Here is a 57,671-nt window from a genome sequence, read left to right on the forward strand (position 1 = left end):
AGAGGGCTTCCACATTGTGGATATAACAGTCCATGCCTGTCCAGAACCACTGCTCGGGTATGCTTTCTTTTACACCATTCAGAAGATCAGGATCCAGAACCACCTGATCATAGACGGTGTGGTCGGAATTGAGTCCCAGTTTGCGTACAGGCCCTGTGAGAACAGCCGTGCGGGAAACTTCTGCTCCCGTACCCGCAAGGGTGGGAATGCCCACATGATAAACACCTGGATATTTTATGAGATCCCATCCCTGATACTCATGGGAGGCACCGGGGTTGGTGAGCATCAGGGAAACAGCCTTGGCCGTATCGAGAATGGAGCCGCCGCCAATTCCTATCACGCCGTCGGGCATCACATCCTTGCCGCAGAAGTTTTTTACCTGTTCGGTCAGGGCGTCAATGCCCGTGGTTTTGGGTTCCTTGTCCACATTGACCCTAAGGAGAAGATCTCCCTTGCGTAAAGGTATTCGTTTTTCAAGGGCTTTTCCTTCAAAAAAATCGTCCAGAACAAAAACCATGATGCCGGAGCCCTTTCTCTGCGGCTCAAGTACGGCGTCCAGCTGATCAAAACAGCCGCGGCCAAAAACCACCCGGGGAACGACTTTGAGATTGCGGTACATAGGGTTTCCTTTCATAGATCAGATCAGGGCAAAGGCTTTTTCGATGCCCTGTATGCGGGTTTCAAGATCTTTTTGTGTCCATCCCAGACGGATCTGCATGGATAGTGTTCGGGACATGATGGCATCGGATACGGGATGGGAAAGTCCTGTATAATCGGGTGTATCATGGCGCAGCTCCAGGGGCAGGGGAGCAAGGCTTTCCATCTTTCTGATATGTTCCCATTTTTTTATATAGTGCCAGTTGTTGTCATACCAGTAGAAAACGCCATCCACACCATGGGCTGGCAGGGCTTTGGCAAGGGCCCGTGCTTTATCTTCCGTTTCCATGAAAAAACTTAAATGGGTGGCAGAATCTCCGGAAGGATCAGGGATTTCCCGAAAACGTACACCTTTGTGTGCTGCAAGGGCTTCTTTAAGTATGCCCTTATTTTTGCGCTGGGTGGCAAGAATGGTGTCCAGCTTTCTTAACTGGGCAAGTCCTACGGCGGCATTCATCTCATTGGTACGGAAATTGAGACCGATGAAGGGATGGCCTTCGGCACCCCTGTCCTGCCCCACATGGTCATGGCCGTGGTCGGAGAAGGCCTGGGCCTTAAAATAGAGATCCGCATCATCGGTGATCAGCCCGCCACCCTCGCCGCAGGTGATGGTTTTGACATAGTCAAAGGAAAAACAGCCCATACGGCCAAAACGGCCCAGTGCTTTACCCTTAAAAGTGGCTCCCACGGCCTGGCAGGCATCTTCCAGAAGCAGCAGTCCTTTTTCTCTGCAAAGGGTTTCCAGAGAATCAATGCGGGCCATGGAACCGCACATGTGTACGGGCATGATGGCTTTGGTTCTTTTGGTGATGGCTTTTTCCGCGGCCTTCGGGCAGAGGCAGAGGGTTTCATCAATATCTGCAAATACAGGTGCAGCACCTGCAGCAAGAACGGCTTCCACCGTTGCCACAAAGGTGAAGGTGGGTACAATTACCTCATCCCCTGCACCCACGCCGCAGCTGGCCAGCATGACCTGAAGTGCGGCCGTCCCGCTGGAAACCAGATGCGCATGGCCGGCACCAAGACGTTTTGCAAGTTCTGCTTCAAAATCCCTTGCCTTGAAAATTCCTCTGCGGGGCCCGTCAAAATTGTAACGCATAAGAACACCGGTATCGAGGACTTCCTGTACTTCCCTGCGTTCTTCTTCTCCGAAAATTTCAAAACCCGGCATACTTTATCTCCTCAGGAAAATTTATATTTTAGCAAAGTCGGTCGGTATCACGAACAAAAGGTCTTTATATTTATGATTCTTCAGTTTTGGCTGGAAGACGCCTTGGATCAAACCAGAAGGAAAGGATGTCCTTTGTATACTCTCCTGCCCGCCTGCCTATATAGGCACCATGGCCTACCATGACGGAAACAGCGATGCTCCGTCCGTCGGGATGTATTCCGTATCCCACAAACCAGTCATAGCGGATATCCCTGCTGCGGTTGGATATGGAGCCGGTTTTACCGCCTATGCGCAAAGGACCAAGAATACGGTCCCTTTGATGGCCCCGGAAAATACGGCTGGAGGTACCCGATGTGACGGTTCGTTCCATGAGCACCTGCATGGCTTCGGCAGTCTCTTTTCTGATTGCCTGTCGTCCAGGATCTTTTGATCCCTGATACCTGATACTCTGATCTGAGTCCATGATTTTTTCTACAATATGGGGAGAGGGAAGGATACCGTCTGCTATAATGGCAGAGGCTATGGAAGCTCCGTGTATGGGAGAAATGAGGGTTCTTCTGTTGAACCCGGAGGCAATTTCAGCCCAGCTGTAGGGGGTGTCACTGAAGACAATTTCACTGGCAGGGGCAGGCAAGGTACCTTCCGGAGGCCGTCCGTCAAAGCCGAAACGTTCGGCATAAAGGGAAAGGCCCGGTTTCTGGAGATCATGGTAGCCAAGTTTTCCGAAAACAGGATTGATGCTTCTTGCAAAGGCATCCTTCAGGGATATCTGATTGGTATAACGATGCCTTTGCTGGCTCATCTGTTTTTTGTATAGGGTATACATTTCTCCGTTGAAAAAAAGGGGACTGTCCGGTTTCAGGCCATGCTTTTCCATGGCTGCGGCTGCGGCAACAATTTTAAATATGCTGGCTGCTGGATGGACCGTAAAGGCCACACTTGGGTCTCCACCCTGCACATGGGCCTTTGTTCCTGCAAGTCCTTTGATTTTTCCAGTGTACGGTTCCATGACTACAATGGAAAGGAGTTCCGGCATACCCCGTCCGGCAATCTCAGCCCGTAACACGTAGCTCAGCAGTCTGCTTTGCAGCTCATCATCCAGGGTGCTTATGGCAGTAAAGGGTTGCCCATGGATATGAAAGGGTATGGTATCTTTTACCAGAGATTCCGGTGGTACTTCCTTTAAGGCCAGGTGAATAAGCCTGTCAGTCAGAACATCCGGTGTCCTGGGTTTTTCCATGGCGGTTTCTGCTTTTTCCTCCTGCTGTTCTTCCTTCTTGGATGAAAAAGGGAAAAAAAAGAAGAGGCAACCAGCCAGAAGAAACAGTACAAAATAAGGTAGCAGGCGACTCCGGAATCTCGCAGGTTTTTTGAATTTTCCTGTCCGGGGTTTTTCTGTCCGGGATTTTCCGGTTTTGCGCTGGATGCGTTCCGCCTGCCCTTTGCGCCATGAGGGTTCCGGTCTATAAACATGCATAGGTATGACAATCCACTTACTTTACGATACTTCCAGCCTGTACAGGCCTGTCAAAGCTTGCCAGACAGAGACCGTTCTCTCCGTTGGCTGCGATAATCATCCCTTCGGATCTTACCCCCATGAGCTTGGCGGGTTTGAGGTTGGCAACAAGGGTGACCTGAAGACCGATGAGAGATTCGGGACTGTAGTCCTGGGCAATACCGGCAACGACCTGACGTACTTCCTCGCCAAGGCTGACCTGAAGTTTAAGCAGCTTATCGGATTTTTTAATGGTTTCAGCACTGACAATATGTCCTACACGGAGATCCAGGCGTGCCACATCCTCTATGCTGATGGCGGGCTTGGCATCCTTGAGGCCCTTGGGTGCGGGAGGGGGGGCAGCAGCCGTATCTGTTTCAGTTTTTGTTTCAATGCGGGGGAAAAGACGTATGGCCTTGGGTAGCGTATGCCCCGATGGCAGACTGCCCCATTTTTTAAGGCTTTCCAGACTTACTGCCTGGCAGTCTTCAAGCCCCGGATCAAGTCCCAGATGCTGCTGCATTTTTACTGCTGTTTCAGGCATGACTGGTGATATGAGGCCGGTAACTATGCGCAGGCCTTCCAGCATATTGTATATGACCGTATCCAGCTCTGGCTGCTGTCCGTTTTTATGAAGTTCCCAGGGTGCCGTGGTATCAATATATTTGTTGAGTTGGCCGATGAAGGCCCACACGGCCATTAGTGCCTTGTGGAAGGCCATTAAAGGCATCTGTTCTTCAAAAATCTCTGTAGCCTGCACTGCCCCTGCATGCAGTCCGAAATCCATGGATGAGGTTTTTGACCCATGGGGAGAAGGAACTTTTCCGCCATAGTATTTATGGGTCATGGCAATGACACGGCTGAAGAGATTACCGATGTCATTGGCAAGGTCCGCATTGATCCTTGTGACAAGGGCTTCCTCGGAAAAAGAGGCGTCCAGCCCGAAGACCATTTCCCGCATTAGAAAATATCTGAAGGCGTCGGAACCGTAAGTGTTCTTCATGGCGAGGGGGTCCACCACATTGCCAAGGCTTTTGGACATTTTGGTTTCTGAGATATTCCAGTATCCGTGTACATTGAGATGGGTGTAGACGGCAATTCCCGCAGCTTTCAGCATGGTGGGCCAGTAGATGCCGTGGGGTTTGATGATGTCCTTTGCTACAATATGCTGGGCTGCTGGCCAGAAGGTACTGAATTTTTCACCATCAGGGTACCCCAGTGCAGACACATAGTTAGTAAGGGCATCAAACCATACATAGGTGACAAAACGATTATCAAAGGGCAGGGGAATTCCCCACTGCAGGCGGGAAACTGGCCTTGAAATGCAGAGATCTTCGAGGGGCTCCCGCAGAAAGGCCAGAATTTCATTCCTGTAACGTTCAGGACGGATGAAGTCATGGTTTTTCTGAATGTACTCAACCAGCCATTCCTGATAACGTCCCATGCGGAAAAAATAGTTGGCTTCCTGAATTTTTTCAGGCTCCGTAAGGTGGTCCGGGCATTTGCCGTCCACCAGCTCTTTTTCCGTATAGAAACGCTCACATCCATAGCAGTAAAGTCCTTCATACTCACTGAAATAAATGTCTCCGGCATCATAAATTTTCTGCAGAAGATACTGTACTACCTTTATGTGTTCAGGATCCGTGGTGCGGATGAACTGGTCATGGGTGATGGAAAGTTCAGGCCAGAGATTTCTGAATTCAGCACTTATGGCATCAACATAGGTGCGGGGACTTTTGTCTTCTTTGGCAGCAGCCTTTACGATTTTGTCTCCGTGTTCGTCCGTACCCGTAAGAAAATAAGTGTTTTTTCCCTGCATACGTGCAAAGCGGGCAGCCACGTCAGCAGCAATGGTGGTATAGGCATGACCCAGATGGGGTCTGGCATTTACGTAATAAATGGGGGTGGTGATGTAAAAAACCTCAGACATGATATCTGTTCCCTGAAAGTTGCAATCCATACCGCCTGATCAAAGCAGGGTATGGCCTTTTGGTTTATATTCAGTTGTCTCCATCGGCCGGTAGTGCGCTATGGAGGGATATTTCCTCTGCGCTGAACTCAAGTTCAAGACCATCTTCCATACGTACTGAGATGCGGTTGGCTATGACATTTTGCCGGGTTATGCGCCCCTTTCCCTTAGGCGTACTGACCAGCTTGCCGATTTTGGGAATACCGCTTTTCAAATCCCTGTAAGTACTGTTTTCATAGGTCAGGCAGCACATGAGACGGCCGCAGAGTCCGGATATTTTGGTAGGGTTCAGGGACAGTCCCTGTTCCTTTGCCATGCGTATGGAAACTGGCTCAAATTTTTCTATAAAGGCACTGCAGCAGGTCTGGCGACCACAGCGGCCAACTCCGCCACACATTTTTGCCTGATGCCTGATTCCCACCTGGCGCATTTCAATGCGTACCCGGAATTCCTTTACCAGATTTTTAACCAGCTGCCGGAAATCCACCCTTCCTTCGGATGTAAAGAAAAAAGTAAGCTTGGATGCGTCAAAGGTACTTTCCACGGAAAAAAGATTCATGGAAAGATTCAGGGTTTCCACTTCCTGTTTGCAGAACTGGTGGGCAGCCTCTTCAACTTTCTGGTTTTCTTCCACACGGAGAAAATCGCTGGCATCCGCAAGGCGGAGGACGTTTTTCAGAGTCTGACCCGTATGGGGTTTTTCCTGCTGGCGAATGGGGGTGGTCAGGGTGGCAAAGCCAAGGCCCTGTTCCGTCTCCACGATCACTGCATCGCCAAGGGAAATATCCAGATCACCTGCATTGAAATCATAGATTTTGCCTGCGGATTTAAATCGTACACCTGCAATTCGGATCATAATACTCCCAAAAAAACGGACCGCCGATTCCAGGACTCCTGATACCGGCGGTCGGCCTTGTTTCAGATCGATAAGGATCAGGCCCTATGCAGCAGGGCAGCGTCAGGCAGCATTGTCCGGATTCATAAGCATCGCATCCATTGCCAGCCTGGGCAGAATGTTCTGATCCATACGATGCCTGATGTCACGGATGTGCTGAATCATATTCATGGCCTGTTCCGGAAGAATTTTTTCCCCGGCTTCGGTAATTTCCTGTCTGCAGTCATCAAAAAACCCATGAATGCATAACACATCGGGATTCGTTGCTGCAAGGCAGATATCTCTGAAAAGACCTTCCATAATGATCAGGCTGATTTCTGCACTGGGCTTGTCCGGTGTCAGCCATTCGGAAAGGGCAAGGGCCTTTGAAGGTTCCAGGTAAATTCCACGGGAAAATGTACGGGCAATAATTTTTCTTTTATGGTTTTCTCTGATAAGGGCCTGGCCAAGTAAAAAATTGCCGCAGGCCAGTTTTGCCGCCGACAGAGCGGCAGCATCATCGGGAGCCATGGGGCGGAGTTTTTCAGCCAGTATTTCGACCGGCATGGGAAGAAAGCGAATTTCCTGACAGCGGGACCGGATGGTTTCAAGCAGTCTCTGGGGATCCGAAGTCATCAGGATAAAGTAGGTGGCATCGGGCGGTTCTTCCAGTGCTTTGAGCAGGGCATTGGCTGCTTCCCTGTTCATGGCCTGGGCATCTGTCAGCAGAACAAAGCGTTTTCTGGCTTCGTGGGGTTTTCGGATCAGCTGTTCTATGAGTTTTCGGATCAGCTCAATACGGATGATCCCATTGACCGGCTGAATACCTATGAAGTCCGGGTGCTGATCCATAATAATTTTTCTGCAGGACCGGCACTGGCCGCAGGGGGCTTCGGAGTCCGTACAGTTCTCCACCATCATCAGGGTGCGGGCAGCAAGGGATTTTCCTGTTCCCGGCAGACCGGAAAAAAGAAGACCCTGGGGCAGTCGCCCTGATATGAGCATGCCTTCCAGAGACCGGACTGCAGGGGCCTGTCCTTCAAGATGATGAAAACCATATGCTGTCTGTGGGTCGGAATCCAAGGTTCCCATCCTTCCATGGGCAAAAAAAGTCACCGCAACGCAGGCCCTGTATTGTTTTTCTAGAACTTGCTTCGGATACCTGCGCGCGGTTCAGATTGTAAAAACCGAAAGCGGCTTATGCCGGATCGGTTTTTTCTCTGTAATCGACCCGTTCTTTAAGCTCTTTGCCACATTTGAAAAAAGGAAGTTTTTTGGGTTGTATCAATACCTTTTCCCCGGTTTTGGGGTTGCGGCCCGTATAACTTTTGTATTCTTTGATAAAGAAACTGCAAAGACCCCGGATTTCAACCCGCTCACCTTTGGCCAGAGCTTCTGTCATGGAATCAAAGAAAATCTGTACAACTTCCGCAGCCTCTGCCTTGGAAATATCCGCTTCGTTTTTAAGTGTTGCAATCAGTTCCAGCTTGTTCATTTACTTGCCTCCTCCGGCGATAAGAATTCAAGCGAAGTACATAGAAGGAAGAGTACCGGAAGTCAAGGGTTTATGGTGAAAATTCTGTTTTCCGGCCGGAAGAATTCCTTCATTGTAAGTTCTGGGGATTATATTAGTAACTCTTTTTATATCAGGTGATTGTGTTTATAAAGACTTTTAATGGAAAAAGCCGGATGGCCTGCTGTCAGCATCCTGAAGGCTTCAGTCCGAGGCTTTTGCGTAAAGACAGCATAAGTATGCGTAACAACAAAGCTCAGATGCAGGTGAGTCTCTGCCATAATCATGGCAGTCTTTCTTTGCCAAGGCTGTGTTCAAAGTTGCCAAGGCCCTTAAGTGTCCAGTAGAAACCGATTTTCTTATCATCCTTGTCATCGGAATAAATCATATCCAGCTGCCAGCAGCCAGCGTTGTAGCGCAGGCCATAGTCCTGTTTGTTGTTGGTTTTTTCTTTAAGATTACGCTCATGTTCCCACATGAAACCAAGGGTGTCCGTCAGGCCCAGGTAGCCACGGAGATGAAGGGATGCGGAGAGATCCTTTGCATAGCGATGCTCTGCATAGAAATGGTTAATGCCTCTTTTCAGATCCAGGCCTGCGCTGTAGGCTCCCCAGTTCGAATTTTCCACAGACCAGGTGAGATCACTGAAGAGGCGGATATTATCCGATGGAAAAAGGGAGAATTCCCCTCTGGCATCGGAAAAGGCTTTTTCCCCATTTTCTTCTGCTTTGTCCATATCATAGCTCTGGGAGATTTTCAGGCGGAGAAATTCCCTGTACCCATGCAAACTATCTTTCTTGTCTTCCTTGTCAGGAAAGCGTGCGGTCAGGCTTTGGGTGAGGCTGTAGGTGATAAGGCGTTTTTTTTCTATTCTGTCCAGATCGTCAAAATAGGGGAGATCATTCTGGTCCTCATCCGGAATAAACTCAAAGGTGATTTTGGGCTGAAGGCTGTGGCGGATTTTATCTGCGGATGTTCTTTCCACATCAAATACCCTGTAAATCTCCGTAAAAAGATCAAGGCGGGCATCGAACAGTGTACGGTTATAATTTTTATGGCCTTCATTTTCCTTATCCATAGGATTTTCCGTATACCAGAAGGTCTGACGCAGACCAGTCGAAGGTTCTGCAGACACAGTCCCCATGCGGAAAGGGGCGTAGAGGCGGGGGGCGAGGTCAATCCGGCTCCCCTTTTCTCCGTCAATCCGGTAAAAATAGCCTCCTTCCGATTCAAAGGCATGGTAGAGAAATGTGTTTGAAAGGACCTGTCTCCGGGTGGAAAGGCGGATACGGGGAAGGCGCTGCACCGTGGAGTCCTGCAGGTTTTCTTTTCTTTTGCGGATATCATCTTCCCAGATGAACTCACCCTCTACCCTTACAATCTCAGTGTTTGTGGTTAAAAGCAGGCGGTTGGTCCGGGTTTTCTCCTTTTCCGGGTTAATCCCCCTGCCGAATTCGTTTTGAAAGAGACTGTCGGTTTTTGCAAAGCTTAAAGATCCGCCCTTAAAATCATCAAAATAGGCGGTATCACTGAGCAGATCCAGATCCAGAAATGCCCTTGCATTTCCTGCAGGGGAAAAATTCTGTTTCATCCGGAACCAGTAGCGGTCACTGCTGATGCCGGGATTGTTTTTTTCTTCCTGATTTAGTTTCTGGCTGAGACCATCCAGTCTCAGTGTCATGCGGTCTTCTGCATTCCACATTTTTCTGTATTCCAGGCCTGTCCTGTCCCTTCCTTTCTCCATGAAGTGGTAGTAGAGGGTGGCATCGGAACTGTCGCTGATGGCAAGGTAAAGGGGTTGCAGGTGTTCATAACCGTAACGGTCTGACAGATGAATTTCAGGCATGAGCAGGCCGCTCTGTCTCTGGGTCTTGGCGGGGAAAAAAAGCCAGGGGGCATAGAGAACTGGGATGCCTCTCACGCGGAAGGCTCCATGATTCAGGGTTCCGTAACCTTCAAGGGTGACTTTGATATGGGAGGCAGTTACTTCCCAGTCAGGGACATCCCCCTCGCAGGTGGTAATGCCTGCACCATCAATCATATATGTGTGTTCTCCGATCCTTTCAATCTTTCTGCCCCTCAGGCGGAATTGTGACTTTGAAATAAAGAGAACGCCCTTTTCCATGGTGCCTGTACCTTTTTCCATATTATAATGGATACGTTCGCCTTCCATACGGTCATTGCCGGTCTGAAGCAGTATGTTGCCTTCTCCGGATATGATTTTTTCTTCTGGTATATAAAAAATACGGTCTGCGTGGAGTATCATATCCCCACCAGTAATCCTAACATTCCCAGTGGCTGTGTATTGTCCGTCTGCAGGATTATAGCCCATGTGGTCTGCTTCAATGGTATAGGGAGCAGAAGCTTCAGTCACTGTAGCATCATATGTCAGGCCGATGAAGGATAAAGCCAGCAAAGTCAGCAGGCATGGGTAAAACCGCATAAACAGTCATCCTGTGTTTTCCGGGAAAAAGAATACGGGGGCTTTTCCTTGAACCTCCGAAGGTTATGGACTATACATGCACTTTAAGGCCCGGACAAGGGCGTTGGATGGACAATATTGTCCAAAAACACAAGGGAAGCCCCGAAGGAAATCATTCTTATGCTTATCACCCTCTGCGGCGGTGAAGGTGCTGGAAAAAGTACCCAGGTACTGCGCCTTGCCCAAAGGCTTGAAAAAAAAGGATACGGGGTGGTCTCTACCCGTGAACCCGGTGGGACAGCCATTGGTCGTAAAATCCGGGCTCTGCTTCTGGACCCTGCCAACGGAGCCATAGTGGCGGATACAGAGCTTTTTCTTTATGCTGCAGACCGGGCTCAGCATCTGGCAGAGGTGGTCAGGCCTGCCCTTGCCGCAGGAAAGATAGTCATCAGTGATCGTTTTGCAGACAGTACCACGGTGTATCAGGGGGTTGCCCGGGGTCTGGCTCCTGAGCGTATTCAGCAGGTCCATGATCTGGTGCTTCAGGGACTTTGTCCGGATATCACCTTTCTTCTGGATTTACCACCGGAAGAAGGTCTGGCAAGGGCCTTATCCCAGGCGGCCCTTGGTGCAAGAAAAGCAGAAGAGATGCGCTTTGAACAGGAAACTCTTGTTTTTCACCGGAATATCCGGCAGGGATTTTTGGATCTGGCGGAAAAAGAAAAGTATCGTTTTTTTATTGTGGATGCCATGCAGCATCCGGATCTGCTGACGGAGCAGATGATTACCATTGTGGAAGAAAAACTCTTGGAGATTCAGACCCGATAAGGAGATTGCCATGGCAGACAGCCTGAATGAAACGGAAAAGTGGGGGGAAAGTCTTTTTGATGATACCTATGACCGTACTTTTTTTGAACTGATGCGGAATAAGGAAACCAATCCCAACATTTCCATCATTGAGATTGAGGCAAGACTTAATGACAGGTACCTGAGTTTCGGCCATGGCTGGGATGGAGGAAGCCCTGTGCAGGAAGTGATGCTTTCTGCTGAAATTGCGGCACTGGAAGCTTTTCTGGCAGAGTGGCGGGGTCAGCTTTCTCCTTTGAAACGGATATAGTCATGGAGGAAGTCCTGTATGCCTTTTCCCGTGTGGGGGAAAAAAGAATACAGCGTAAAAATGACAGGGGCTTTTGCAGAGATGCGGGCTATGTGCTCTACTGGATGCAGCAGTCCCAGCGGGTGGAGGACAATCCTGCCTTAGCCTTTGCCCTGGAAACTGCGGCTTTTTTGAAAAAACCTCTGGTGGTGGCTTTTTCCCTCTGGGGATATTATCCGGAAGCCAGGTGGCCCCATTTTGTTTTTATGCTGGAGGGCCTTCAGGAAATTGCAGCTAAGTTGCAGTCCATGGGTATTGCCTTTGTACTTCGCATTGGGGAGCCTGAAGATACCATATATCAGCTGGCAGGGGATGCTGCTGCCCTGATCTGTGACGTGGGGTATCTTCGCCATCAGAAAATTTGGCGGGAAAATCTTGCGAAACGGCTTTCATGTGCCGTCTTTGCCGTGGAAGCCAGTGTGGTGGTGCCAGTGGCCGAAGCTTTTCACCGCAGAGCCTATGCAGCTTATGTTCTCCGTCCTAAAATCATGGGGAAAATGGCGGATTTTCTGGAGCCTGTGTCCATGCTTCCGGCACATCCTTTCAAGGGTAATCCGCCCGCAGGGGAAAATCCCGAAGAAGGGGAGGCTCTCCTGCACAGGGCCGGGGTTCCATGGTCCTCCATGCCAGAGGCCTGGTTTTTTAAGGGTGGAGAAAAGGCCGCCCTTAACTGTCTGGATAATTTCCTTGAACAGAGGGCAAAAAACTATGTGAAGGACAGAAGCTTGCCCCATAGATATGCGGTATCTTTTCTTTCTCCTTTTCTGCACTTTGGCATGATCAGTCCGGGGCTTGTGGTGCGCAGGGTGCAGGCCGGTGGGCTGGAACCGGAAGTCAGGGAAGCTTTTCTGGAGCAGTTTGTGGTAAGACGGGAGCTGGCCGTGAATTTTGTGAATTATACGCCGGATTATGACAATTATAACTGCCTTCCGCCATGGGCAAGGGAAACCCTGGAGCTGCACAGGGGGGATGAAAGGCCTTATCTTTATACTTTAAAAGAGCTGGAGGATGCCTCTACCCATGATCCTTACTGGAATGCAGCCATGGAGGAAATGCGTCTGACCGGATATATGCACAATGTGATGCGCATGTACTGGGGGAAAAAAATTCTGGAGTGGTCGCCCTCTCCGGAAGAGGCCTTTGAACGTATTCTCTATCTGAACAACTGTTTATTTCTCGATGGCAGAGATCCCTGTTCCTATGCAGGGTGTGGATGGATTTTTGGTCTGCATGACAGGCCCTGGCCTTCAAGGCCGATTTTTGGCAGTGTCCGTTTCATGGCTGCTTCGGGCCTTGAGCGCAAAAGCCGTATTGCCGAATATGTCCGCCATGTGAACGGCTTGCCCGGTATCTTGAATAAAACTTCCGCTCCGTAAAAAATCTAAAAACGATTGCAGGCTCACTTGCAAACATCTTGGGTGCCTTATGCCCAGAACCCAATATTTCAGGATATTATATGTCAAATTCCCTTCTGGATCTCATAGGTAATACCCCTCTGGTGGAAATCCGTCGCATGAATCCCAATCCTTTGGTGCGGATTTTTGCCAAACTGGAATATATGAATCCCGGTGGCTCGGTAAAGGATCGTGCAGCCCTTTACATGATACGCATGGCCGAGGAGGCGGGTATTCTCACCAAAGACAAGGTGGTGATTGAGGCCACCAGCGGCAATACGGGCATAGGCCTTGCCATGGTCTGTGCCATAAAGGGCTACCGCTTAATGCTGGCCATGAGTGAATCCGTAAGTCTGGAAAGACGGCGTATTTTAAAGGCAAGGGGGGCTGAAATTCTCCTGACGCCGGGGCATCTGGGTACAGATGGCGCCATTGAGGCCGTCTATCGGCTGGTACGGGAACATCCTGACCGATACTTTATGACAGACCAGTACAATACCGAAGCCAACTGGCGGGCCCATGCCGAAGGCACTTCAAGGGAAATCTGGGATCAGACCGGAGGAAAGGTGGATGCCGTTGTGGCCACCATGGGCACCACGGGGACGCTCATGGGCCTTTCAAGGGGCTTGAAGGCTTTGAATTCTGCAGTCCGTATCATTGGTGTGGAACCCTATCTCGGTCACAAGATTCAGGGCCTTAAAAACATGAAGGAAGCCTACCAGCCGGAACTCTATGAAAAAAACAGGCTGGATCAGAAGGTGAATATCGAGGATGGCAGGGCCTTTGAAACGGCCCGCAAACTTGCCCTGGAAGAGGGTCTTCTTGTGGGTATGAGCAGCGGAGCTGCCATGGCTGTAGCCCAGGATGTGGCCGCATCCATGGAAAAGGGGATTGTGGTGGTGATGCTGCCGGACAGTGGGGAGCGTTATCTGTCCACCGAACTTTTTGCCAGCAAGACACCTGAGACTCTGAAATTTTACAATACCCTCAGTCGCACCAGAGAGGCCTTTAAGCCCCTGCATGAGGGAAAGGCTTCCGTTTACTCATGTGGCCCCACCGTCCATGACCGCATGCATCTTGGAGGATGCCGCAGGGCTGTTTTCAGTGATCTGCTCAGCCGTTATTTGAAATACCGGGGACTGGATGTAACCCATGTCATGAATATTACAGACATGGATGATAAGACCATCGCAGGTTCCGAGGCCGCAGGTCTTCCCTTAAAGGATTTTACCGAAAAGTGGATAAACATTTTCCATGCAGATCTTGCAAGGCTTAAGGTGGAGCCTGCCAAGCACTATCCTTTGGTAAGTGAGCATCTGGATGATATGGTATCCCTCACAAGAAAACTGGTCAGCTCCGGTGTGGCCTATGAAAAACATCATTCCATCTATTTTAATATTTCCGCATTTCCCGAATACGGTTCCCTGTCCGGAGTGGATCTGGACAAGATCCGTCTGGGAGCAACAGTTGATCTTGAGGAATATGAAAAGGATAACCCCAGGGATTTTACCCTGCTCAAGCGTATCCGGCTTTCCGAGCTGAAACGGGGAATTTATGCTTCTACGGAATGGGGCAATGTAAGGCCTTCTTTGCATCTTCAGTGTGCAGCCATGTCCATGAAATATCTGGGACAGACCTTTGACATACATACCAGCTCCAGGGATCTTCTTTTTCCCCACCATGAAAACGAGATTGCCATCGCCACCGCAGCCACAGGTGCCCCCATGGCCCGCTGCTGGATGCATTGTGACCGGGTTTTTGTGGATGGTCAGGCCGTGGGACAGGAATGCCGGATAACTCTGGAAGATCTAGAGAAACGGGGGATGACGGACAGGGAAATCCGTTTCTGGCTTCTTTCGGCCCACTACCGTAAGCCTGCCCTGCTCACCGAAGATATTCAGCTGGCCGTGCGCCGTTCCCTTTCCCGCATAGACAGCTGTATCCACAGGCTTGCCTGTCTGACCATGGGTGAGGAGAACCCTGAGATGGAAAGGCTGACTTTGGAACTCAAGGAGAATTTTATCCGGGATATGGATGATGACCTTAATATCTCGGCAGCCATGGGCGGGATATTCAATCAGATCCGGAGCATCAACCGCCTTCTTGCCGAAGGCAGGGTAGGGTCGCTGGGTGCATCGGCAATCCTTCAGGTTTTCAGGGAGCTGGACAGCGTGCTTCAGGTCTTTGATTTTGTGGATACATCCGGAAATCCTGAGATCGGACTGAAGCTTGCCGAAAGGGAGGCCGCCCGCAGCCGGGGTGACTGGGAAGCTGCGGATTATCTGAGGGAAGAACTGCTGCGCATGGGAGTCATGCTGCAGGATGGAAAAAAGATTTAATAATCAAGGAGCTGTGTCTTATGGAAGTTCTATATTTTCCTTTTTTGAATGTGAACGCCCTTTCCATAGGCTGTATCCGTTCCTTTGCTCCCAGAGTCCACATCCTTAAAGGCCTGGAGTCTGCCCTTTTTCCGCCCACCCTTGAAGCCATGCAGGAAGGCTGGCTGATTCCCATAAAACCTAAAGGGCTGGATTTTGATCTTTTGTCAGCCATGGCTGCAAGTCTGGAGGAGAGGGCTGGGTTTCTCGGTAAAGAGGGCTTGGGACATTTTTTTTCAAAAAAAGAAGAGTCCGTGCCTGACCCCCATATTCTGGCCAGACAGATACGTGGCGAAGTGTCTGTTGGTACTGTTGTGGAAAAAAAAGATGAATCCCTTGCCATGGCTGCTTTTTTTTTAATGAAGGCCGAAGCCTTTGACAGGGAGAATCAGGAGCTGGAAGAAGATTTTCGGAAGGTTGCATCCGCAGGCAGGAATATGCTGGCGGGTCTTATGGGGGAAAGCACCGGTGAAAATATAGTCAGGGATGGGGAGAAGCCGGTTCTCTGTCGGATGGAAGAACGGATACGTTTCTGGCTGCGCCTCTTCCTTGCCTGTGAAAAGGCTCCTTTTTTCTGGGTGACGGATCTGCCAGGAGCAGAAGAAATTCTGGAAGGTATTTTTTCTGGCAAAATCCATAGAATGGACAGGCCACCTGAAGATGGTCCGCTTATTTCTGCCAGGGTGAATGGAACCCTGCTTCGGGTTTCTGTACAGGAGGCTTTTCCCGGTGAAAAAAAGGCCTTGCATTTTCCTGAGTTTTTATGGATTTTTTGTCTGGATATTCCTGCAATGATGGGGTAAGGAAAAGCTTCTTTTTGCTGATTTGAAGGTCATCGGGAACAGGTCTTTTTAATAGCGGACTGAAGGTATATTCCAGCTTGACAAAGCTTTAAAAAAGCAGTTCTAATTACGGGCATGTTGTTTTAAGGCAAAGTGTCCCTCTGTTTGACAGGTGGTGTCTTTTCCGGCAGGGAAACCCACCATCCCCATAAAGATGCAAGGGCATCCTTAATTTTTATTTTATTATTTTATAAGGAGTACGGAAGATGAGTACCTATACCCCCATCGTTGATGAAGATAAGTGTGTTGGATGTGAAGAATGTGTGGATGTATGTCCTACGGATGTATTTGAAATGCAGGATGGTAAATCCGTTCCCGTAAATGCTGATGAGTGCCTGGGCTGCGAAAGCTGCCTTGAGGTTTGTGAGCCGGCAGCCATTGTTATTGAAGGACTTTAACAGCTAAAAATTTCAGCAGGGTGTGTTGTACTCATTCCCATGCAACTTGTTTAAAACTAAAAACCCGGAAAGGGCCTGTGGCTCTGCCGGGTTTTTGTTATTTTTATGGATTCAAAAAAAGACCGTTTTCATAAATCCGGATACGTTCTCCTGAGTGCAGTACAGCATCCACGCATTTGGGCCGGGTATTGACAAGATCCCAGTGCAGGGCGGAATCATTGAAACCCAGAGCCTTTTTTTGATCAGATCCAAAGGATGTAAGATCGCCTGTGAAGCTGTCCGCATAGGCAGACCCGATGGCAATGTGGCTGTTGCCCCACTCGCCGCCGTAGTTTTCGTCAAAAAGGGTGTTGGCCATAAAACGATTGATCCGCGAGAACCTTCTGTCTGTCAGGGAAAACTCACCGACCCTGCGGGCACCGGCATCGGTTTCAAGCTGTTTGAGAAGAAAGTTCTCTCCTTCTTCGGCTGTGGCCTTTACCACTTCTCCACCGGAAAATTCCAGACGAACCCCCCGAACCCTGTGACCGCTGCGGAATGAAACCTGATCCGCATAAAAGACACCCTCTGTTCCCCGCCAGTCCGGAGATATGAAAAGCTCAAAGCTTGGGATATTATGCCCCGAAAGCCCAAGCCATTTTCTTTGTTCTCCTGCACGGATTTTCAGATCGCAGGTGTCGGACTGAATGTGGAAAAAGTCCGTATTCAGGCTGTTCAGCCATTTTTTGATGGCTTTTGCCCTTTCAAGGATGCTTTCCCACCGGGCTACGGGGTTTGCCATATCCAGGAAGCAGGCCTGCAGAATCTGCTGGGTATATTCATCAAAGCCCATATCCGCCTGATGGGCCAGCTCTTTGGTGGGATAGATGCACAGGGTCCATCCGAACAGTCTTCTGGCGTCCCTTTCATCCAGAATCTCCTTGAATACTTTACGACTGCGGGCAAAAAAAGCCATACGGGAAGGATCTGTATCCGCAAGGTGGGTGAGGGATTCCGGCGCATGGAGAACGATATTTCCGTTAAGACTGGACAAAAGCTCTTTTTCTCCGGGGGCATGGAAGCCCAGCTGGGCATCGGAACTTTTTTTATAAAAGTCTTTTTCCATTCTGGGTGAAAGGGCTGTGCGCATAATGGGATGGGCGCCCTTTTCCAGTATTTTTTCAAAGAGTACTTCCGCCAGGGGAAGGGCCGCTGCATGGTAGCGGAGCATAATGATATCATCTTTGGCCATGGGTTGTGTCCGGGCTGTATCCAGTGCCCAGAGGAGAACTTCCGCATAGCGTTCCAGAAAGTCTGGCTGCATGAAACACCTTCCTTTGTTCAGGTTTAAAACAGGTTTGAATCAGTGATGATGGTTGTCTTTGAGAAAGAGATTGTGGTATTCGTCCTCGGAAAAATGTTTTTTCAGTATGGTGTAAATGGTGTCATGCAGGGTTTCAAGGTCGCGATCCTCAAGGCGGGGCAGAAGGGATGCAAGGCAGGTGTCATCGGAAAATTTCTGCAAAAGCCAGGCAATGGTCTCTTCATCGGATCTGCGGTCCAGACCAAAGGCACCAAAGCCTTCATAGTTTTCTACAAAGGTGTGGGAATGATTTTTCATGGGGGTCTCCGGATTTTTTACAATGTTAATTACAGCCCTCAAGCTCCATAAGTTTTTTTGTTTCCACAGAGGGCTTGATATTTAACTTGATGTCGAATGCACAGATATCTTTTGTGCCTTATCTCAACAGAAGCTACAATGCTTTTTACCCTAAGGCAGAAAAAAGTATGAAGAAAGATCCGATTCAATTTTTAAAGGATACTTTTTTTCTTAAAGCCGATGACGGACTTCTGCTGCGTTGCCACAGGGCCGTTCCCCCCGGATGGGAGGCGGGTGGTCCTGTGCTTCTTATTCTGACGGGAAGGGCGGAATGTCTGGACAAGTACGACAGACTCACTGCCATGTTTCAGAAAAAGGGTGTTGCCGTGGTACGGAAGGACTGGCGGGGGCAGGGTGGTTCCGGCCGCATGCTGAAAGATGGCCAGAAAGGTCATGTGACAGATTTTCAGCTTTATCTGCAGGATCTCAAAATTGTACTCGCCTCCCTTGTCTATCCCATGAAACCCGGCAAGCTTGTCCTACTTGGCCACTCCATGGGATCTCACCTGATACTGCGTCATCTTCTGGAGCAGCCTGACGGTATTCATGCAGCCATACTGGAATCTCCCATGTTTTCCATCAGCACCTTTCCGCTTCCCTATGCTGCCGCCAGATATATTTTCAGACTTGCAGGACAAAGAAGCCTTGCAGAGGCCTATATACCGGGAGGCGGTCCCTTCAGGCCCAGTGCTCCTTTTGCGGGAAACAGGCTGACCGGGGATTCAGAGCATTTTTTCAGGTTTCAGGATTTTCTCCGTCAGCACAGACAGATGCAGATGGGGGCACCCACACTGGGATGGATGGATGCTGCGGATAGTTCCATGGAAAGAATGTGGAAAGATCTGGAATCGGCAGATCTGCAAACTCCTCTGCTGATTCTTTCCGGTTTGGAAGACAGGGTGGTACATCCCCATGACCATGAAAAGGCCACTTCTTACCTGCCCTATGCCCAACTTGCATCTTTTAAGGGTGCACGCCATGAGCTTTATATGGAAAGGCAGGAAATCAGGATAAAAGTCTGGAAGAGAATAGAAAACTTTTTAAATAAAACAAATTTTTTTACTGCATTCTGACTACACGGAAACCGATGTAACTGCGTTTGACATCGGGGTGAAAGGCCATACGGTTGGCACTTCGGCTGTGTTCAGGACTTTGGAAAAAGGCCCCGCCCCGGACGACCCTGTGGCTGCCCCGTCTTGAAAGGGGATCTTTAATGTCATTCTCATAGGTGTCCGTAAAGACTCCGGCCCTGCGACTGAAACTTGAGCGGTTGTTGCAGGCATCAAGGCACCATTCCATGACATTGCCATGGACATCATAGAGACCAAAGGCATTGGGTTTTTTAAGGGCTACGGGCTTGATGCTGAAACCATGGGCAGGGTAGGACTGTCCGGAGTTTCCGCAATACCAGCCAGATTCATTTAATACGGGATCCAGAGGAATACAGGTGGTTTCGTGGATAGGTCCATTGAAAAAAGCTGTCTGGGTTCCGGCTCTGGCCGCATATTCCCATTCCGCTTCCGTTGGCAGGCGGTAGCTGCGGCTGCCTTCCATGGCATTGAGCTGCTGGAGGAACTGAAGGGCATCATTCCAGGATACGTTTTCCACAGGACAGTCCCCGCCGCAGGACTGAGCGGAAGAAGGGGTTGTTCTCATCACATCAAACCACTGTTTCTGGGTGACCACAGTGGTGGAAATATAAAAGGCACGGGTAATGTGGACCGTGTGGAGGGCTTCATCCCAGTTTCTGCCCTTTTCCGTGGCAGGGCTTCCCATGGAAAAAGAGCCCGGCGGAATAAGAACAAATTCCATTTCCACGCTGTTGATGAAAGTTCCAGAACCATGGGCCTTGAGACATAAAAGGGACAGGAGAAACAGGCTCTGCAGGATTTTTTTGTGGTAAGAAAGGGGCATATCCTGTCTCCTTTGATTTTAGTCACTGTTCAGCATATTTTGTCTATGCTAACCTTAATGGTGACAATATGCCTGAAGAAACCTGACGGGTAAAGGTCTGAGTATGCAAGAGGGCAGAATGCTATTCCTGTCTTGTATTATTCTTGGTGCTGGAAATTACATCTGGTTTTAGCTTTAAAAAAACGGTATCTTCCAGCATATTATGATTTTTTATGGAGAGTTATTCTAAAAAACGACCAAGGTAAACTGCTATGCGCCTTCCTTTTATAAAAATGCATGTCTGCGGCAATAACTTTATTTTTGTGGATGAGCTGGGACGCGATCCCATGCCCGATGCCCTTGTATCGGATCTGGCAAAAAAACTGACGGATCCTTACACTGGAGTGGGGGCAGACGGCCTGATCCGGCTGGGCGGAGTGAATCCATCTGATTCTTCCGGCATTTCCTTCCGGCTTCTGAAACCGGACGGTTCCGAATCCTTAAGCTGTGGCAATGGCCTTCTGTGTGCTGGCCGTTACCTTGCGGACCGCTATGGGGTGAAACAGACGGTTTTTCAGACCCAGATTCCCACTGGAAGGCCCGTTGCCGTGGTATCCGGAGAAACCGGTGGTAAACGCTGGATCCGTGTACCAGCACCTGGTTCCATACCGGATTTTCTTTTTCGTCTGGAACGCCATGAAGATATTGTTACTCCTGAAGGACGTCTTGTATTTAATTTGCAGTCCCGGAGAAAAGCCCCCTTGTTTATGGAGAACAGCGAAGATGAGCTTTCCTTTGTTGCAAGCCCTGTTTTTGCAGGAGAACCTCACCTTGTGGTAAGGGATTCTGGTATTGTTCCCAAAGAGAGGGCAGGCTGTCTTTTTCCTGAAATGGATGGTGCTGTGGAACTGCGCAGGGACTGGGGAAATCTTCTGCTCTGTCGTATGGGAGGACAGATTTCAGCCCAGTATCCGGGGTTGTTTCCTAAGGGGATCAATCTCATGGTGGCAAGATCATCCGGCGGTGGAGAAATAATCTTTTTCCGATCATTTAAAAGTGGAAATCTCAGGGAAACCATGGCCTGCGGAACTGGGGCTCTGGCATGTGCAGCCGTATTGGGAAAGGGTGATGCCATCCGCGTTGTACCTGAAATGGCCAGAAGGCATATGGGAGCTTTAGGATATACGATTATTCCCGGAAAAAATGAATGGTATATCTACGGTGATCCGGAACTGATCTGGGAGGGCATTTGGACTGGCTGTTCACCCTTCCCGGGTGAAGTATGACAAATGGCAGGTATGCAGTAGTTATTCAGGGATTTTTTGTTTGTCCATCAATAAAATGTATCTAACCTTTATTGAGGTGGTTATGCACTTTATCAAGTCAACGATTCTGATTCTTGTAATGCTTGTGTTTTTTATCCCTGAATCATGGGCCGGGAAGTATCCCCTAACTCCTGTGACAAAAAACGGTGAAAAATGGCGTGTAGGTTATTTGGAAGGCGGTATGTTTCCAGATTATCAGATTATTTTTTTCAGGACCGTGCAGGGACTGATGGAGCTGGGCTGGATTAAACCCATGGACCTGCCGGAAACATACAATCCGGATCACAGAGAGGCCTGGCAGTGGCTGGCTGAAAATGCCCGGTCAGATTATATGGAATTTGTCAGGGATGCATTTTATACATCGGAATTTAAGGCTGATCAGCGTGTCCGGACAAAACAGGAGCTGCTTGACCGGCTTAATAAAAAGAAGGATCTGGATCTGATTCTGGCCATGGGAACCTGGGCGGGGCAGGATCTGGCCAATGATGAGCATTCTATTCCCACTGTGGTGGCTTCCACCAGTGATCCTCTGGGTTCTGGAATTATTAAAAGCGCTGATGACTCCGGATTCAAACACCTGCACGCAAAGATTGAACCTGACAGATATGTACGTCAGTTACGTCTCTTCCATGATATTACCCGTTTCAGGACCATGGGTATAGTTTTTGAGAACAGTCTTGAAGGCCGGACCTTTGCTGCTGTGGCTGATGCCGAACAAGTGGCAAGGGAGCGAGGATTTGAATTGAAAATCTGCCATGCCCGAAACAGTGACATTAGTCTGGAGCAGGCCAATCGGGAGGCCCTTGCATGTTATACAGAGCTGGCACCTCAGGTGGAGGCCATGTATATCACTGTCCATCGGGGGGAAAATCTGGGTAATCTGTCTAACCTTTTAAATCCATTATTTAAAAATGAAGTAGCTACCTTTGCCATGCCGGGATCTGAGTTTGTAAAACATGGTGCCCTTCTAAGTATCGCCCATGCCGGTTTTGCCTATGTAGGCAGGTTTCATGCCGAGACCATTGCGAAAATATTCAATGGAGCTAAACCTGGAAGCCTTGAGCAGAGGTGGGCGGCGCCATCAAAAATTGCCATCAATTTGAAAACCGCTGAAACAATAGGATTCGACCCGCCCTTTGATGTTCTGGTTGCAGCTGATGAAATCTATGATCATAAAGCTGAGGCAGGTAAGCAGTGATGTTTGTATTTTCTGAGTAATTACAAGTTGCTCTGTGTACCTTGTTTTGCCATGGAATATGGTTTTTGTGTAATTGTTAAGTACATTTTATTTAGAAATTCCAACATTGTAATTTCAACAGCTTCGTACCGTGCAAGGCACCCTGGCTGTTTGTAAGTGACGTTGCAATCGTTTCGGATAGAGCTTCGTCCGGCACTCAAGCTATAAACCTAAAGCTTACTATGAAAACAATCAGATTTTTCAAGCTTGAGTGCCGGAGTGCTAATAAAATCGGCAACTGTCTGAAGTCGGCACCAAGGCAGCAAACTTAAGCTGCCATGGTAATACATAAATTTATCCTGCCTGTGCCGACAAGTTTTGCCGATTCAGCACAAGACAAGAAGATCCCGAATAAGATTGCGTCACGGGCAAATAGCTTGGGTGCCTGTGCATTTGCTTGACGGTTATGGTCTTTAGAAAATGTTCTGAACAGCAGCTCACGCCCTGTTAGGGCGTCTTGTCATAGAGTAGCTTGTTGCCAGATTCAGAATCATTCTGAGCACAGACAGACAATGGTCAAATTTTTAAATATTTGAATTTAAAGAACTAAATTTAAGCTGCTCAGAAGTTAGGTTTTTGTTTGGCAAGGGTTCAGATCGGGACAGCTCTTCTTTCAAGTATCAGTTTCCCTATTCTATCCCTTAGAGATCCGTTCATACGGCTCAGGCGATCCAGGGCACGGTCTGCGCCGGTTTTTCCGGTTTGCAATACCCAAAGGGGATAATCCAGCATCCATTGATGCTCAAGTTCAAGCCCCTGTGCAGCTGTTTCCACAACATCCATGCAAAGATCTTTGACTTTTATTCCATTATATTCGCCGTCCAGTGCGTTTTTCACAGCCTCATTCCGTAAACCCAGAAGATCCGTCCAGCGGTATTTTTCCATGAGCATGGAAGTCTGCTTAAGATTTCTCAGGAGTCCGTACTGCATTGCACTTGGTGAGATGACAAGGGAGCTTGAAATATTGGATTTATCCAGTTTTGTCAGATCTCTGTCCGGATAATTGGCACCGGCAGCCCTGCCTTCAAGGTAGCAGAAGCTGATGAAAGGAGCTAAAAATTCTTCAAGCTTATCAGGATGATTATCCATGACATCCATGAATTCACTGAGCTCAGGGCCATTGTCCTTAAGGCCGTAGCGTATCCTGCAGTCTGTGTATTGGGTGAACTGATGATCAACCAGATGCCGGATATCCGGACTGATTATTTTTTTGTCCTTGTGGAAAAAAGATTTTCCCTGACATGGTCCGGACTTTAGAAAATCAAGCAGTGGTGGATCAGAGGGGATCAGATACATGTCCGCAGGGTTTTTGAGGCTGTCGGTTTCTGAGACAAACCACATGCTGGTTCCGGGGCCGAACATCCATTTCAGGTAGTCGGCCAGATTGTTAAAGGGTTTGGCAGGAGTCTGGTGCAGTTTTTTGTCACCTGCCATTTTTGAACAATCCATTTGCTTTGGCCAGATGGTGAGTCTGTTTTCCTTGAAGCCTGCAATTTTGCCTGCCTCAAAGGGACTGTTGGCATAGAGGGCTACAAAGGCTGGCGCAAGACCCAGAAGACAATTGAGTCCTGTTACGGCATTCCCGAGCTCTGTTTCAGTGCTTGGGCTGTTTTGCGCTTTGGCATCAAATCCGGCCATGTGGTTCCATCCGCGGTAACCCGTCTGGTATTCATAAATGGAACGTGGTGCCCGCACAGAGCTGTAAAATGTCTGGTTTATTTTGACATCAGGATGCTCGCTGAAGTTTATCACCATGGCTTTTTCCCGCTCCAGGGCTGCGAAAATATCCTTAAGCTCCAGATTGATCAGGCTGTGAAGCTGATTTAAACAGTCTTTTTCCTGCCTGACAGGTCCAAGGGAACTCTCAAGGTTGTTGAAACCATTGTCAATGGAGTGCAGGCCCTGCTCAAATTTCAGTCCATAGTCCCTGCCATGATATGCAAGCAGTTCTCCCTTTTGCCCCCTTAATTCTCTGATCTGCTGAAGATTGCGGAAAAACGTACCCACAGGATGGGTCTCAGTCGTCCGGATATGGGCTGTGGGCATCTCAAGCTCCACACCAATGCAGGGAAAAACAGTGGATTCATCCATGGTCATTTTTTTGCCTGTATGCCTTCATTTGCCATAAAAAAGAAAAGAATGGAAAGGAGCATATAGCCAAGTCCAAGAACTACCAGTCCCTGGGAAATGGATATTCCGGACATGAGTGCGCCCAGTGCCAGGGGACCAAGCATTTGTCCCAGTTTGTCTGCTGCCCGCTGAATGGCCATGGCTTTACCCATTCCGAACTCTTCGGTTGATTTGAGTTTTAAGGCAAAGGCTGTCTGGGCAGAACTGCCGATGCTGCTGGCCAGACCAAGAAGAAAGATGGCTATTACGATCACCAGAAAACCCTGATGAATATAGAGCAGGCTGAGCCCTAATCCTCCAAGGAGTCCTCCGGCAACAATGAAAGGTTTTTTGTTTTCTCTGCTGTCCACGATTTTACTTATTTGTGGGGCCAGATAAACAACTGAGAGACCATAGATCATAAGAACCCTGCCTATATCAGACTGACTCATGCCCAGCCCGTTCAGGTAAAGCGGTGTGGCAAAAAACAGAAGGCCCACCTGACAGATGGAAAAGGGGATAATGCAGAAAAAAATCAGGGCAAATACATTCCGGTCGGATATAAAACTAAGCAGGGAAGTGCCATTCACTGCAACTTCTTCCGAAGGAAGCGGAGTTGTCTGTCCTTTAAAGTTACGCATGAAAACCAGGAAGAATACGAGGGATGCCAGAGCAACGAGCATTCCCACCAGAAAGACCGGAGGATAGCCCGTTCGTTCAGCCAGTATGGCACCCAGAGCAGTGCCGCAGATATGTCCGGAAAAAATTCCTGCTACAAAATGGGAGCTGCCTCTGGCCCTTGTGGTGGGGCTGCAATTGGTAAAGAGAAAACTCTGCAGAGCCATCCAGGAAAGCCCGTAACCCAGTCCGCATACACCCCTTGCCAGTATAAAAGTAAGGCCATTGTCGGCCATGGCACTGAAAAACAATCCAGTGGATGTCATCAGTATTCCGCAGACAAAAGGCGTACGCCAGTCCCGTCTGTCCGCCATGGCTCCCGCAAGAAGTGATGCCCCCAAAGCGCAGAGCATTTCAAGGGAAATGGGCAGGCCAAGGATTATATTTTTTGGTAATCCCGGAATTGGTGTGTACAGTTCAAGCATCTGCAAAGGCACGAAGGACACGGGCATGGCAAATGCCAGTAAAAAAAGAAAAGCAGCGAATCTTGCCAGCATCAGATTATCCAATATATCCTGGTCTGTATGGGGTTTGATGGGATTCCTTTTTTTTCTGCGGATGTGGGAGATCATAAAGTATATTTGTTCTACGATGAGCAGGGATGCAATAAGGGCGATGGTCAGGGAATCCAGAAGCAGTTTTCTGATAAGTTTTCCCATGGAAGATTTGTCCAGAACCGCCCGGATTTCTCCCAGAACCGAGTTGTCGCTGGTTCTTATAAGGGGTACTGTAACCCACAGATCCTCCTGCAATTTGCCGTCCTTTTGTGGGGAAATATCCTGCAGGACATGTTTTGAAGCATAGGCCTGAATATTTCCGGCTTTGTCCAGAATTTTGAGGGAGTCAATTTCAGGGTTGGTTTCAATCACTTCCATGAGGTAGGCATCCATGCGACTGATCCGGTCCAGAGAAATCCCGGATGCAAGGATACGCTCCATGGTAGATTTGAGGAGGTGGAGCTGGGCCTGAATCTTTTCTTTATTCAACTGAACGTGGTCTCTGTGGAATTGATATACGCTTATGCCTGCGAAAACAGCCTGGGTGAGAACAATCACTGTCAGGACTCTGAAAAATATGATTTTGTGCAGGTCCTTGCCGTTAAGTTCAGGAATCCTTGAAAGCAGGATGAAAAGAATGCCCCCTGCCAGAATAGCAATTATTGCGCCCAGTATCAGCCTTTTTCCCCAGAAATTTCGGACTTCAGCTTTTATCTCATGCTTGTGGAATGAAAATACCAGACTGCCAGCCATGGAACCGGTAGTTGCTGCTGTTCCCGTCCATGTTTCTGCAGGTCCGTTGAGGGGTAAAATTATCAGATAAGCATCGCTGGTTTCCAGGATTTGCATGGATGGATCAGGGGAATCAATTCTTTTACCCTGTATTTTTGTTGAGGCAGGGTGGCTTTCGGGCAGGGGACTGATGCTGTAGATCTGATTATGGTGTACATCATAGATTTCTATGTTGGATAAGGTATGGTACATGGCCGCATAGTCAGCCATTTCCTTTTCAATCCCGATAAGGTTGTCTAAAGATTTTCCAAAACGCAGGGCGGCTTCAATTTTTCTCTTAAAATCCTTTTGTGGCACTGCGTATCCGGCAAGTTCCGAGGAAACAAAGATCTTTTCAAAGGAGTTGGAGACCAAAACTACCATGAAAGACAGGGAGAAAAAAAGAATAATTATGGAAAGGATGATGATACTCAGATTTTTTCTCACAGGGCCGTTCCGTTATGATATGTTTTTTCAGCATTCTTAAGAAGTGGTAAAAGCACCTCCCAGATTCCTTTGTCCGCACTCCGGGCTGCCTGAAACAAATTGATGTCAGGACCTGCCAGGATGACTTCGCTGCCTGACACTGCTTCAGATACATCGCTGACATCCAGCATGCTTTGGGCCAGAGCAGGCCTGCCAATGAGGGGGCACTTTCTTCCATGTACCGCAGGGAGCAGTTTTCCGGGCAGCAGGCTGTGAAGACCCTGATCAAAACCGCAGTGAATGACTGCTATCCGTCCGTCATTTTGCATCTGATGGGAGGCGTGGTAGCCGATGCAGGCGTGTTGAGGCACATCCCTGATCTGAATTATTCTGCTTGATATACGGGCTATGGGAGTCGGCTCTATTTCCCATTGGTGCATTCTTTCGGCATATCCGTAAAAGAGGGTGCCTATGCGAAGTGCATTCAGCCTGCCGCTTGAGACCCTGTCAGGAAAACCAAGCAGTCCTGTGGAGCTGCCCAGATGAACCATGTCCGGCATCAGGTTTGATTCTTCCAGCCTGTCAAGCAGGTCGTCAAAAATCCGGAACTGTTTTTCTGTAAATGCTTTGCTTCTGGCATCGTCTTGAAAGGAGCAGGCCAGATGGCTGTAGATGCCGTCCACTTTGATATGGGGAAGACGGTTTAGTATGGCCATGACCTCCTCAACCTTATCAGGGTTAAGGCCAAATCGTCCAAGGCCGGTATCAACCTTGATGTGGACCCGAAATTTCTGGGCAGTGTCTGGTTTATATGATGCAAGTTTCAGGGCAAAATCAGAGTCCGCCACCGTGAGGCTGAGATCGTATTCAAGGGCGTGGCTGAGGTTCGGGTAAAGGGGATCGTTCAGTGCCAGTACCGGGCAGTTTATGCCGGATTTTCTGAGGCTTATTCCCTCATCCAGTCCTGAAACAACCAGATAGTCAAGGCCTGCTTCGGCCATGGTTCCGGATATCTGAGACAGACCATGACCATAGGCGTTGCATTTGACAACACCCATTATTTTGATGTTATCGGGCACATGGCTTCGCACCAGAGTGATGTTTTTTTTTAAAGTTTCCAGATTTATCAGGGCAGCCAAAGGTGTCATAAATTTTCAGCCTCAGAGTACAGAAGGGGGGAAACTGAAGTGTCTGCTGAACAACTACCCAAAAAACTAAATAATATTTTAAAACCGAGACAGGCAATGAACTTTGAAATCTCTATCAGCTTTAAAAGGGTTCATACAAGAAATAAATTTAAGATCAAATGCCATCATCCATAGACCATAAAAAATGTCAGGTTTCCTTGATGTATGTTAAGGTGTGATATTGGTAAGCGTTCAGCACATTTTATTATGTAATTCAGGCATTGTAATTTCAGTAGTTTCGTACCATTGCAAGGCACCGTGGCTATTTGTAAGTGACCTTGCAATTGTTTCGGATAGAGCTTCGTCCTGTACTCAAGATCCATTTACTCAGATTGATCCAGTTTGGACAGCCTGCGGCATGGTCTGGGCTTTTTTGCAGATGAAATGTACTGATTCCAAATGTATATATTGCTGATGGAGGACAGGTGAATGAAACGGGTAATCAGGAATACTTTAATTGTTACGGCATCCTGCATCGTTTTGTGGTTTCCGGCGGTTTTTTTTGGGCTTTCCATGGCACTGACCCACATGGTGCCGGACCGGTTATCCCAGCTTCTGGGCCGGACCGTGAGCATTGAGCAGATCCGTGTGAATCCTTTTACCCTTTCTGTAACGGTGCGGGAATTTGAGATAAGGGAAAAAGACGGGAAAGATTCCTTTGTTTCCTTTGAACGTTTTTATGTCAATGCGGAAATCCTTTCTTTGATTCAACGGAGCCTGATTTTAAAGGCTGTGGAACTGGAAAAACCGGAAATTCATCTGGCTCGTTTTTCGGATATGACATTTAATTTCTCAGATATTATTGAGGGCATTCAAAGTGCTTCCCCTGCAGATGCAGAAGCTGAAAAAACAGATTCTGAAGAACCATTCAGCCCCTTTAACTTTACCGTGCAGGATATTCGGATTGTGGATGGAAGTATTGAATACAGAGATCTTCCTGCTGACAAAACGCATCGCCTTGATCCCATCAACTGGCATCTGCCCCTGATTTCCAATACAGAGCACCACAGGGACAGTTTTTCAGAGCCTGCCCTAAGCTTTGCTCTGGATGGGGCCCAGATCTCCGTTAATGTGTGGACAAAGCCCTTTAAAGACACCATGGAAACCCTTGTGGAACTTGGAGTGTCCGGTCTGTCCCTTCCCATGTATGCGTCATATCTTCCAGAGGATCAGGTGAGATTTATGCTTGAAAAAGGCACTCTGGATCTTACGGGTCAAGTGTCCTTTCGTATGGAGGAAAACCCGGTAGTGGAGGTGCAGGGGGATCTGATTCTTTCGGATATACATGTTATGGATAAGGCAGGTGAAGATATTTTTATGCTGCCCCGGCTGGAGTTGAGTCTTAACCCATCTCCAGTTCTCGAAAACCGTCTGCACATTGATACGCTTTTGATTCAGTCCCCCGGTCTTTTTGTTCAGCGCAGAGAAGATGGCAGCATCAGCCTGAATGATCTGATACCGGCTCCGGTTGATGCAGCTGATACATCCATTCCGGAAAAGATGGTTGCAGAAGATGAAAAAAATAAGGAAATCAGTGATGAAAGTGGCTTTTGGGTGGAGGTGGACACTTTTATTCTGGATGATGGCAGGCTGCAATTCAGGGATTTTTCAGTGCAGGCCGGAGGCAGAAAGCCCACCCAGTCTTCTGTGCTAACGGATATTTATCCCCTGCGCCTTACGGTATCTCCTTTTACCACGGTTCCTGATCATGCTTCTGTTTTTGATTTCAGTGCAGGTCTGAATGGGTCGGCCCAGCTTGTCATAAAAGGAGAGGTGCAGCTGACTCCCCTTTCCCTTACAAGCGATCTTGTTCTGTCGGACTTTGCCCTTATATGGCTGCAGCCTTATCTGCCTGAGAATATCCAGCTGGTGATCCGTGAGGGTCTGGCTTCTGCCGGAGCCCGTATTGCCTTTGCCTTGGAGGAAAACAGTGATTTTTCCCTTTCCCTTGAGTCTGATACGGCAATACTTGCCTTTAGCTCTGAGGATGCTCTGGAAGGTAATTCTTTTCTGGGCTGGGATGCTTTCACTGTTAAAGGTATACGGGTGGATATGCATCCATTGCGTGTGGATGTGGATGAAATTGCCTTCAAAGGTATGTATGCCAGTCTTGCAGTGCTGGAAGACGGTGGCATGAATCTTGATAATATTTTCATCAGGGAGGAACAGGATCATGAGGAAGAAGCTGCCGTAAAAAAAGAAAATTCCGATGAATCAGGCGATCCTGTTTTTATCCGCATCGGTGCTTTTGTAATGGATGATTCAGATTTCCGCTTTACAGACCGCAGTGTACTGCCCCATTACGATACCCGTCTGAACCTTGGGAATCTCCGCATTACGGGCTTGACCTCCGAGGATTTCAGGGCTGCGGATGTTCATGCGAAGGGGGTGATTGACGGGTATGCTCCTTTAAAAATTACCGGCTCCATGAATCCTTTGAGTGAAAATCTTTTTGTGAATCTGGATTTCAGTCTTGGCAATCTGGAGATGGTGCCCTTTTCTCCGTACACGGGAAAATTTATAGGAAGGGCCATTGAAAAGGGTAAGTTAAATCTTGATGTAAAATATCATATAGAAAATCAAAATATTACAGCAGATAATCATCTCCTTTTAGATCAGTTTACCCTTGGCAGAAGGGTGCCAGGTCCCGATGCCATGAACCTGCCTGTGGGACTTGCCATCTCCCTTCTCAAGGACAGGCATGGCAAAATAGAAATTGACCTGCCCGTCTCAGGAAGAACAGATGATCCGGAATTTGCCTGGGGAAAGCTTGTACTGAGAACCCTTCAGAATCTCATTGTGCGGGCGGCAGCTTCACCGTTTTCTCTGGTGGCATCTCTGGTGGGCGGTGGCGAGGAAATGCAGTTCATTGAATTTGAACCCGGAACTGCGGATCTGGATGAGACAGCCCATGGCAAACTTCTGTCCATCCGGACTCTTCTTTATGAAAGACCGGGCCTGAGGATGGAGATTTTAGGATACGCAGATGAAAAAAATGATACCCGTGCCCTGGCGAAACAGAATCTGGAGAGAAGAATCCGGATGCGTGCATCCGCAGATGGTGTGATTTCTGATGAAGGTGATATGAATGCTGAAACAAGACATGATTATCTGAAGATACTTTATCAGGATGCCATGGCTGTCCGTTCGCAGGAAAGTACCTCATCCGGTGAAGAAGCTGGTATTGAGCTGTCCCTTGAAGAAATGGAAGAGGAACTCATGAAAGATGTGAATATCCGGAACGCTGACCTTTACAGCCTCGCCATGGAAAGGGCTGCAGCCGTCAGGGCCTATGTACTTAAGGATGAAAAAATTGAAGCGCAGCGTGTATTTTTCAGGGAAGCTTCCCGTCCCCTGAAAACAGGCGATGATGCCGCAAGGGCCGGTCGGGTGGAGCTGGGGCTTCAATAGGGCTTAACAGAATCGTCATGCAGGTTTTCACTGGGTCTGACGTGTCAGCCCATCAATTATCATACGATGCACATGAAAGGCTGTCTGCGGATTACTGGATTTCATTGATGAAGACAGATCTCTTAGCAGTTCCTGAAAAAGAGAGGGGGGCGGAGAAGTCGGCATGATTTTATTCCAGTTTTGATTATTGAAAGCATAAAGAAAAAGTACATTCAAATCCTGAACCGTGTTAATTGCATGTTTTTAAGGCATATGAATGAAAGGAGAATCAATAATATGATTCAATCATTTGAGGCGAAAAGTATTGGAAAAAGACCTGAACAGCAGGATAGCACGGGCAGTCTGGAACTGGGCAACGGTTTTTATCTTTATGTGCTGGCCGATGGTATGGGTGGAGAAAGGGGAGGGCTTATTGCCAGTCGCACGGTTTGTAAGGAGTTTATGGCGTTTTTTGAAAACAATCCGGATATGGATGACCCTGCAAAGCTTCTGGAACAGGCTATGGTTGCAGCAAATGCGGCACTGCGTGAAAAGAGGGAGCAAGACTATGATCTCATGGGGATGGGAACGACCCTTATTGGTGTTTTAATGAATGGGCTGAGCCGGGTTTTTCATTTTGTCAGTGTGGGTGACAGTCCTTTATACCAGCTTTCTTCAGGTGGTCTTAAAAGGATCAATGCCAACCATGCCTATATTGAAGAACTGAAAAAAATGGTTGCGGATGGGCGCATGCATCCGGAAGAGCTTAAAACCGATCCGGCACGCAATGACATCACCAGCGCCCTGATGGGGGGCAATATCGAAGAGGTGGATTTCGGCACTGGCATACTTGAGTCCGGGGACCGGCTGCTGCTGGCCAGTGATGGCATACAGACCTTAAGTGACGGGCCTCATGGAGAGATCGCAGCAATCTTAAAGGAGGAAGGAAGCGATTTTGAATCTGCCGTGCTTGCTCTGTTGGATGCAGTGGCGGATAAGGAAGAACCTTATCAGGATAATACTGCGTTGATTTTCGTTGGATATGGGAATGAATAGTCTTTCTACATTCTTTTTGAGGGTTGAAAAAAACGATATGCCGCTACGTAGAACCCATAGTACTGCATCTATAAATTTCCGACAGGTTTCTTTTTTTTCTATGTAGATTGTTTTTTTATTTTTAATAAAAGACAAAATGTTATGCCAATTTTCATTTGTTATACTTTCAAAGCTTACAAATGAAAATAATTAATCAAGCATTATTTGATCTTTTTTGAACGTTTGAAATTTCAAATTAAGTAAAGTATCCAATTCTTTTTTATGTTTGCTATTGGTCTTTGAAATGCATGTCGAAATTGCGTTTTTAAAGTCATCAAAGTTTTCATAGTACCTTGAATAAAGACACGTTTTCTTTACGAACTTCCATAATCTTTCAATAATATTCAGATTTGGAGAATATGACGGAAGATAAAGCAATTCGATATCGAGCTTGGCTGCAAGTTCTTTGACAATAAGGCATTTTTGATACGGTGCATTATCCAATACAATAGTAATTGGTGTTTTCAATTTTTTTTGTGAAATTTTCAGTAAAAGATCACAAACACTATTAGCATTGATGTAAGTATCATTCGTGATTGTAATTACTTCATGACTGATCGCATCCAACGCTCCCAACACATTGTAACGTTTTCTTCCGGCAGGAGCTCTGATGAATTGTCTTACGAAGCACCAAATATATCCTAAGTATGGACTCAGGATGAAATGGGCTGCATCCATGAAATATAGCGTGCGATTTCCTGCTTTTGCTTCTTCTATTAGAGGATGTAATTTTTTTTTAGGAATACGCCTTGAACCTCTGGATCAGCTTTAGCAGGTATCATTCCGGTTTTTAGTCTTTTCATTCCAAGTTTCTTTAGAAATAGTCTTACCTGGGTCGGGCTCCTTCTAATACCGGTAATATCTTCTATGACCTTTATTGCCTCAGGAATACTTCTTGGTGGATTGCTTTTAAAATGGTCCTCAATTGTGACTTTGTGCGCCATTAAGTCGCTTTCCGGTTGATAGAAATTGATTTCTTTCAACTTTTCTATGCCGTCTTCTTTGTAATCATTTAAATATCTCCAAAGAGTCGTTGAGGATATTCCGATGACTTTAGCAATCACATTGTGCGGTAAATTTTGACTTTTCAGTAATAAGGCTTCCATCTTCATTTGCACTCTGGGGTGTGGATGATTAAACCTCTCGTACTGAAGTTGTTTTATTTCTTCGTTTGTGAATTCAATATGGATCATAATGCCTCCAAGTTTCGAAGTAAAATGATCTTTTTTATATACACCTGATTTTACTATGAATATAGTCGTTTTTTAAAATATTGAAATTAAAACATATTCTTTCCATCTGTGGCCGTTGACAGTATAAATTTGCATTTCCCAACACCATCCTCCTGGTTATCAATAAATAGTGCCTGAACGAAAATAGCATTTGCACTGTTAAATCAAAAGCTTGTATCGCTTTTTTAAAATGAAGTTTTTTATAAATCAGCCTTTTTTGTGGTAATATTTTTAAAGCTATTGATTTTATTGGTATAAAATTTTCAAGCTCAACAAATCTTCGCTGATTGAAATAAGGCTTTTTTTATTTCGTTTCAAGCTCATCTTATACATTTCCGTTCAGGCACTAAATATAAAGGATGGACAAATTACAGGGAGCTGGTCAAATGTCAACAGAGCCTAAGGTTTTAAAAATGTTCTTATTTTAAAGATACTATAAAACAGCTTGCGCAGGCATTCTGTGCATTGGAGGAGCTTATCATGTCCGATTATCTTAGTTTTGTTGTTAATTGGTTTAAAAATCATGGTAAAGACGCAAAAAAAGAAAAAGATTGGGAAGAAATCAGTATATGGCGGCAAAAATTTTATCTGGTGGAACGGATTCAGGAAGAGATTAGCAAGAAAAGTGAGAATGAAGGTCAAGTCGCATATCGGATAATATATGGTTATCATCTTAACTCAGGAAAACTGCAGTGCCGGATCTGGTATTATTCTGGCAGTGAGGCCAACTGGCGGGCTTCTACAGGATTCAGAAAAGATGGATCATGGGCAAAAGGAGCTGAAAGAATTGGAGATGATAAAGAAAGAAAATATACTCAAATAGGATATGTCAATGAATGCTTTGTCACCGCAGAAATGCATGACTTGCTGGAAAATTTTTGGGAAAAAGCTCCTTGCAGCAGGATTTATCGCGGTATTTGTCCATGGGGACAAAAGAATGGAAGATTGATAGAGCCGAAAAATAATGCCGAGGATTATTCAGTTTTTAAGTATATGGCAGAGACAGATTCAACTATTTCGAAAATCAAAATAAAATATAATGAAGAAAGGAAATTTAAACTCGCTAATTTCCCGGAAAATGTAGATAAAGATTCCATAAAAAGAAGTAAAGAAATTGGTTCTGTTCTGATTCAGAAAGTGTATGGAAAACAGGGTGCTAAAAATGCTGGGGGTATAACCAGGGTAGGAAGAGTGGAGGTGATAGGGGCTATCTCAAAACATGGGCAGATTTTTAAACATGACACTATCTTAAACGAGTGGATAGTATCCAGTCTAGCTAGCAAGCCGAACGAAAAAATGAAATACCATCCTGTGCTTAAAATGGATTACAGTATCAAATCCTATTTGTTGATAGGTAATACGGGCCCAAAAAATTCATCTGTTTTGGTTGTGGAAATAGCTTCTACCCTTAATCCCAGAGAACATACATATAAAGATTTTACAGGCACAATGAGGAAGGTGAATACGCCGGTATGCTGGGTCCGGGATGTCTATTATTTCTCAAGTGTGGTGACTTCTTTTGGAACGAGAAAAGAGATCCCTGTCAATCTCTCTTTTTTAGTTCAGAAACCCTGTGATTATCCCTCACAGGCAAGTAAAGATTATAATGAAATGATAGGAGTTAAGGCTGCAATTAATGATAAAGGGCAAAAAGAATTTCAAGGAGACCTTGGTGGAGGGAAATATGTTATTTTATCCCTGCTCAATGAGGCAACTTCATCTCTTATTAAGGCATTTAAGGATAAGGCAGCTTATCCCCGGTTTAGGGAAAAATACCATAGGTTAATAACCGAAATCAAACACATTGTGGCTTTAAAATTGCCTTTACTTGCAGATGGTAATTATCCATATGAATACTATTTGAGGGAACTTATCCTTTATGGTATCAAGGAATATCTGGCCATTCAAATGAAGGAGGGTGAAAATGTATATGACGATAAAGGCTTTCATGGTGCTGACGGAATAAAACGGGCAAATGCCTTGTATGCCTCTATTGAGCAAGCGGAGTCAGAAACGCAAATAAATCAAATCATGTACAAATGCTTCAAGGAAAACAAGGTCGGAGATTTTTCCGGTGGATGGTTCAGTGGAATCAACACCCACCCGACCTCTCTTTTTACCTGTGTATGCAGGTCTCTTTTGGCTATAGCAGAATCACCGGTCGGCCAGGTAAAAAACGAGATGAAGTGGAGTGAAAAAAGTGCGGAAAAATGCATTAACCGTATGATTGAGTTTATGTATGCAAGGGGGCCAGATTCTGACCATGTGGCTAAAAGTCAGCACATTACAAAGGAGTCTGAAAATCTTCTAAAGGCCCTGAAGGGTGAAAAGATTAAAGCCTGACCTGTTTTCCACCTGAATCCGTATTAAGGAGATTTAATTATGAAACAGTTTGAAAATGAAGCAGCTTTATATATCTGGCCTTATAAAGGCATTAATCATCCCGGACATGCTGCCATCGCCATCAGGGCTTTGGATAAAAATGATATTAAAGAGCCTCTGATAAGTGCTTATATAAGCTGGTGGCCAGAAGGCGGAGATGATGACAAAGTTGGTTTGTTTAATATCAGGCCTGCTAAGCCACACTCTGATTATTTTTCAGATAAATATGCAGAAATGGGTCCAGATACCAGTGAAGCATTGAGGGCAGGAACTAAGCAAATTGATCCAAAGCGGTTTCAAAAAAAATCCGAGAACAAACACGGGATCCCTTATTTTGTAGTTACAGCAAATAAAAAATATAATTTACCTGGTTTCGGTACTAAGCGAATAAGTTCTCAGAAGTCTGATGAAGTAGAGGATAAGTTTGATAATATTGCTTTCAGGCCTAAGCTTGCTATTGGCGAGTACAGCCTTTGGGGTCTTGCCCTTAATAAGATGGCGTTCTGGTGGTATAAATTCTGTACAGAAGAAAAGCATGGTTATCGTTTTGTCAGTACAAAGCTGAATTGTTCAGGGGTTGTCATGCAATGTCTGCTTGAAGGCTGTGCTGATGCTTATATAGATATTAAATCACCTAAAATGTATATCACACCCAATGATGTAGATAAAGCCTGTATGGAATTGGTTAAAAAGATAGATTGTCTGAATATTGAGAGCTACAGGTTTATAGTCAATTTAAGGAAAGAAGCAGCAGTTAAACAGACGGATCTTTATACTTATGATCAGTTTTATAAGGCAAGCAATGCAGGAAAATGGGCAAGAAGAAGGGAGCAGGTTGCAAAGATAGATGAGTACCTTACAGAATATCATCTTAAGGGAGCATGGTCTAAGGATAATTTTAAAGATAAATTCAAGTGTATGGCTAGAATGATGGATAATGTTATAAGTCACAGATCGAAGAAACCCAAAAGCGTTAATGGCCTTGCAGTTGAATCTTTGGGGGCACAGATACTCTCAGTTCTTTCATCTAAAACCTTTCATGATACCCTTGGTGCTCTTTCCGAAGAAATTAGCCCAGATCTTGTGAAACTGTTGAGGAAAATACTTGTTGCTCATGAACCTCTTAATGGTTTTTTCAAAAAAGAAAAGAAGATTTAAAGATGATTGGGTTTGCACGAAGTCAAAATCCTGGAGCCTATACCGCTATTCTGGTCTGCTAATTACATTTTTTGCGGCAGACTGGGGGCGGGCTGGACAAAGACTTCGTTTCCGGCCTCTCCCTGCCCTGGTGGATCGCCGGGACAACCATGTATAATGCCGGACGGCAATCCAAACCTCATCAACACACAGCTGCGGCTGGCCTTCAACATATTGCACCGCTTCGCCCTGGACCAGGCCTGGTCAGCCGTGGTCGGGGTTGTTCTCCCCTATCTTCAGTGACGGCATCAATTGGCTTTGGGTTTTGTCTATGATCTTGAATTTATTGATAAAAATCAGGAGAATAGCTCATGAAAGACACCTCGTGCTTCATCACATCGCCCGTCCTCCGCAGAATGGCCGTTGTTCTTGCATTCTTGCTCTTTTCAGCGTACCCGGCCTGGGCTCGCCCCTTAGTTAATTCTGACATCTTCGTGCAGGTTCTTCAGGAAGCCCACGCCCTGTTTGCGGAAGATACCGAGGGGGTCAATGCCGACTATATCCCCGAGCTTGCCAAGATACCTTCAGAGCTGTTCGGTCTGGCTTTGGTCACGGTGGACGGCCGGGTTTTCGTGGCCGGGGATGCGGACTATGTATTTTCCATCCAGTCCGTTTCCAAGCCTTTTACTGCGGCATTGGTTCTTCAGGAATACGATGCCCCGGAAATCCTCGTGGAAAGGATCGGGGTCGAGCCGACTGGCCTGCCCTTCAACTCCGTCCTGGCCGTAGAGCTGCACGCCTCCCGTTCCGTGAACCCCCTTGTCAATGCCGGAGCCATGGCAGCGGTCAGCCTCGTGCCTGCCGAAGACAAGACGGAGCGTTTTTTGAAAATCAAGCAATTCTATGAGGCCATGGCTGGCCAGAAACTGAAAGTGATCAAGGAGGTCTACCGTTCCGAAGCTGCCACGAACCAGAGCAACCGGGCCATTGCCAATCTCCTGAAAAAATACGGCCGGATTTACGCCGATCCGGAAGAGGCCCTGGATGTCTACACCCGGCAATGCGCCATAGGGGTTTCGGCACGCGTCCTGGCTATGATGGGCGCGACCCTGGCCAATGGCGGGGTCAACCCCATCAGCAAGAAGCAGGTCCTGGAAGCACGGTATGTTCCCAAGGTTCTGGCCCTCATGCTGACCGCCGGATTCTATGATGAATCCGGGCGATGGGCCTATGAAGTGGGCCTGCCGGCCAAGACCGGGGTCGGCGGCGGGATCGTGGCCGTGGTTCCAGGTGAAATGGCCGTGGCCGCATTTTCACCCCGCCTGAACCAGGCTGGCAACAGTGTCCGGGCCATGCGGGCCATCGAGTATGTCAGCCAGCGCCTGGGGCTGGGCTTATTTCAGTGAGTGCAATAATGAAGGAGGAAGGTATGGGCCGCAGAACATTTTTGAAGTTCGCCGCAGTCGGGGCGCTGGCCGGAAGTATTCAGGTCATTCCGGGGTACTTATGAGTCCCGGCCGGATCTGGTTCAGGTTCGGACTAGGCCGCCAGTTACATGGTGGCGGACAGCCATTTTAACTATCTGGACTTTTTGCCGTTTTCTTAAAAGGCCGTTCCAATTTGGGTCAATGTCTCAAAAATGATCCTGCGGAGTATACCTTTGTTGCTATCGCCCTGGTGGACCGTATAGGACGGCGGCCCTTGCTTCTGGCCGGAGCTTTAGGTCAGGCTGTCATGCTGGCCATCATGGCCATAATTTTTGCTACTGCGGACAAGGATCCTGGCATGGGCCTTGTTCTTGGCCCAATTGCCGGAACAGGAGCCCTGCTGGCTGCCAACGCCTATATTGCATTTTTTGCGGCAAGCTGGGGGCCGGTGGTCTGGGTGATGTTGGGCGAGATGTTTCCCAACCAGTGCCGAGGTGCTGCTCTTGCCATATGCGGCCTTGCCGGATGGAGCGCCAACTTCCTAGTGACCATGACCTTTCCCATCCTGCTCTCTATGTTTGACCTGGGCATCACTTACATGATTTACGCAGCTTTCGGCCTGGTGGCCTGGTTCTTCGTCCGCAGGTTCGTGCAGGAAACTAAGGGAAGGACTCTGGAGGAAATGACCTATTGAAAGGCGCATCATTCAAACCTAAAACAGGAGAAACCATTTATTTAATTCAGAAATGGTTTTACAAACGGGACGCATGTCCCTTTTTGAAAAAAAGGAGTTTAATATGTTCTTTTACTTGTCTCGAATGAAGTCAATTTTGATTTTTGTTTGTTTAGTCGCAACGCTTATACTGGCTTCTTCCAGCCAGGCGAGCTATCAGCCGAATACAGTCTATTTGCTCGACGAAAAACACGAACCGATCACGCAGCAGCTTATCATTATGCTGGAGTATAATCCGGAATTAAAAGGTATGCTTCTTCGCTCAATTGACATGGCTAAAAAGATCAATCCTGATAGAGCTACCAATCCTGCCCAGAGCCTTGAGGATTACTATGATTTTATTAATTGGGCTGCAAAAGCAATGCCCTGGACAATTTTACCAAGCGCTCATTCCTCGAGCCTGTATGAGCAAATTGACCAAAGTCTGAATTATTTTTATTTCATTAATGATCAACCGCTTCCCGAGTTGAAGGGCAAGGGGTATTTTAACAATTCATTGCAATACCATGAACCGTATCGAAGCTGGCTTATTCTTTTCACCAAACAATGGGGACGCTATCTGGGTGAGGAAGAGTCCTGGAATGAGGAATACTACAAGCTGGCACTGGCCGACGACCGATTCGGTCTGGCAAAAGGGTGGTATGAGGATCCCTCGAATTGGAAAAGCTTTAATGATTTTTTCGCAAGGTATCTGAAGTCGCCTGATCAGCGGCCCATTGCTTTGCCCGGGGATGCAAGTGTAGTCACCGCCCCGGCCGATTCAAGGCATCAGGGGGAGTGGAAGATCGACCATGACTCGAACATTGTTCATCATGGGGGAGTGGTGGTCAAATCAAGTCGCCTGAAGTCCATACCGGCTCTTCTTGGTGAGGATAATCCTTACAAGAATGCTTTTGCCAAAGGTACCTTCACGCATATTTTTCTTGATGTGAACGATTATCACCGTTATCACTTTCCAGTCAGCGGAGTTATCAGGCATATTGGCATTATAAAGCAGGATAACGCAGCAGGCGGCATTACATACTGGGATCCGGAGATTGGCAAGTATATTCTTGAGTCAATAAACCCGGGATGGCAGAATATTCAGACCCGTGGGGTCGTGATCATTGACACTGAGGAATACGGACTTGTAGCAGTTATTCCGGTTGGAATGTCGCAGGTGTCTTCAGTTAATTTTGAAGAGAGCATCAATCCGGGAGATGCTGTCAGAAAAGGCGACCCGCTTGGCTATTTTCTTTTCGGTGGTTCAAATATCATTTTTTTGTTTCAAAGCAAAGTGGAATTCAAATTGTCCGTTCCCAAAGAAGCATGTGGTACTGAATATAAACATCTTTTAATGGGCGAAGAATATGGAAAACTATCGCCTGTAAAATAATTGCTGTTTACTTAATAGCAGCTCACGCCCTGCTACGGCGTCTTGTCATAGAGTAACTTGTGTCATATTCAGAATCATTTTGAGCACAGATAGAGAATTGGTCATTTTTTAAGCATTTGAATTGAAAGAACTAAATTTAAGTTACTTAGAAGATATAGACATTTTTTGACTTTTGTGAGTCCATCAAGTAAGATTACAAACTTTCTAATATTTTAATAATTGTTCTGGAGTTTTTAAGCATGGACCATAAGAGACCAGATCATAATGATGCCGATTATTCTCTCGAAAGGGTACCGGCCAGCGCCCGCAGGGGCTTTTGGCCGATCTTTGTAATCATGCTCGGCTTTACCTATTTCTCTGCGAGTATGAGTGTGGGTGCAGGCATGGGAAATGGTCTTGATTTCAAGGGATTTCTCTGGGCTATTATAATTGGGGGAATGATCCTCGGAGCTTATACCGGTATCCTGGCCTATATTGGAAGCAGCACGGGCTTGAGCCTGGATCTGCTTGCGCAAAGATCCTTTGGATCCTTTGGGTCTTACCTGCCATCGGCACTTATAAGTTTTACACAAATAGGCTGGTTTGGTGTTGGGGTTGCCATGTTTGCCATTCCTACGGCAGAACTTCTTGGAATCAATCCTCTTATTCTTCTTGTGCTGGCAGGCACACTCATGACTGCATCTGCTTATTTCGGAATAAAAGGACTTGAGCTGGTCAGCTCCATTTCAGTCCCCCTTATAACAGTTCTTGGTATTTATTCCATGGTGACAGCCACTGTGCATGGAGGTGGCCTGACGGCTGTCTTTGGCCGCTCTTCAGGGGATCTTACAATTATTGCAGGTGTCGGTATGGTTATTGGTTCCTTTGTGAGCGGAGGAACGGCCACTCCCAATTTTGTCCGCTTTGCCCGGACACGAAAATTAGCAGTTATTACAACTGTTATGGCCTTTTTTATCGGCAATACCCTGATGTTTGCTTTCGGAGCTGTCGGAGGAGCCTTCACGGGAATGGATGATATCTTTTATGTGATGATTGCACAGGGTCTTGCCATACCTGCTATTCTGGTGTTGGGGGCAAATATCTGGACCACCAATGATAATGCCCTGTATACATCAGGTCTGGGACTTTCAAATATAACGAAGATACGCAAGCGTCCCATGGTTCTTATTGCAGGCACTATTGGTACAGCAACATCAATGTGGCTCTATTTCAACTTCATAGGCTGGCTCAGCTTTCTCAATGCAACACTTCCTCCAGTGGGAGCAATTATTGCTCTGGACTTTTTTATGCATCGTGAAAACTACACTGAGAACAGCTCTTTTAACCAGACAGTCAACTGGGGTGCTGTCATAGCTGTGATTGCAGGAGCCCTGACAGGGAATTTTCTTGATTTCGGAATCTCTGCTCTTAACGCCATGGGGGTTGCCATTATCTGTTATTTTGTTGCGGATAAGATTATCTGGCCTAAGGACCGTACTTTTGATTAGATGCAGCTCAGGCCGTCTTAGGGCACCTGATCTTTTCCGTGGAACAGTCATAGCAATAATGCTGCTCGATTATACAAGGGATTTCTTCACATTCTTCATATATTCGTCAACAGACCTTAGGCACAGCACTACAGTGCTTTTCAGGAGGAAGCTATGAAAAAATCATTAATATTAGTATTGACGCTGTTAATCTTATTTTTTGGGGCTGTATCGCTTTTCGCGTTGGAACAGAAGCTCTATGACTCCCATGTACATCTGACAAATTATGTTCAGGAGGGTCCTGATATGATAGATTTTTTAGATATCATGGACCGTTACGGTGTTCAGAGGGCTGCCGTTTTCGGTATTCCTTTACAGCAGGAGTGGAACATGCATATGGACGAGAGCCGTCCTCTTTATTATCTGAACACAGATGGCCGTCTATATTATTACAGTGCTGTAGATGCCTTTATTGCCCGCCAGTATCTGGCACTGAGTACAGAACAGCAGAAAAGATTTGATCCCATGATATGCGGTTTTAAGCCCTCAGATGGCAATGCTGTGGAGCATATAGTGAATATGCTGCAGATCTACCCTGGAGTCTTTAGTGGTATAGGTGAGTTCACTGTTTTCAAGGAGGTTGTCTCTGCAAAAACCTATGGTAAGGCAGTAACTTTCAATGAGCCTGCCCTGGACAGAATTTTTGCCCTTGCTGGCAAGGTCGGCTTGGTGGTTAATATTCACAGTGATATTGATGCCATGTCGCCGGATCCCTCCCTTGGAGGGCGTCCCAGATATTTTGACAGCTTTCTTGCCCTGGTAAAACGACATCCTGATACAACGGTTATCTGGGCACATACTGGTCTTGGCCGTTTTGTCAGGCCATCAGCAGAGCATCTTCAGCTGCTGCGCATGGCACTTGATGGAAGCCCTAATCTTAATATGGATATCTCCTGGTCTGTGCTGGCAGAAACAATTACTTCCAGCAAAGAAAGCCTTTCTTCCTGGTCTGCTCTGCTTTCTGATTATCCCGACAGATTTCTTTTTGGTACGGATGCTGTATCTCCCTCAAGTGAAAAGTATGGCAGAGAGCTTTCCATGTATGATGAATTGTGGAAGAAGCTGCCTGAAAAAGTTGCTCTGAAGGTGCGCTGGCAGAATCACAAAAGAATTTTTGATAAGGCAAATGAGCGGGTTCGCAGCTGGGAACAGAAATATATAAGGGAGCTGAGTCCTGAAATTAACTGGCCCTGGGCTGCAGAGCCTGCTGCTGATCTTTTGGTACCGGTCGAGGTAGGTGATTCCTGCCTGTAAAATATTTGATTTTTTCGTCTTTCTTTATTTTGGAACGTATAGAACTGACATAGATCAGCGCTAGGAATTGTAAGAACAACCTTCCATCCATTGCGGATGCAGAGTGAACTCGAATCCGCTTCATATCCATATGATTTTTGAGGTCGTAAAACAGTTCTCTACAACATCCTTTATAGTTACATTTTTCGGGAATTGAGGATAAAATGTAGAATTGCCCTTATTCGGGCTTTAGGCAGCCAAGAATGATGGAATACAGGTATCCACTTGTTAAATCTGGATTTTGACCACCTGTATATTTGATAAGTTGGCGTGATTCTAACATCTTGCCCCATGTCCATATGTCTATATTATTATGAAAACCAGTGTTGTTGATTTTTCTGACAATAACAACCCAGTGCACAAAATCAGGTTCCCCCTGCTTTTTAGATGGGCATTTTATCTGGGGTATCTCGGGTATCTGGGGGGGGGGAGGATCGATCCACCTCGGATAATTTACGGCAGCAATGACAAAGGGTCCATCATTTTTCTTTTCACGGAACCATGTATTTAGCCTGTCTATCATGCTTTTTGAGTCGGTAATGTTCGGGATGAAATAAAGTTCTTTAACAGCTATGATATCGGTTAAAAGGAGTTGAATCCCCATTTCAGTGAATGCCAGATCACCATACTTCGAGTTCACAGGAACCCCTTTTTGGAGAAATAATTCCGTAAATTTTTTCTGCTCCTCATAAAGTGGGGGGTTGATTATTTTTAGCATCTTAGCCAGAGTACGGCTGACAATGAAATCAAGTTTTGCATGGGGTTTTATAGAGTTAACTTTGGCGGTCTTTGCTTTATACTGTTTAATACGGCCAGCCAGGAGAACATTGATCTCCGGGGTTTCACCCCCCATGGCTACCGGAGCATCTGTAACGCTTTTCATTATGGTCTTATATTCAGCTTGTCCCGGCTTGATTTTTACCGGAGCCATGATGTTGGAAGTACTGCCGATAAAATCTACATTATTGAAAATGGCCCGGAGTAACTCCAGAAAGCGTGCTGGCTGGAACGAAAGCATTACGAAAATTACTGATGCCTGTCCGCATACACCAAAGACATTCTGATCAAGGGTGGTAGGATCAGTAATAAGTTCAACGGCCCGTGCTGCATAGTCATTGAAAAGTTTCAGTTCTGAAAGTCTTTCTATGGCCTTTGTGCTGCCTTGCTTCTGTCCTTACCTGTCCATGAATTTTTTTCTTTTATTTCAATCCCTGCCTTTGTCTTAAACTCCATCATATTTGCAGCTTTTGTTTTACCAGCCAGAATGGTCAGTGCTTCTTTGAAGGATACCTTTTTCAGGACATCGAGGTAGGAATTTGCCTTTATTTCGGAAAGGGATTCTCTGCAGTGATAAACAAAGACTTTTTCCAGCATAAAGATCCAGTAGGATTTATGCCTTTTTTCCAGAAGATCTTTGCTGTATAGAAGATTTTTCTGGATTTTGTAATAAACCGGAGTGTCTGTTTCATGAGAATAGAGCCTGATAAGGATGCTGCCTCCCCGCAGATCCTTCATGGCGTTTATTGAAAAATCAGGTTCCATGATTTTAGCAAAGCTAAGGGCAAGAAAGAAATTCTCCGATCTTCCGATGTCATAAATACTGGGTGAATTCTGGAAAAGATCCTGTTTGCTGTACCAGTGGCTGATTGTACTCCAAGAATACTCTTTGCCGGAGGCAATGACGGTATCAGCAAGTTCTGTTGCCTTTAGATTTGTTGTATCAAGGTTTCCGTCCTTATGTTGGTATGGTATCATCTTTAACCTCGTTCAGTTCAGGTTTTAGTTTATTTTCAAGTAACTTCTGAGTAACTTATATTTAGCTCTTTTAATTCAGAAGCTTAAAAAATGGTAATTATCCATCACTGATCGAAATGAGTTTGAATACGGCACAAGTTATTCTATGACAAGATGCCGTAGCAGGGCGTGAGCTGCTTCTGAGTAACTTGGCTATAGTTCTTTAATTCGAGATGTTACAGTGTGGCCACTTGCCCCTCACTGGTCGAAACGAGCTTGAATCCGAGGTCTTTTGCCTTGTGCAGTTGCAGGTGTTAATGCCACATAAAATAAGCCAATCGGCCAGACGTTCAAGATCATCCGTGAAGGTTGAGAATTTTCGGACTGGATCAGGTTCAATCCCTTTTGGAATTGCTACAAAACCGTAGCGGATTTGGGGGCAAACAATAAGTTGCTCTATGACAGGACGCTGTAATACGGCGTGCGTTGCTTCTGGGAGGTTTAAAATTTTATTTGAAATTCAAATGGTTAAAAAACAGAAAATCACCAGGTTCCCACTTCCCACCTGTCTTTAAATCAGTTTTAAAAAATCAGCTGCTAAGCAGCATTCCCAATGCATAAGAAAAAAGCAGAATGATTCCTATGAATAAAATCAGTATATTGGATGATTTTTTTAATATCACTAAGCCTTTAACCTTCACAAGAATGCCAATAGGCAGAATAAATAGAAATACTGCGATAAGGGGGGCCACAAAAAGACCGAAAATATTCATAACCGATGGGTTAAGAAAAGCAAGGAACCATAAAGATAGATAAATAAATAAATAAATGCAGAAAAAGATCCTGCTTTTTTTTTGTTAGATTATCTTTCTTTTCATCCTTTTTAAAAAATGGCAGTGCTTTTTTCAGAATTTCTGCACCTGATTCCTTAACAGCAAAAAATACTCCGATAAAAGATGTTGCCAGGGCAGCAATTCCAACTATTACACCGATATTAACAAGTATGGGCGAAATTCCATCCTTGAAACTTAAAATGGTCAGGGCATTCAGGTTTTCAGCTATGGCAAAGGCAAATTCTTCAGGCTTCAGAGAAAAAAGACAGGAGTATACAAAAAACAGTACAAAAAAGAGAAGAAGAACTGAAGTTTTTAAAACTATGGTTTGAAGTTTTAAAAGAGTATCATCCTTAATCCAGCCATCATGCCCACGAAATGATCTTATCATAGAAGATATGGTTGGAAAAAAGACAAAGGATAAAACAAGAATGGGCAGTATTTTTAAAAGATCCCTTGCAAAACCCATTGGTTCAGGTACCAAGAAAAAACTAGAAAGATTCCAGAAAGGAATCAGATAAATGGAAATGGCAAAAAGTAAAATGATAATGACCGATGAAAGAAAACTCATCACAGCAAGTACGATCTTTTTATCTATCATCTGAATAAAGGCAAAAACAAATAATATTGCAAGGCTAAGAAAAGGTCCTTTGGCCCAGTTTGACTCACTTATACCAATGTGAACAAAATAGGCTCCAAGATTGGCATTAAGCCCAAGGAGATAGGACAGAAGAACCGCATAAAAGGTAATAAAAAATACTGCCACCACCAAAAGACCTGAAAAACGACCAAGAAAATGTGCCACCACACCAGTATAATCCAGATTTGCTCTTTCAACTATTAGAAGACTGATAACTGAATTGTGAGAATAGTAAATAATCGGCAGGATGAAAATGGATAAAATAATCATGGCCCATACTCCCGATATCCCAGCTTCCAGAGGAAGATATAAAATACCAGCACCTACAGCAGTGCCAAACAGAGTAAGAATCCATGGCAAAGATCTCTCTTCCACCCTAATCTTTCTTTCAGTTTCAGAATTCATGATAAGGTCAAGTCCTTTTCAAAATAAAGATAAAAATTCAAAGATAAAGAAGGGTAAAGCAGTTTTTTACAGATTCTGGCATAAGGATCAGCTTTGATAACGATTGAGCTGACGGATCTGGTCCAGCTGGGCATGGTGGATGAAGCGGCTTAAGATCTCTTCACTTTCTGGTTTCATTTTCAGAAACTGAAGGCCGACAAGGGCTGCATTTTCGTTGAAATGGGTATTGATCCTGGCAATTGAAGCGATACATGCAACTTTTTCAATTATCACTTTTTCGTCTTCGGAATGTTTGAGGGCCATCCCCAAAGTAAACGTTGTACCTGTTTCAGTCTTCAGCAGTGGATTGGCCCGGTCAGCGGTTTTTTTGGGTACCACAATGCCTATGCCTGTAATGGAAAGGTCGAGAATGGAAAAATCCTTTCCAAAGGTGTATTCTCTATCTTTTAAAATTATTTTTGCAAAAATGGAGTAATTTTTACCCGGAGACATGCGAAAGGCAGATCGGATATTGACTTCGCTTATCTTGCCCATATACTCTATAAAAACAGCCTCTTCCTTAGTGTCCTTGGAAAGGGCGTAGTCTCTGCTGATACCTGAAATTTTGCATTTGAGACCAAGTCGTTTTTTTTCTCTTTTTTCCCCAATCACGAGGGTGGTCACATGCATTTCATCAAAGGAGGTATTGGGCAGGATACGTGGTGTGGTCTGGGCTATGATGAGTTCATTTTTTGTATAGGTGGCATCATAAATGATGGACGCCCGGACCAGAGGCGAAAGGGAGTTGAGGTTGAAAACTACATCAATTCCCCTTCCCGGAGAAAATAGTTTTTCGGGGCTGTCCGTCATGGGTAAAAATCCTGGGGTTAATTCTGTTTAAAAGGTTGAAAGTTTTTTTTGCAGCTTCGATCTGCTGATGAATTAATATCTGCTGAGCTGCCGGATTTCCTCCAGTTGGGCTTCATGTATAAAGCGCATCAGAGATTCTTCTCCTTCAGATACCATTTTTATAAAATGCAGACCAAGGACACCGGCATTTTTATTATAATGGGGATTGGCTCTGGCAACCTTACCTGCACAAACTACCTTTTCTCTGGCGATTCTGTTTCCTTTGGGATAGCTGAGGACCATGCCCAGAGCAATGGGGGTGCCGTTTTTAAGATTTAAAAGGGCTGTATTGTCGTTATCTCTGTTTTTGGGAGCCACCAGGCCCACTCCCGTAACGGAAAGATCCCTGATGGAAAAATCTTTTCCGCAAATATATTCTTTTCCATTGTAGAGCAGTTTTGCAAATACAGGAAAATTTTTACCCGGTGAGATCCGGTAACCGGAGCGTATATTGATTTCCTGTATATCTTTTTCATGGTGGAGAAGAATAACTTCCGGCTCACTGCCATCGGAAAGGAGATAGTTTTTTTGAAAGTCTTTGATCCGGCATTTGAAGCCATACCGTTTCTTCCCACCGCTTTTTTCCCGCATCAGGGTTGTGACATGTATATCTTCAAATGAAGCTGTTCTTGAAATAGTTGGTATGGTTTGGGATATGATCAGCTCCTGTTTTGAAAAAGAGACATCCAGAAGCATGGCTGACCGAATCAGAGGGTACTGGGAATTGAGATTAAAAACGACATCAATACCTGTGCCGGGCAGAAGAGTTTTTTCAGGCTTGTCCGTCATGACTTATCCTGCTTTAGGGTCCATTGATCCTGTTCTTTCTGGAAGAGTAATGCAGTCACATGATATAAAAAAGTATTTATCACATAAAAAGGATGCAGGGCAAATAAAGATTTTTTTATTCGTTTTTGTTGTTACAGCCTACAAATTCTGTACAGAATTCAAAATCCTTAAAAAAGTATTTTGCTTTTTCAAAGGGCGTGGGATTACATGGTGAGTCATGGGCAAAGCTTTGATTAGAAACGATTGCAAGGTACCGGAGTGGCTGCCTTCAGTGGTGCTTCAAGGTAGAATTATTTTTGGTGCAAGGTAGCAGGCTTGTAAGTTTCATCAAATTTTGGCAGATTAACAGGAACTTGGATTTGCAGCAATGATTCTGGATCAGGGATGCGAATCCGCTCCGAGCCCGGAGACCTAAAAGGTGTCGGCCCGCCTCATGGATTCGGGACGGGGTGCAGCTGGAAACGGCTGTGCCACCCTGCTGGAAAGGAGTTCTCCTACCTAAGGCCGGTCTTTCTTTATGAAAGGAGGATCGCCATGTCTGATCGTATCCTGCGCATTGACATGACTTCCGGATCCACTGTTTTTGAAGCCGTACCCGAAGCGTGGGCAGGTCTTGGGGGCAGGGGGCTTACCTCTGCCATTGTAGCTGCTGAAGTGCCTCCGACCTGCCATCCTTTAGGTAAAAACAACAAGCTCGTCTTTGCCCCCGGTCTTCTATCCGGAACCAGGGCGGCCAACTCAGGCCGTCTTTCCGCAGGAGCAAAAAGCCCTTTAACCGGAACCATCAAAGAGAGCAATGCAGGTGGTACTTCTGCGCGCATGCTTGCCCTTATGGGTATTAAAGCCATTATTATTGAAGGAATGCCGGAAGAAAAAAAACTCTTTGGTATCCATCTTACCCATGACAGTGTCCGAATTGTGGAAACGGATATGATTGGCGCCGGAAACTTCAGTGTAGTGGAAAAGCTTTCCGGGGAAGAAGGCGGCAAGGCCGGTGTTATTTCCATAGGTCCTGCCGGTGAAATGGCCATGCCTTCTGCCAATATTTCCGTGAAAGACCCCCAGGGTCGTGTGCGGAGTCTGGGCCGTGGTGGCCTTGGTGCTGTGATGGGTTCCAAGGGTATTAAATATTTAAGTATAGATCCTTCTGATGCTCCGGGTATCAGCTATGCCGATGAAAATGCTTTCAAGGAAGCTTCAAAGGTATTTGCCAAGGCTTTGACTGAACACCCTGTCAGTGGTGAGGGGCTTCCCACCTATGGTACAAATGTTCTTCTCAATGTCCTCCATGAAGCCGGCGGTCTCCCAACCCGGAATTTCCGTACGGGTAGTTTTGATGGACATGAAGGGATCTCCGGTGAAACCATGCATGCCCGCATTGAGGAAAGGGGTGGAGAGGGCAGGGTGCGCCACTCCTGTCATCCCGGTTGCGTGATCCAGTGCTCTCAGGTGTATCCCGATAAAAACGGCAAGGTAAAAGCCAGCGGTTTTGAATATGAGAGCGTTTGGGCCATGGGAGCCAACTGCGGTATTGATGATCTGGACGCCCTTGCCGAAGCGGATCATATGCTCGATGATATAGGTATGGATACCATAGAGTTTGGCGTCACCATGGGAGTTGCCATGGAAGCAGGCATTCTGTCCTTTGGGGATGCTGCAGGCATGCTGCGGATTCTCAAAGAAGAGGTGGCAAAGGGCAGCCCCCTCGGCCGTCTTGTGGGTGCAGGTGCCGAATGCCTTGGCAAGGCCTATGGAATGCGAAGGGTTCCCACGGTTAAGGGGCAGTCTATTCCTGCCTATGATCCCAGATCCGTCAAGGGAATGGGTATTACCTATGCCACTTCCACAATGGGTGCGGATCATACGGCCGGTTACACCGTTACTTCCAACATTCTGAATGTGGGTGGCATGGTGGATCCCCTTAAAAAAGAGGGGCAGGTGGAGTTGTCACGCAACCTGCAGATTGCCACGGCAGCCATCGATTCCACAGGACTTTGTCTGTTTGTGGCTTTCCCCGTTCTGGATATTCCGGAATCTTTCAATGCCATTGTGGATATGCTCAATGCCCGTTTCGGACTTTCTCTGACGGGGGATGATGTGTCAGCCCTTGGCACTTCCATTCTTAAAACCGAAAGGGAATTCAACCGCAAGGCCGGATTTACCGAGGCAGCTGACAGGCTTCCTGAGTTTTTCAGTGAAGAAACCCTGCCGCCCCATAATACTATCTGGGATTTCAGTGATGCTGAAGTGGATGCATTCTGGGAATTCTGATTTTTTAAAATAAACGAAAAGGACCTGTCTTTATTTTGGCAGGTCTTTTTTTATGGAGGAATTCCATGGAAATAGGTGTCCGGCTTTTTGCAGGTTTCCGTAAAGACCGTTTCCGGGAAAGTGCCATGGCCTGGGAGGCGGGGATGACTCCCCGGAGTATTGCGGGTCTTTTGAGGATTCCCATGGAAGAGGTGGGTATTATTTTTGTCAATGGTCGCCATGCGGATCCGGATCTGCCACTGCTGGCAGGGGATGTGCTTTCACTTTTTCCAGTGGTGGGTGGTGGATGATGAATCCTGAAGAGTGGATTCTCCGGGAGTCGGACAAGGGGTATTTATCCTTTGAAAAGCAGATTCAGATGGAAAAGAGATTCGGCCTTTCCCGCAGAGAAGCTGAAAAATTTGTTCTGGAGATGGGGCTGATGCCGGAGCGGTATATCCGCAACCCCTGGGATGCCAATGCCCAGAAGAAACTTTTGAATTCCACCCTTGCCATTGTGGGCTGTGGTGCTTTGGGATCGGCATTGCTGGAACAATTGCTGCGCCTTGGTGCGGGTGTTCTTAAGGTGATGGATCCGGATGTATTTGCACCTTCCAACCTGAACCGCCAGATGCTTCTCAAAGAATCGGATCTTGGGCGACCCAAGGTCGAGGTGGCGGCCCGGAGGGCGGCAGATGTCAATCCCGCCTTAGATCTGATACCTGTACAGGATATTTTCTGCGAAAGGACGGCCGGAGAATTTCTTGATGGAGTGGATCTGGTTCTGGATGCTCTGGATAATATTCCTGATCGTATTTTCCTTGAAAAAGCCTGTGGTGCAAGGGGGATTACACTGATCCACGGAGCCATATCCGGCTGGGCCGGACAGGTGGCGGTCTGCAGGCCGGGAGAGGAACTGCTTTCGGGCGTATACGGAAGGGCTGAAACCCATGGAGGCAAAGCAGCGGGAAATCCTGTTTTTGGCGTGGCTGTAACGGCAGGGCTTCAGGTGAGTCTCGGTTGCAGGGTGTTGATGGGGGAAAAAACAGGTACGGGACCATGGTTTCTGGATTTTTCCGGGCCGGAATGGGTGAATATGGAGATTTTTTGAAACTGGAAAGGATTTATGAAACGAATAAAGAAAGGCCCACGGTTTTAAACCGTGAGCCTTTATTTTTTTGGTAGCGGGGACCGGATTTGAACCGATGACCTTCGGGTTATGAGCCCGACGAGCTACCAGACTGCTCCACCCCGCAGCAACGAAAAACAGAATACCTATTTCGTTTTATGAAGTCAATGCTTTTTTTGATATTTCTTTTGGGTTCAGGCAATTCCCAGAGATTTTCTGATATGGTCTTTCAGGGTTTCATAATCTCTGGTTACGGGAAACTGAGGGAAATCCGCCACCACATTGTCCGGCGGCTGGAAGAAAAATCCGAAATCCGCTTCCTTGAGCATGCCCGTATCATTGTAGGAGTCACCAAAGGCCAGAACCGTATAATCCAGACTTTTAAGTGCCCGGACGGTTTTGCTTTTGGCATCTTTCTGGCGCAGTTTATAGGCTGTTATCTGCCCGTCTGCGGCAACTTCCAGTTCATGGCAGAACAGGGTGGGCTGGTTGAGTTTGGCCATGAGGGGGGCAGCAAACTGTAAAAAGGTATCGGAGACCACAATGAGCTGACTTTTTTCCCTGAGCCAGTGGACAAAATCCGCAGCACCGGGCAGAGGCTCCATGGTGGCAATGACTTCCTGTATGTCCTGAAGCTTGAGGCCGTGGGTATCCAGCACCTTGAGCCTGTGGGTCATAAGCTCATCATAGTCTGAAATATCACGGGTCGTGAGGCGCAGTTCTTCAATGCCCGTGCGCTCGGCCACGTTGATCCATATTTCCGGGATGAATACGCCTTCCAGATCAGAGCAGATGATATGCATGGTGGTCCTTTTTTCTTTTCAGGTTCAGCAGCCTTTTATTTAAGATCAGGCTGCGGTTTTCCATGGCCTGTGTTTAAGGCATGGAAGTGTTATAAAATAAGGCCTCTGGATGGCAGCCACCTCAGGTATGGGCACAGCCGTTGGCCTGGGGATCTTCGATGCGTATAAGTACAGGATCGCAGCCTATTTCCGGCAGTTCACGGATCTCTTTCAGGGCTTTTCTCACATCCGCTTCTTTGGCCCGATGGGTCATGAAGACCAGAGGAACGGCATCGGAAGCATGCCTTTCTTTCTGATGAACACTCATGATGCTGATGCTGTATTTGGCCAGAATGCCGGAGACCCTGGAAAGAACACCGGGCTGGTCTGCGGCGGAAATTCTGAAATAGTAGTGGGTCTGGATTTCGGAGATGGGAAGGACAGGAATCTTTTTGATGTTTTTAGAAGGATAACCCAGTGCGGGGAGCCTGCCGCCATCTTCCCTTTTCATATCCCTTGCAATGTCGGCAAGGTCAGCGACTACGGCACTGGCCGTGGGCATCATGCCTGCTCCGTGTCCGTAAAGCATCATTTCACCGGTGCAGTCACCAAAGATGCTCAGGGCATTGACAGAACCACCCACCTGGGAAAGCAGGCAGTCCACAGGGATCATGGCAGGGTGTACCCTTGCCTCAATGCTGTCTCCGTGGTTTTTGGAAATGGCCAGAAGTTTGATACGGTAGCCGAACTGATCGGCATAAAGAATATCCAGAGGTTCAATGCGGGAGATACCTTCCACATATACACCTTCAAAATCGATCTCCATGCCGTAGGCAATGGCTGAAATGATGGCCAGTTTATGGGCCGCATCACAGCCTTCAATGTCAAGGGTTGGGTCGGCTTCGGCAAAACCCTTGATTTTTGCCTGGTCCAGGGCCTCTTCAAAGGAAAGGCCAAGGCGGGTTATCTCAGTCAGAATATAATTACAGGTGCCGTTGAGAATACCGGTCATGGCAAAGATGCGGTTGGCCACAAGGTTTTCTCTTAAGGTCTTGATGATGGGCATGCATCCGCCCACGCTGGCTTCATAGGCAATGGTCACGTTTTTTTGAAAAGCTTTGGCAAAAAGGGAGTTTCCTTCCAGGGCCAAAAGCTTTTTGTTGGCCGTGACCACATGTTTTCCCTGTTCCATGGCCTTTAGTATGGTGTCTTTGGCAAAACCCGTACCCCCAACCATTTCCACCACCACATCAATTTCAGGATCTTCCAGAATTTCAGATGCATCGGTGGTGAAGACACCTTCGGCAAAGGTGACGGAGCGGGTTCTTTTGGTGTCTGTGTCCGCAACTTTTTTGAGGACCATTTCCATGCCAAGGCGATCTTTGAGAATTTCCTGCTGATCCAGAAGGATACGGGCAACACCTTCGCCAACAGTGCCGCATCCGATCAGGCCGATTTGCATCCGTTTCATTCAAACTCCAGTGGGGTAAGAGGGAATCCGGTATTCATGGAAGATTTTCTGTACTCCGGACTTTCCGGGCGGTATGCAGCACCGGAAAAGCAGATCAGAAAACCCGGACATACTTAAGCACCTAACTACAATAGCTTAGGTATGAAAGTCAAAAATTGTTTTGACTTTCAAAGGTTGCAGGGGTAATTTTTAAAGGTTTTTATATTGATTGTCCGTTTTTTATACTTAAATGATCTTTCGTGTTACGATGAGGACCCCGATGAGCAAGCCCTTGACCTATGCGGATGCAGGTGTGGATATTGACAAGGCCAACAGTCTTGTGCAGACCATAAAAAAAATAGCCAATAATACCCCCCGTTCCGGTGTCATGGGAGAGATCGGCGGTTTTGGTGGCCTTTTCTCCCTGAATCTCAGCAATATCGAGCGTCCTGTGCTGGTAAGCTCCACCGATGGTGTGGGAACCAAACTGAAAATTGCCTTTATGACGGGCAGGCATGACACCATTGGTATTGACCTTGTGGCCATGTGTGTAAATGATATTCTGGTTCAGGGTGCAAAGCCTTTGTTTTTTCTTGATTATTTTTCCATAGGAAAGCTTGAGAACGATGTGGCATCTGCGGTGATTCAGGGGGTGGCCGAAGGGTGCCGTCAGGCACAGTGCGCCCTTATCGGAGGAGAAACCGCAGAAATGCCGGGCCTCTATGCAGAAGGTGAGTATGATCTGGCAGGTTTTTCCGTTGGTATTGTGGACAATGAAAAAATCATTGACGGATCTTCCATACGGGGCGGACACCAGCTGGTGGGCATTGCCTCCAGCGGACTGCATTCCAATGGTTTTTCTCTGGTGCGTAAAATCTGTTTTGATACGCTGGGACTTAAAGCTGACAGTTTTGTTGAAAGTCTGAAGGGTACCATCGGAGATATTCTTTTAACTCCCACCAGAATATATGTGGATTCAGTCCTTTCCCTTATAAAAGATCAGCCGGTTCATGGACTTTCCCATATTACGGGTGGAGGAATTACGGAAAATATAGTGCGGGTGCTGCCCCAGGCCTGCAAGGTGCGTATCCGTAAAGGAAGTTGGGATATTCCTCCGGTTTTCACCTTCCTTCAGGAAGCAGGCAATGTTGAGCTCCATGAAATGCACCGGACCTTCAATATGGGCATCGGCATGGTGGTCATTGTGCCGGAAAAGGCAGCGGCGGATGTGATGGACCGCCTGCGTATTCTCGGAGAGCAGGCTTTTGTCATTGGTGATGTGGTGGAACGCAGCGGCGATGAACCCCAGGTGATGTGGATGGATTAGGTTTTTGTTTTCTATCTTGTATGACCGGATCAGCCCCTTTGAAGGAGTTTGTCCGGTCTTTTTTGTTTTTAGCCTGAATGTTTTGTCAGTATATGAGGTGAAAGAATGCGTATTCTGGGTATAGAGTCTTCCTGCGATGAAACCGCAGCAGCCGTTGTGGAAGACGGGGTGAAAATTCTGTCATCGGAGGTGGCATCCCAGGTGGATATTCACCACCGTTACGGAGGGGTGGTGCCGGAACTGGCATCCCGCCATCATGTGGAAGCCATATGTCCCATGGTGACGGCGGCCCTTAGCTCCTGTGGAATGGAGGCAGGGGATCTGGATGCCGTTGCCGTCACCCAGGGACCGGGGCTGGTGGGGGCCCTTCTGGTGGGGTTCGGATTTGCAAGGGCCTATGCCTTCGGTCTGAACATTCCCTGTGTGGGAGTTCATCACTTGCTGGGCCATATCCATTCCGTTTTTCTGGAACCGGAAAAAAATCCTCCGGTTTATCCCTTTGTGGCCCTGGTGGTTTCCGGAGGGCATACTGGGCTTTACCATGTTCCCGATGCCCTGACCCTGAGACTTCTGGGGCAGACAAGGGATGATGCAGCAGGGGAAGCCTATGATAAGATAGCCAAAATCATGGGGCTGGGTTACCCCGGAGGACCGATTATTGATGGTATGGCTGTAGAGGGAAATTGTAATTCTATTTTTTTCCCCAGGGCTTTTCTGGATAAAGATGGAATGGATTTCAGTTTCAGTGGGCTGAAATCCGCAGTGGCACGTTTTCTGTCCGAAGACGGAGGCAAAACGGCCAAAGCGGATATTGCCGCAGCTTTTCAGGATGCTGTGGTGGATGTGCTTGTATCCAAGGCTTTTTTGGCTGTGGAAAAGATTGCGTGCAGGGATCTGGCCATTGTTGGCGGGGTGGCGGCTAATCGTGGGCTGAAGAAGAAGGCATCTCAGGAGGCGGATATACGGGGTGTACGCCTCCATATGCCTTCTCCCTTTCTCTGCGGAGATAATGCCGCCATGATAGCCGCTGCCGGATACCATTACCTTCAGGCAGGAAAAGTTCTCGGGCTGGATGCCGATGTTTTCTCAAGGGCCACGGATCCCGGTCGTGTGGCTGTGCGGCACAGGTAGGGCAGGTCGTTTAAAAAAGCTTGAAATTATTTCCGCTTATTATAGAATGGCTGCATAACTATTCTAAAATACAATATAAGGGTGGAAATATTTTCAATGTTGTTGACGGCCAAAGCCATTGGTCGTTTTGTTTGACAGTTGAGTTTACTCAAGTGTATACAAAACAGAAACAAAAATCATATTGAAAGTAAAGTATAGTGACAGACATAAAATCAAGTATAGGATTCCACATCGTTTCTATTATGACTCTTCTGCTGATAGCGGTTTTTCTTATCCAAGCACTTACACCATACGGAAGCGCCACCTCTCCTGATTCAATTTCTTACCTTGATATCGGATCCAATCTTAGTAACGGTAAGGGATTAGTTACGACAAACTTAGCTTTTGATACCGCTGGAACCAGTAGCTATTCGCCCCAGCGACTATGGCCGCCTGCGTACCCTGCTTTGCTGTCATGCTTTATAAAAAATTCATTTGATGTGGAACGTGTCCGATTTTTATCTGTAATATTGCTTTTCTTTTCAGGTACTATTAGTCTGTTGATTCTTCGCACAGCTCAGATTGATTGGCTTATATCATTGTTATTTGCTGTGTTAACAATGCTTACTCTTCCAATGGTGCTGATTTACACCTACATATGGAGTGAAACGCTATTTGTTCCAATTCTTTTGGGTATGGTATTGGTAATTTTT

Annotated in this window: 47 protein-coding genes, 1 tRNA gene, 1 pseudogene and 1 riboswitch (2 of these 50 cut by a window edge); of the genes and pseudogenes, 26 read left to right on the forward strand and 23 right to left on the reverse strand. The window is 46.7% G+C overall.

Annotated elements, in window-relative coordinates; all coding sequences use genetic code 11:
* From FIM25_RS03125 to FIM25_RS03160, 8 genes are all read right to left on the reverse strand, one after another.
* Window positions 1-619 carry the 5' portion of an iron-containing alcohol dehydrogenase family protein gene (locus tag FIM25_RS03125; RefSeq protein ID WP_139446177.1) on the reverse strand. Its footprint begins 461 nt before the window's first position, so 619 of the gene's 1,080 nt are visible here — the first part of the coding sequence; its start codon is at window positions 617-619; its stop codon lies beyond the left edge, outside the window.
* An 18-nt stretch (window positions 620-637) separates the two neighbouring features.
* Complete coding sequence (locus tag FIM25_RS03130) at window positions 638-1,828, reverse strand: DegT/DnrJ/EryC1/StrS family aminotransferase (RefSeq protein ID WP_139446181.1); 1,191 nt, start codon at window positions 1,826-1,828, stop codon at window positions 638-640.
* Window positions 1,829-1,898: 70 nt separating this feature from the next.
* Window positions 1,899-3,305 carry a penicillin-binding transpeptidase domain-containing protein gene (locus tag FIM25_RS03135; protein ID WP_139446184.1) on the reverse strand — a complete coding sequence of 469 codons (1,407 nt, stop codon included), beginning with the start codon at window positions 3,303-3,305 and terminating at the stop codon, window positions 1,899-1,901.
* Window positions 3,306-3,321: 16 nt separating this feature from the next.
* Window positions 3,322-5,253, reverse strand: coding sequence for a methionine--tRNA ligase (metG, locus tag FIM25_RS03140; RefSeq protein WP_139446187.1), 1,932 nt, complete (start codon window positions 5,251-5,253; stop codon window positions 3,322-3,324).
* A gap of 70 nt (window positions 5,254-5,323) precedes the next feature.
* Complete coding sequence (locus FIM25_RS03145; RefSeq protein ID WP_139446189.1) at window positions 5,324-6,148, reverse strand: PSP1 domain-containing protein; 825 nt, start codon at window positions 6,146-6,148, stop codon at window positions 5,324-5,326.
* Window positions 6,149-6,250: 102 nt separating this feature from the next.
* Window positions 6,251-7,249: a DNA polymerase III subunit delta' gene (gene holB / locus FIM25_RS03150; RefSeq protein WP_179953120.1), complete on the reverse strand. Its 999-nt coding sequence runs from the start codon at window positions 7,247-7,249 to the stop codon at window positions 6,251-6,253.
* Window positions 7,250-7,364: 115 nt separating this feature from the next.
* Entirely contained in the window at window positions 7,365-7,661 is a 297-nt protein-coding gene (locus FIM25_RS03155; RefSeq protein ID WP_139446195.1) for an HU family DNA-binding protein, read from the reverse strand.
* Window positions 7,662-7,962: 301 nt separating this feature from the next.
* Window positions 7,963-10,122, reverse strand: a complete 2,160-nt coding sequence (locus tag FIM25_RS03160; RefSeq protein WP_139446197.1) for an LPS-assembly protein LptD — start codon at window positions 10,120-10,122, stop codon at window positions 7,963-7,965.
* A gap of 159 nt (window positions 10,123-10,281) precedes the next feature.
* Between FIM25_RS03160 and tmk the strand changes: the two genes are divergently transcribed.
* From tmk to FIM25_RS03190, 6 genes are all read left to right on the forward strand, one after another.
* On the forward strand, window positions 10,282-10,929 hold the full coding sequence (tmk, locus tag FIM25_RS03165) for a dTMP kinase (protein ID WP_139446343.1): 648 nt from the start codon (window positions 10,282-10,284) through the stop codon (window positions 10,927-10,929).
* 10 nt (window positions 10,930-10,939) lie between these two features.
* On the forward strand, window positions 10,940-11,218 hold the full coding sequence (locus FIM25_RS03170; protein WP_139446200.1) for a hypothetical protein: 279 nt from the start codon (window positions 10,940-10,942) through the stop codon (window positions 11,216-11,218).
* Window positions 11,219-11,220: 2 nt separating this feature from the next.
* Window positions 11,221-12,633 (forward strand): deoxyribodipyrimidine photo-lyase, encoded by a 1,413-nt coding sequence (locus tag FIM25_RS03175; protein WP_139446202.1) that lies wholly within the window; start codon window positions 11,221-11,223, stop codon window positions 12,631-12,633.
* A gap of 80 nt (window positions 12,634-12,713) precedes the next feature.
* Window positions 12,714-14,990, forward strand: a complete 2,277-nt coding sequence (locus FIM25_RS03180) for a cysteine synthase (RefSeq protein ID WP_139446206.1) — start codon at window positions 12,714-12,716, stop codon at window positions 14,988-14,990.
* 20 nt (window positions 14,991-15,010) lie between these two features.
* A complete protein-coding gene (locus tag FIM25_RS03185; protein WP_139446209.1) occupies window positions 15,011-15,832 on the forward strand; it encodes a hypothetical protein in 822 nt (273 codons plus the stop codon).
* Between the two features lie 245 nt (window positions 15,833-16,077).
* Window positions 16,078-16,269 carry a DUF362 domain-containing protein gene (locus tag FIM25_RS03190; protein WP_139446211.1) on the forward strand — a complete coding sequence of 64 codons (192 nt, stop codon included), beginning with the start codon at window positions 16,078-16,080 and terminating at the stop codon, window positions 16,267-16,269.
* A 103-nt stretch (window positions 16,270-16,372) separates the two neighbouring features.
* Here the strand turns inward: FIM25_RS03190 and FIM25_RS03195 are convergent, their stop codons facing one another.
* Window positions 16,373-17,572: an aminopeptidase gene (locus FIM25_RS03195; RefSeq protein WP_139446214.1), complete on the reverse strand. Its 1,200-nt coding sequence runs from the start codon at window positions 17,570-17,572 to the stop codon at window positions 16,373-16,375.
* Window positions 17,573-17,611: 39 nt separating this feature from the next.
* Window positions 17,612-17,869: a cytoplasmic protein gene (locus FIM25_RS03200; protein WP_139446217.1), complete on the reverse strand. Its 258-nt coding sequence runs from the start codon at window positions 17,867-17,869 to the stop codon at window positions 17,612-17,614.
* A gap of 167 nt (window positions 17,870-18,036) precedes the next feature.
* Between FIM25_RS03200 and FIM25_RS03205 the strand changes: the two genes are divergently transcribed.
* Complete coding sequence (locus FIM25_RS03205; RefSeq protein ID WP_179953121.1) at window positions 18,037-18,981, forward strand: alpha/beta fold hydrolase; 945 nt, start codon at window positions 18,037-18,039, stop codon at window positions 18,979-18,981.
* On the opposite strand, the gene FIM25_RS03210 is transcribed toward FIM25_RS03205, so the two are convergent.
* Window positions 18,968-19,822 (reverse strand): formylglycine-generating enzyme family protein, encoded by an 855-nt coding sequence (locus tag FIM25_RS03210; RefSeq protein ID WP_139446221.1) that lies wholly within the window; start codon window positions 19,820-19,822, stop codon window positions 18,968-18,970. The two genes, FIM25_RS03205 and FIM25_RS03210, sit on opposite strands and share 14 nt — an antisense overlap.
* A gap of 251 nt (window positions 19,823-20,073) precedes the next feature.
* Here FIM25_RS03210 and FIM25_RS03215 point away from each other — a divergent pair, with 251 nt between their 5' ends.
* Together FIM25_RS03215 and FIM25_RS03220 are read left to right on the forward strand one after the other, a co-directional pair.
* A complete protein-coding gene (locus tag FIM25_RS03215) occupies window positions 20,074-21,087 on the forward strand; it encodes a diaminopimelate epimerase (protein ID WP_139446223.1) in 1,014 nt (337 codons plus the stop codon).
* A 40-nt stretch (window positions 21,088-21,127) separates the two neighbouring features.
* Complete coding sequence (locus FIM25_RS03220) at window positions 21,128-22,324, forward strand: ABC transporter substrate-binding protein (RefSeq protein WP_218961234.1); 1,197 nt, start codon at window positions 21,128-21,130, stop codon at window positions 22,322-22,324.
* Between the two features lie 630 nt (window positions 22,325-22,954).
* Here FIM25_RS03220 and FIM25_RS03225 read toward each other — a convergent pair.
* Genes FIM25_RS03225 through alr form a run of 3 tightly spaced genes read right to left on the reverse strand, consistent with a single transcriptional unit; the run spans window position 22,955 to window position 27,992 of the window.
* Window positions 22,955-24,460, reverse strand: a complete 1,506-nt coding sequence (locus tag FIM25_RS03225; protein WP_139446225.1) for a glutamate-cysteine ligase family protein — start codon at window positions 24,458-24,460, stop codon at window positions 22,955-22,957.
* The gene (locus FIM25_RS03230; protein WP_139446226.1) at window positions 24,457-26,865 is read right to left on the reverse strand and encodes an MFS transporter; all 2,409 of its coding nucleotides are present in this window, start codon (window positions 26,863-26,865) and stop codon (window positions 24,457-24,459) included. Before FIM25_RS03230 ends, FIM25_RS03225 begins: the two co-directional genes overlap by 4 nt.
* The gene (alr, locus tag FIM25_RS03235) at window positions 26,862-27,992 is read right to left on the reverse strand and encodes an alanine racemase (RefSeq protein ID WP_139446228.1); all 1,131 of its coding nucleotides are present in this window, start codon (window positions 27,990-27,992) and stop codon (window positions 26,862-26,864) included. The genes FIM25_RS03230 and alr overlap by 4 nt, the downstream gene beginning before the upstream one ends.
* Before the next feature lie 468 nt (window positions 27,993-28,460).
* Here alr and FIM25_RS03240 point away from each other — a divergent pair, with 468 nt between their 5' ends.
* Both FIM25_RS03240 and FIM25_RS03245 read left to right on the forward strand, forming a co-directional pair.
* Window positions 28,461-31,442, forward strand: a complete 2,982-nt coding sequence (locus tag FIM25_RS03240) for a DUF748 domain-containing protein (protein ID WP_139446231.1) — start codon at window positions 28,461-28,463, stop codon at window positions 31,440-31,442.
* A gap of 276 nt (window positions 31,443-31,718) precedes the next feature.
* Window positions 31,719-32,477, forward strand: a complete 759-nt coding sequence (locus tag FIM25_RS03245) for a PP2C family protein-serine/threonine phosphatase (RefSeq protein ID WP_179953122.1) — start codon at window positions 31,719-31,721, stop codon at window positions 32,475-32,477.
* Window positions 32,478-32,666: 189 nt separating this feature from the next.
* Here FIM25_RS03245 and FIM25_RS03250 read toward each other — a convergent pair.
* Window positions 32,667-33,709 (reverse strand): annotated as a pseudogene (locus tag FIM25_RS03250) (IS630 family transposase).
* Between the two features lie 519 nt (window positions 33,710-34,228).
* Between FIM25_RS03250 and FIM25_RS03255 the strand changes: the two are divergent.
* The 8 genes from FIM25_RS03255 to FIM25_RS03290 all read left to right on the forward strand — a co-directional run bounded on the left by FIM25_RS03255 (window position 34,229) and on the right by FIM25_RS03290 (window position 43,582).
* Window positions 34,229-36,091, forward strand: coding sequence for a hypothetical protein (locus FIM25_RS03255; RefSeq protein WP_139446236.1), 1,863 nt, complete (start codon window positions 34,229-34,231; stop codon window positions 36,089-36,091).
* Between the two features lie 39 nt (window positions 36,092-36,130).
* Window positions 36,131-37,288: a hypothetical protein gene (locus FIM25_RS03260; protein WP_139446239.1), complete on the forward strand. Its 1,158-nt coding sequence runs from the start codon at window positions 36,131-36,133 to the stop codon at window positions 37,286-37,288.
* Between the two features lie 350 nt (window positions 37,289-37,638).
* Complete coding sequence (gene glsA, locus FIM25_RS03265; protein WP_139446241.1) at window positions 37,639-38,673, forward strand: glutaminase A; 1,035 nt, start codon at window positions 37,639-37,641, stop codon at window positions 38,671-38,673.
* Between the two features lie 23 nt (window positions 38,674-38,696).
* Window positions 38,697-38,777, forward strand: coding sequence for a twin-arginine translocation signal domain-containing protein (locus FIM25_RS17855; protein ID WP_425456377.1), 81 nt, complete (start codon window positions 38,697-38,699; stop codon window positions 38,775-38,777).
* Between the two features lie 110 nt (window positions 38,778-38,887).
* Window positions 38,888-39,388 (forward strand): MFS transporter, encoded by a 501-nt coding sequence (locus FIM25_RS03275; RefSeq protein WP_139446246.1) that lies wholly within the window; start codon window positions 38,888-38,890, stop codon window positions 39,386-39,388.
* Window positions 39,389-39,491: 103 nt separating this feature from the next.
* On the forward strand, window positions 39,492-40,802 hold the full coding sequence (locus FIM25_RS03280; protein WP_218961236.1) for a phosphatidylserine decarboxylase: 1,311 nt from the start codon (window positions 39,492-39,494) through the stop codon (window positions 40,800-40,802).
* 239 nt (window positions 40,803-41,041) lie between these two features.
* On the forward strand, window positions 41,042-42,289 hold the full coding sequence (gene codB / locus FIM25_RS03285) for a cytosine permease (protein ID WP_139446248.1): 1,248 nt from the start codon (window positions 41,042-41,044) through the stop codon (window positions 42,287-42,289).
* Window positions 42,290-42,574: 285 nt separating this feature from the next.
* Entirely contained in the window at window positions 42,575-43,582 is a 1,008-nt protein-coding gene (locus FIM25_RS03290; protein WP_179953123.1) for an amidohydrolase family protein, read from the forward strand.
* Window positions 43,583-43,799: 217 nt separating this feature from the next.
* On the opposite strand, the gene FIM25_RS03295 is transcribed toward FIM25_RS03290, so the two are convergent.
* The 5 genes from FIM25_RS03295 to FIM25_RS03315 all read right to left on the reverse strand — a co-directional run bounded on the left by FIM25_RS03295 (window position 43,800) and on the right by FIM25_RS03315 (window position 48,910).
* Window positions 43,800-44,552, reverse strand: coding sequence for a hypothetical protein (locus FIM25_RS03295; protein WP_139446253.1), 753 nt, complete (start codon window positions 44,550-44,552; stop codon window positions 43,800-43,802).
* A 212-nt stretch (window positions 44,553-44,764) separates the two neighbouring features.
* Window positions 44,765-45,376, reverse strand: coding sequence for a hypothetical protein (locus tag FIM25_RS03300; RefSeq protein ID WP_139446255.1), 612 nt, complete (start codon window positions 45,374-45,376; stop codon window positions 44,765-44,767).
* Window positions 45,377-46,138: 762 nt separating this feature from the next.
* On the reverse strand, window positions 46,139-47,233 hold the full coding sequence (locus FIM25_RS03305; protein WP_139446258.1) for an aromatic amino acid transport family protein: 1,095 nt from the start codon (window positions 47,231-47,233) through the stop codon (window positions 46,139-46,141).
* Between the two features lie 87 nt (window positions 47,234-47,320).
* Complete coding sequence (locus tag FIM25_RS03310; RefSeq protein WP_139446259.1) at window positions 47,321-48,082, reverse strand: PilZ domain-containing protein; 762 nt, start codon at window positions 48,080-48,082, stop codon at window positions 47,321-47,323.
* 72 nt (window positions 48,083-48,154) lie between these two features.
* Complete coding sequence (locus FIM25_RS03315) at window positions 48,155-48,910, reverse strand: PilZ domain-containing protein (protein WP_139446262.1); 756 nt, start codon at window positions 48,908-48,910, stop codon at window positions 48,155-48,157.
* Here FIM25_RS03315 and FIM25_RS03320 point away from each other — a divergent pair.
* The 4 genes from FIM25_RS03320 (at window position 48,909) to FIM25_RS03335 (ending at window position 52,271) form a co-directional block, all read left to right on the forward strand.
* A complete protein-coding gene (locus FIM25_RS03320) occupies window positions 48,909-49,124 on the forward strand; it encodes a hypothetical protein (protein ID WP_139446264.1) in 216 nt (71 codons plus the stop codon). The genes FIM25_RS03315 and FIM25_RS03320 overlap by 2 nt on opposite strands.
* A 169-nt stretch (window positions 49,125-49,293) precedes the next feature.
* Window positions 49,294-49,415, forward strand: a riboswitch (molybdenum cofactor riboswitch).
* Window positions 49,416-49,444: 29 nt separating this feature from the next.
* Window positions 49,445-51,181: an aldehyde ferredoxin oxidoreductase family protein gene (locus FIM25_RS03325; protein WP_139446266.1), complete on the forward strand. Its 1,737-nt coding sequence runs from the start codon at window positions 49,445-49,447 to the stop codon at window positions 51,179-51,181.
* 65 nt (window positions 51,182-51,246) lie between these two features.
* A complete protein-coding gene (locus FIM25_RS03330) occupies window positions 51,247-51,471 on the forward strand; it encodes a MoaD/ThiS family protein (RefSeq protein WP_139446268.1) in 225 nt (74 codons plus the stop codon).
* Window positions 51,468-52,271, forward strand: coding sequence for a HesA/MoeB/ThiF family protein (locus FIM25_RS03335; RefSeq protein ID WP_139446270.1), 804 nt, complete (start codon window positions 51,468-51,470; stop codon window positions 52,269-52,271). Before FIM25_RS03330 ends, FIM25_RS03335 begins: the two co-directional genes overlap by 4 nt.
* Window positions 52,272-52,339: 68 nt before the next feature.
* On the opposite strand, the gene FIM25_RS03340 is transcribed toward FIM25_RS03335, so the two are convergent.
* From FIM25_RS03340 to FIM25_RS03350, 3 genes are all read right to left on the reverse strand, one after another.
* Window positions 52,340-52,416, reverse strand: a tRNA-Met gene (locus FIM25_RS03340).
* Window positions 52,417-52,483: 67 nt separating this feature from the next.
* A complete protein-coding gene (thrH, locus tag FIM25_RS03345; protein WP_139446272.1) occupies window positions 52,484-53,092 on the reverse strand; it encodes a bifunctional phosphoserine phosphatase/homoserine phosphotransferase ThrH in 609 nt (202 codons plus the stop codon).
* 121 nt (window positions 53,093-53,213) lie between these two features.
* Window positions 53,214-54,542, reverse strand: a complete 1,329-nt coding sequence (locus FIM25_RS03350) for a homoserine dehydrogenase (protein ID WP_139446274.1) — start codon at window positions 54,540-54,542, stop codon at window positions 53,214-53,216.
* A gap of 259 nt (window positions 54,543-54,801) precedes the next feature.
* Here FIM25_RS03350 and purM point away from each other — a divergent pair, with 259 nt between their 5' ends.
* The 3 genes from purM to FIM25_RS03365 form a co-directional block, all read left to right on the forward strand.
* Complete coding sequence (gene purM, locus FIM25_RS03355; RefSeq protein WP_139446276.1) at window positions 54,802-55,848, forward strand: phosphoribosylformylglycinamidine cyclo-ligase; 1,047 nt, start codon at window positions 54,802-54,804, stop codon at window positions 55,846-55,848.
* Between the two features lie 105 nt (window positions 55,849-55,953).
* Window positions 55,954-56,979: a tRNA (adenosine(37)-N6)-threonylcarbamoyltransferase complex transferase subunit TsaD gene (gene tsaD / locus FIM25_RS03360; RefSeq protein WP_139446279.1), complete on the forward strand. Its 1,026-nt coding sequence runs from the start codon at window positions 55,954-55,956 to the stop codon at window positions 56,977-56,979.
* 197 nt (window positions 56,980-57,176) lie between these two features.
* On the forward strand, window positions 57,177-57,671 hold the 5' portion of the coding sequence (locus FIM25_RS03365) for a hypothetical protein (RefSeq protein ID WP_139446281.1). It continues 1,095 nt past the right edge of the window; 495 of the gene's 1,590 nt are visible here — the first part of the coding sequence; its start codon is at window positions 57,177-57,179; its stop codon lies beyond the right edge, outside the window.

The organism is Desulfobotulus mexicanus, assembly GCF_006175995.1.
Classification (GTDB): Bacteria; Desulfobacterota; Desulfobacteria; order Desulfobacterales; family ASO4-4; genus Desulfobotulus; species Desulfobotulus mexicanus.

Bases quoted from the DNA above. Each gene is read 5' to 3' on its own strand.
- FIM25_RS03130 (WP_139446181.1), bottom strand. From the start codon at position 1,828: ATGCCGGGTTTTGAAATTTTCGGAGAAGAAGAACGCAGGGAAGTACAG.
- FIM25_RS03135 (WP_139446184.1), bottom strand. From the start codon at position 3,305: ATGCATGTTTATAGACCGGAACCCTCATGGCGCAAAGGGCAGGCGGAA.
- metG (WP_139446187.1), bottom strand. From the start codon at position 5,253: ATGTCTGAGGTTTTTTACATCACCACCCCCATTTATTACGTAAATGCC.
- FIM25_RS03145 (WP_139446189.1), bottom strand. From the start codon at position 6,148: ATGATCCGAATTGCAGGTGTACGATTTAAATCCGCAGGCAAAATCTAT.
- FIM25_RS03155 (WP_139446195.1), bottom strand. From the start codon at position 7,661: ATGAACAAGCTGGAACTGATTGCAACACTTAAAAACGAAGCGGATATT.
- FIM25_RS03160 (WP_139446197.1), bottom strand. From the start codon at position 10,122: ATGCGGTTTTACCCATGCCTGCTGACTTTGCTGGCTTTATCCTTCATC.
- tmk (WP_139446343.1), top strand. From the start codon at position 10,282: ATGCTTATCACCCTCTGCGGCGGTGAAGGTGCTGGAAAAAGTACCCAG.
- FIM25_RS03170 (WP_139446200.1), top strand. From the start codon at position 10,940: ATGGCAGACAGCCTGAATGAAACGGAAAAGTGGGGGGAAAGTCTTTTT.
- FIM25_RS03175 (WP_139446202.1), top strand. From the start codon at position 11,221: ATGGAGGAAGTCCTGTATGCCTTTTCCCGTGTGGGGGAAAAAAGAATA.
- FIM25_RS03180 (WP_139446206.1), top strand. From the start codon at position 12,714: ATGTCAAATTCCCTTCTGGATCTCATAGGTAATACCCCTCTGGTGGAA.
- FIM25_RS03185 (WP_139446209.1), top strand. From the start codon at position 15,011: ATGGAAGTTCTATATTTTCCTTTTTTGAATGTGAACGCCCTTTCCATA.
- FIM25_RS03190 (WP_139446211.1), top strand. From the start codon at position 16,078: ATGAGTACCTATACCCCCATCGTTGATGAAGATAAGTGTGTTGGATGT.
- FIM25_RS03195 (WP_139446214.1), bottom strand. From the start codon at position 17,572: ATGCAGCCAGACTTTCTGGAACGCTATGCGGAAGTTCTCCTCTGGGCA.
- FIM25_RS03200 (WP_139446217.1), bottom strand. From the start codon at position 17,869: ATGAAAAATCATTCCCACACCTTTGTAGAAAACTATGAAGGCTTTGGT.
- FIM25_RS03205 (WP_179953121.1), top strand. From the start codon at position 18,037: ATGAAGAAAGATCCGATTCAATTTTTAAAGGATACTTTTTTTCTTAAA.
- FIM25_RS03210 (WP_139446221.1), bottom strand. From the start codon at position 19,822: ATGCCCCTTTCTTACCACAAAAAAATCCTGCAGAGCCTGTTTCTCCTG.
- FIM25_RS03215 (WP_139446223.1), top strand. From the start codon at position 20,074: ATGCGCCTTCCTTTTATAAAAATGCATGTCTGCGGCAATAACTTTATT.
- FIM25_RS03225 (WP_139446225.1), bottom strand. From the start codon at position 24,460: ATGACCATGGATGAATCCACTGTTTTTCCCTGCATTGGTGTGGAGCTT.
- alr (WP_139446228.1), bottom strand. From the start codon at position 27,992: ATGACACCTTTGGCTGCCCTGATAAATCTGGAAACTTTAAAAAAAAAC.
- FIM25_RS03240 (WP_139446231.1), top strand. From the start codon at position 28,461: ATGAAACGGGTAATCAGGAATACTTTAATTGTTACGGCATCCTGCATC.
- FIM25_RS03245 (WP_179953122.1), top strand. From the start codon at position 31,719: ATGATTCAATCATTTGAGGCGAAAAGTATTGGAAAAAGACCTGAACAG.
- FIM25_RS03255 (WP_139446236.1), top strand. From the start codon at position 34,229: ATGTCCGATTATCTTAGTTTTGTTGTTAATTGGTTTAAAAATCATGGT.
- FIM25_RS03260 (WP_139446239.1), top strand. From the start codon at position 36,131: ATGAAACAGTTTGAAAATGAAGCAGCTTTATATATCTGGCCTTATAAA.
- glsA (WP_139446241.1), top strand. From the start codon at position 37,639: ATGAAAGACACCTCGTGCTTCATCACATCGCCCGTCCTCCGCAGAATG.
- FIM25_RS17855 (WP_425456377.1), top strand. From the start codon at position 38,697: ATGGGCCGCAGAACATTTTTGAAGTTCGCCGCAGTCGGGGCGCTGGCC.
- FIM25_RS03280 (WP_218961236.1), top strand. From the start codon at position 39,492: ATGTTCTTTTACTTGTCTCGAATGAAGTCAATTTTGATTTTTGTTTGT.
- codB (WP_139446248.1), top strand. From the start codon at position 41,042: ATGGACCATAAGAGACCAGATCATAATGATGCCGATTATTCTCTCGAA.
- FIM25_RS03290 (WP_179953123.1), top strand. From the start codon at position 42,575: ATGATAGATTTTTTAGATATCATGGACCGTTACGGTGTTCAGAGGGCT.
- FIM25_RS03295 (WP_139446253.1), bottom strand. From the start codon at position 44,552: ATGGCTCCGGTAAAAATCAAGCCGGGACAAGCTGAATATAAGACCATA.
- FIM25_RS03300 (WP_139446255.1), bottom strand. From the start codon at position 45,376: ATGATACCATACCAACATAAGGACGGAAACCTTGATACAACAAATCTA.
- FIM25_RS03305 (WP_139446258.1), bottom strand. From the start codon at position 47,233: ATGAATTCTGAAACTGAAAGAAAGATTAGGGTGGAAGAGAGATCTTTG.
- FIM25_RS03310 (WP_139446259.1), bottom strand. From the start codon at position 48,082: ATGACGGACAGCCCCGAAAAACTATTTTCTCCGGGAAGGGGAATTGAT.
- FIM25_RS03320 (WP_139446264.1), top strand. From the start codon at position 48,909: ATGACTTATCCTGCTTTAGGGTCCATTGATCCTGTTCTTTCTGGAAGA.
- FIM25_RS03315 (WP_139446262.1), bottom strand. From the start codon at position 48,910: ATGACGGACAAGCCTGAAAAAACTCTTCTGCCCGGCACAGGTATTGAT.
- FIM25_RS03325 (WP_139446266.1), top strand. From the start codon at position 49,445: ATGTCTGATCGTATCCTGCGCATTGACATGACTTCCGGATCCACTGTT.
- FIM25_RS03330 (WP_139446268.1), top strand. From the start codon at position 51,247: ATGGAAATAGGTGTCCGGCTTTTTGCAGGTTTCCGTAAAGACCGTTTC.
- FIM25_RS03335 (WP_139446270.1), top strand. From the start codon at position 51,468: ATGATGAATCCTGAAGAGTGGATTCTCCGGGAGTCGGACAAGGGGTAT.
- thrH (WP_139446272.1), bottom strand. From the start codon at position 53,092: ATGCATATCATCTGCTCTGATCTGGAAGGCGTATTCATCCCGGAAATA.
- FIM25_RS03350 (WP_139446274.1), bottom strand. From the start codon at position 54,542: ATGAAACGGATGCAAATCGGCCTGATCGGATGCGGCACTGTTGGCGAA.
- purM (WP_139446276.1), top strand. From the start codon at position 54,802: ATGAGCAAGCCCTTGACCTATGCGGATGCAGGTGTGGATATTGACAAG.
- tsaD (WP_139446279.1), top strand. From the start codon at position 55,954: ATGCGTATTCTGGGTATAGAGTCTTCCTGCGATGAAACCGCAGCAGCC.